The 55,738-nt window shown below is 61.8% G+C and carries 58 protein-coding genes and 1 tRNA gene; 32 read left to right on the plus strand and 27 right to left on the minus strand.

The annotated features are described in order from the left end of the window. Positions 1-146: 146 nt before the first annotated feature. Positions 147-755, plus strand: coding sequence for a restriction endonuclease subunit S (locus GTP27_RS12640; RefSeq protein WP_202416758.1), 609 nt, complete (start codon positions 147-149; stop codon positions 753-755). Further along, positions 716-1,084 (plus strand): DUF8371 domain-containing protein, encoded by a 369-nt coding sequence (locus GTP27_RS12645; protein WP_161039543.1) that lies wholly within the window; start codon positions 716-718, stop codon positions 1,082-1,084. The genes GTP27_RS12640 and GTP27_RS12645 overlap by 40 nt, the downstream gene beginning before the upstream one ends. Before the next feature lie 104 nt (positions 1,085-1,188). On the opposite strand, the gene GTP27_RS12650 is transcribed toward GTP27_RS12645, so the two are convergent. Further along, the gene (locus GTP27_RS12650) at positions 1,189-2,130 is read right to left on the minus strand and encodes a site-specific integrase (protein ID WP_371865918.1); all 942 of its coding nucleotides are present in this window, start codon (positions 2,128-2,130) and stop codon (positions 1,189-1,191) included. A gap of 187 nt (positions 2,131-2,317) precedes the next feature. Beyond that, the gene (moaC, locus tag GTP27_RS12655; protein ID WP_161039545.1) at positions 2,318-2,836 is read right to left on the minus strand and encodes a cyclic pyranopterin monophosphate synthase MoaC; all 519 of its coding nucleotides are present in this window, start codon (positions 2,834-2,836) and stop codon (positions 2,318-2,320) included. 92 nt (positions 2,837-2,928) lie between these two features. Between moaC and GTP27_RS12660 the strand changes: the two genes are divergently transcribed. Next, a complete protein-coding gene (locus tag GTP27_RS12660) occupies positions 2,929-4,482 on the plus strand; it encodes a M48 family metalloprotease (RefSeq protein ID WP_161039728.1) in 1,554 nt (517 codons plus the stop codon). Here GTP27_RS12660 and GTP27_RS12665 read toward each other — a convergent pair. The 4 genes from GTP27_RS12665 to GTP27_RS12680 are packed head-to-tail and all read right to left on the minus strand — an operon-like array spanning position 4,472 to position 6,707. Then, positions 4,472-5,071, minus strand: a complete 600-nt coding sequence (locus GTP27_RS12665; RefSeq protein WP_161039546.1) for a DUF2946 family protein — start codon at positions 5,069-5,071, stop codon at positions 4,472-4,474. The genes GTP27_RS12660 and GTP27_RS12665 overlap by 11 nt on opposite strands. After that, a complete protein-coding gene (locus GTP27_RS12670; protein ID WP_161039547.1) occupies positions 5,064-6,038 on the minus strand; it encodes a hydrolase in 975 nt (324 codons plus the stop codon). The genes GTP27_RS12665 and GTP27_RS12670 overlap by 8 nt, the downstream gene beginning before the upstream one ends. Positions 6,039-6,050: 12 nt before the next feature. After that, complete coding sequence (locus GTP27_RS12675) at positions 6,051-6,479, minus strand: YybH family protein (protein ID WP_161039548.1); 429 nt, start codon at positions 6,477-6,479, stop codon at positions 6,051-6,053. A 33-nt stretch (positions 6,480-6,512) separates the two neighbouring features. Next, positions 6,513-6,707, minus strand: coding sequence for a zinc-finger domain-containing protein (locus GTP27_RS12680; protein WP_161039549.1), 195 nt, complete (start codon positions 6,705-6,707; stop codon positions 6,513-6,515). Positions 6,708-6,841: 134 nt separating this feature from the next. On the opposite strand from GTP27_RS12680, the gene GTP27_RS12685 reads away from it, so the two are divergent. From GTP27_RS12685 to GTP27_RS12740, 12 genes are all read left to right on the plus strand, one after another. Next, the gene (locus tag GTP27_RS12685) at positions 6,842-7,609 is read left to right on the plus strand and encodes an AzlC family ABC transporter permease (RefSeq protein WP_161039550.1); all 768 of its coding nucleotides are present in this window, start codon (positions 6,842-6,844) and stop codon (positions 7,607-7,609) included. Beyond that, positions 7,606-7,935: an AzlD domain-containing protein gene (locus GTP27_RS12690; protein ID WP_161039551.1), complete on the plus strand. Its 330-nt coding sequence runs from the start codon at positions 7,606-7,608 to the stop codon at positions 7,933-7,935. Before GTP27_RS12685 ends, GTP27_RS12690 begins: the two co-directional genes overlap by 4 nt. Positions 7,936-8,003: 68 nt before the next feature. Beyond that, entirely contained in the window at positions 8,004-9,221 is a 1,218-nt protein-coding gene (locus tag GTP27_RS12695) for a phosphoglycerate kinase (protein WP_161039552.1), read from the plus strand. 205 nt (positions 9,222-9,426) lie between these two features. After that, entirely contained in the window at positions 9,427-10,875 is a 1,449-nt protein-coding gene (gene pyk / locus GTP27_RS12700) for a pyruvate kinase (protein WP_155432757.1), read from the plus strand. A gap of 82 nt (positions 10,876-10,957) precedes the next feature. Next, complete coding sequence (fba, locus tag GTP27_RS12705; RefSeq protein WP_161039553.1) at positions 10,958-12,022, plus strand: class II fructose-bisphosphate aldolase; 1,065 nt, start codon at positions 10,958-10,960, stop codon at positions 12,020-12,022. Positions 12,023-12,139: 117 nt separating this feature from the next. Continuing rightward, positions 12,140-13,036, plus strand: coding sequence for a phosphoribosylaminoimidazolesuccinocarboxamide synthase (locus GTP27_RS12710; RefSeq protein WP_161039554.1), 897 nt, complete (start codon positions 12,140-12,142; stop codon positions 13,034-13,036). A 1-nt stretch (position 13,037) separates the two neighbouring features. After that, positions 13,038-13,553: a 5-(carboxyamino)imidazole ribonucleotide mutase gene (purE, locus tag GTP27_RS12715; RefSeq protein WP_161039555.1), complete on the plus strand. Its 516-nt coding sequence runs from the start codon at positions 13,038-13,040 to the stop codon at positions 13,551-13,553. Between the two features lie 31 nt (positions 13,554-13,584). Continuing rightward, positions 13,585-14,799: a 5-(carboxyamino)imidazole ribonucleotide synthase gene (locus GTP27_RS12720; protein WP_161039556.1), complete on the plus strand. Its 1,215-nt coding sequence runs from the start codon at positions 13,585-13,587 to the stop codon at positions 14,797-14,799. An 8-nt stretch (positions 14,800-14,807) separates the two neighbouring features. Then, positions 14,808-15,890, plus strand: coding sequence for an L-threonylcarbamoyladenylate synthase (locus GTP27_RS12725; protein ID WP_371865919.1), 1,083 nt, complete (start codon positions 14,808-14,810; stop codon positions 15,888-15,890). 140 nt (positions 15,891-16,030) lie between these two features. Next, on the plus strand, positions 16,031-17,626 hold the full coding sequence (locus GTP27_RS12730; RefSeq protein WP_161039557.1) for an alpha/beta hydrolase family protein: 1,596 nt from the start codon (positions 16,031-16,033) through the stop codon (positions 17,624-17,626). A gap of 184 nt (positions 17,627-17,810) precedes the next feature. Further along, the gene (locus GTP27_RS12735; protein ID WP_161039558.1) at positions 17,811-19,187 is read left to right on the plus strand and encodes an SGNH/GDSL hydrolase family protein; all 1,377 of its coding nucleotides are present in this window, start codon (positions 17,811-17,813) and stop codon (positions 19,185-19,187) included. 72 nt (positions 19,188-19,259) lie between these two features. Then, positions 19,260-19,940: an OmpW/AlkL family protein gene (locus GTP27_RS12740; protein WP_161039559.1), complete on the plus strand. Its 681-nt coding sequence runs from the start codon at positions 19,260-19,262 to the stop codon at positions 19,938-19,940. A gap of 104 nt (positions 19,941-20,044) precedes the next feature. On the opposite strand, the gene GTP27_RS12745 is transcribed toward GTP27_RS12740, so the two are convergent. The 5 genes from GTP27_RS12745 to GTP27_RS12765 all read right to left on the minus strand — a co-directional run bounded on the left by GTP27_RS12745 (position 20,045) and on the right by GTP27_RS12765 (position 23,552). Further along, positions 20,045-21,229 (minus strand): acyl-CoA dehydrogenase, encoded by a 1,185-nt coding sequence (locus GTP27_RS12745; RefSeq protein WP_161039560.1) that lies wholly within the window; start codon positions 21,227-21,229, stop codon positions 20,045-20,047. Positions 21,230-21,317: 88 nt separating this feature from the next. Beyond that, positions 21,318-21,821, minus strand: a complete 504-nt coding sequence (locus GTP27_RS12750) for a flavin reductase family protein (protein WP_161039561.1) — start codon at positions 21,819-21,821, stop codon at positions 21,318-21,320. A 106-nt stretch (positions 21,822-21,927) separates the two neighbouring features. Then, entirely contained in the window at positions 21,928-22,620 is a 693-nt protein-coding gene (locus GTP27_RS12755) for a DNA alkylation repair protein (RefSeq protein ID WP_161039562.1), read from the minus strand. Positions 22,621-22,656: 36 nt separating this feature from the next. Next, on the minus strand, positions 22,657-23,052 hold the full coding sequence (locus GTP27_RS12760; RefSeq protein WP_161039563.1) for a DUF1398 domain-containing protein: 396 nt from the start codon (positions 23,050-23,052) through the stop codon (positions 22,657-22,659). A 32-nt stretch (positions 23,053-23,084) separates the two neighbouring features. Then, entirely contained in the window at positions 23,085-23,552 is a 468-nt protein-coding gene (locus GTP27_RS12765) for a MarR family winged helix-turn-helix transcriptional regulator (RefSeq protein ID WP_161039564.1), read from the minus strand. A 232-nt stretch (positions 23,553-23,784) separates the two neighbouring features. Here GTP27_RS12765 and msrA point away from each other — a divergent pair, with 232 nt between their 5' ends. Next, positions 23,785-24,327, plus strand: a complete 543-nt coding sequence (gene msrA / locus GTP27_RS12770; RefSeq protein WP_161039565.1) for a peptide-methionine (S)-S-oxide reductase MsrA — start codon at positions 23,785-23,787, stop codon at positions 24,325-24,327. On the opposite strand, the gene GTP27_RS12775 is transcribed toward msrA, so the two are convergent. Continuing rightward, positions 24,320-25,585 carry a class I SAM-dependent methyltransferase gene (locus GTP27_RS12775; RefSeq protein ID WP_161039566.1) on the minus strand — a complete coding sequence of 422 codons (1,266 nt, stop codon included), beginning with the start codon at positions 25,583-25,585 and terminating at the stop codon, positions 24,320-24,322. The genes msrA and GTP27_RS12775 overlap by 8 nt on opposite strands. 64 nt (positions 25,586-25,649) lie before the next feature. Next, on the minus strand, positions 25,650-26,885 hold the full coding sequence (gene pdxH, locus GTP27_RS12780; protein ID WP_161039567.1) for a pyridoxamine 5'-phosphate oxidase: 1,236 nt from the start codon (positions 26,883-26,885) through the stop codon (positions 25,650-25,652). A gap of 73 nt (positions 26,886-26,958) precedes the next feature. Here pdxH and GTP27_RS12785 point away from each other — a divergent pair, with 73 nt between their 5' ends. The 3 genes from GTP27_RS12785 to cysK all read left to right on the plus strand — a co-directional run bounded on the left by GTP27_RS12785 (position 26,959) and on the right by cysK (position 29,371). Further along, complete coding sequence (locus GTP27_RS12785) at positions 26,959-27,801, plus strand: tRNA threonylcarbamoyladenosine dehydratase (RefSeq protein ID WP_161039568.1); 843 nt, start codon at positions 26,959-26,961, stop codon at positions 27,799-27,801. A 77-nt stretch (positions 27,802-27,878) separates the two neighbouring features. Then, a complete protein-coding gene (locus GTP27_RS12790) occupies positions 27,879-28,370 on the plus strand; it encodes an FKBP-type peptidyl-prolyl cis-trans isomerase (protein ID WP_161039569.1) in 492 nt (163 codons plus the stop codon). 68 nt (positions 28,371-28,438) lie between these two features. Then, on the plus strand, positions 28,439-29,371 hold the full coding sequence (gene cysK, locus GTP27_RS12795; RefSeq protein WP_161039570.1) for a cysteine synthase A: 933 nt from the start codon (positions 28,439-28,441) through the stop codon (positions 29,369-29,371). A gap of 89 nt (positions 29,372-29,460) precedes the next feature. Here the strand turns inward: cysK and GTP27_RS12800 are convergent, their stop codons facing one another. From GTP27_RS12800 to GTP27_RS12820, 5 genes are all read right to left on the minus strand, one after another. Continuing rightward, the gene (locus GTP27_RS12800; RefSeq protein WP_161039571.1) at positions 29,461-30,516 is read right to left on the minus strand and encodes a cation diffusion facilitator family transporter; all 1,056 of its coding nucleotides are present in this window, start codon (positions 30,514-30,516) and stop codon (positions 29,461-29,463) included. After that, a complete protein-coding gene (locus GTP27_RS12805) occupies positions 30,513-30,839 on the minus strand; it encodes an ArsR/SmtB family transcription factor (protein ID WP_161039572.1) in 327 nt (108 codons plus the stop codon). Before GTP27_RS12805 ends, GTP27_RS12800 begins: the two co-directional genes overlap by 4 nt. A 95-nt stretch (positions 30,840-30,934) precedes the next feature. Next, the gene (traM, locus tag GTP27_RS12810; protein WP_161039573.1) at positions 30,935-31,522 is read right to left on the minus strand and encodes a conjugal transfer transcriptional regulator TraM; all 588 of its coding nucleotides are present in this window, start codon (positions 31,520-31,522) and stop codon (positions 30,935-30,937) included. Between the two features lie 6 nt (positions 31,523-31,528). Next, positions 31,529-32,257, minus strand: a complete 729-nt coding sequence (locus tag GTP27_RS12815) for a P-loop NTPase family protein (RefSeq protein ID WP_161039574.1) — start codon at positions 32,255-32,257, stop codon at positions 31,529-31,531. A gap of 120 nt (positions 32,258-32,377) precedes the next feature. After that, entirely contained in the window at positions 32,378-32,872 is a 495-nt protein-coding gene (locus tag GTP27_RS12820; protein WP_161039575.1) for a CinA family protein, read from the minus strand. Between the two features lie 206 nt (positions 32,873-33,078). On the opposite strand from GTP27_RS12820, the gene GTP27_RS12825 reads away from it, so the two are divergent. Then, the gene (locus GTP27_RS12825; protein ID WP_161039576.1) at positions 33,079-35,262 is read left to right on the plus strand and encodes a putative bifunctional diguanylate cyclase/phosphodiesterase; all 2,184 of its coding nucleotides are present in this window, start codon (positions 33,079-33,081) and stop codon (positions 35,260-35,262) included. Here the strand turns inward: GTP27_RS12825 and thiL are convergent. Then, positions 35,252-36,220, minus strand: a complete 969-nt coding sequence (thiL, locus tag GTP27_RS12830; RefSeq protein WP_161039577.1) for a thiamine-phosphate kinase — start codon at positions 36,218-36,220, stop codon at positions 35,252-35,254. The two genes, GTP27_RS12825 and thiL, sit on opposite strands and share 11 nt — an antisense overlap. 307 nt (positions 36,221-36,527) lie before the next feature. On the opposite strand from thiL, the gene GTP27_RS12835 reads away from it, so the two are divergent. From GTP27_RS12835 to GTP27_RS12880, 10 genes are all read left to right on the plus strand, one after another. Further along, the gene (locus GTP27_RS12835; protein ID WP_161039578.1) at positions 36,528-38,846 is read left to right on the plus strand and encodes an NADP-dependent malic enzyme; all 2,319 of its coding nucleotides are present in this window, start codon (positions 36,528-36,530) and stop codon (positions 38,844-38,846) included. Between the two features lie 204 nt (positions 38,847-39,050). Next, positions 39,051-40,094 carry a GDP-mannose 4,6-dehydratase gene (gene gmd, locus GTP27_RS12840; RefSeq protein WP_161039579.1) on the plus strand — a complete coding sequence of 348 codons (1,044 nt, stop codon included), beginning with the start codon at positions 39,051-39,053 and terminating at the stop codon, positions 40,092-40,094. Between the two features lie 10 nt (positions 40,095-40,104). Continuing rightward, complete coding sequence (locus GTP27_RS12845) at positions 40,105-41,007, plus strand: GDP-mannose 4,6-dehydratase (RefSeq protein WP_161039580.1); 903 nt, start codon at positions 40,105-40,107, stop codon at positions 41,005-41,007. Further along, positions 41,004-42,179 carry a glycosyltransferase family 4 protein gene (locus GTP27_RS12850; RefSeq protein WP_161039581.1) on the plus strand — a complete coding sequence of 392 codons (1,176 nt, stop codon included), beginning with the start codon at positions 41,004-41,006 and terminating at the stop codon, positions 42,177-42,179. Before GTP27_RS12845 ends, GTP27_RS12850 begins: the two co-directional genes overlap by 4 nt. Positions 42,180-42,185: 6 nt before the next feature. Beyond that, positions 42,186-43,307 carry a glycosyltransferase family 4 protein gene (locus tag GTP27_RS12855; RefSeq protein ID WP_161039582.1) on the plus strand — a complete coding sequence of 374 codons (1,122 nt, stop codon included), beginning with the start codon at positions 42,186-42,188 and terminating at the stop codon, positions 43,305-43,307. Between the two features lie 66 nt (positions 43,308-43,373). Next, complete coding sequence (locus GTP27_RS12860; RefSeq protein WP_161039583.1) at positions 43,374-44,075, plus strand: winged helix-turn-helix domain-containing protein; 702 nt, start codon at positions 43,374-43,376, stop codon at positions 44,073-44,075. Further along, entirely contained in the window at positions 44,068-45,456 is a 1,389-nt protein-coding gene (locus tag GTP27_RS12865; protein ID WP_161039584.1) for a sensor histidine kinase, read from the plus strand. Before GTP27_RS12860 ends, GTP27_RS12865 begins: the two co-directional genes overlap by 8 nt. A gap of 124 nt (positions 45,457-45,580) precedes the next feature. Continuing rightward, complete coding sequence (locus tag GTP27_RS12870; protein WP_161039585.1) at positions 45,581-46,828, plus strand: efflux RND transporter periplasmic adaptor subunit; 1,248 nt, start codon at positions 45,581-45,583, stop codon at positions 46,826-46,828. Further along, positions 46,825-47,565 carry an ABC transporter ATP-binding protein gene (locus GTP27_RS12875; protein ID WP_161039586.1) on the plus strand — a complete coding sequence of 247 codons (741 nt, stop codon included), beginning with the start codon at positions 46,825-46,827 and terminating at the stop codon, positions 47,563-47,565. The genes GTP27_RS12870 and GTP27_RS12875 overlap by 4 nt, the downstream gene beginning before the upstream one ends. Positions 47,566-47,570: 5 nt before the next feature. Continuing rightward, positions 47,571-48,794: an ABC transporter permease gene (locus GTP27_RS12880; protein ID WP_229633792.1), complete on the plus strand. Its 1,224-nt coding sequence runs from the start codon at positions 47,571-47,573 to the stop codon at positions 48,792-48,794. A 29-nt stretch (positions 48,795-48,823) separates the two neighbouring features. Here GTP27_RS12880 and GTP27_RS12885 read toward each other — a convergent pair whose 3' ends face one another. The 4 genes from GTP27_RS12885 to GTP27_RS12900 form a co-directional block, all read right to left on the minus strand. Beyond that, positions 48,824-49,264: a hypothetical protein gene (locus GTP27_RS12885; RefSeq protein WP_161039587.1), complete on the minus strand. Its 441-nt coding sequence runs from the start codon at positions 49,262-49,264 to the stop codon at positions 48,824-48,826. Between the two features lie 115 nt (positions 49,265-49,379). After that, positions 49,380-49,808 carry a DUF6691 family protein gene (locus GTP27_RS12890; RefSeq protein ID WP_161039588.1) on the minus strand — a complete coding sequence of 143 codons (429 nt, stop codon included), beginning with the start codon at positions 49,806-49,808 and terminating at the stop codon, positions 49,380-49,382. A gap of 1 nt (position 49,809) precedes the next feature. Beyond that, positions 49,810-50,244 carry a YeeE/YedE family protein gene (locus GTP27_RS12895; protein ID WP_161039589.1) on the minus strand — a complete coding sequence of 145 codons (435 nt, stop codon included), beginning with the start codon at positions 50,242-50,244 and terminating at the stop codon, positions 49,810-49,812. A gap of 3 nt (positions 50,245-50,247) precedes the next feature. Then, entirely contained in the window at positions 50,248-50,541 is a 294-nt protein-coding gene (locus tag GTP27_RS12900) for an ArsR/SmtB family transcription factor (RefSeq protein ID WP_161039731.1), read from the minus strand. Positions 50,542-50,684: 143 nt separating this feature from the next. On the opposite strand from GTP27_RS12900, the gene GTP27_RS12905 reads away from it, so the two are divergent. Further along, entirely contained in the window at positions 50,685-51,248 is a 564-nt protein-coding gene (locus GTP27_RS12905) for a cytochrome b (RefSeq protein ID WP_161039590.1), read from the plus strand. Between the two features lie 55 nt (positions 51,249-51,303). On the opposite strand, the gene GTP27_RS12910 is transcribed toward GTP27_RS12905, so the two are convergent. After that, a tRNA-Leu gene (locus GTP27_RS12910) sits at positions 51,304-51,388 on the minus strand. Between the two features lie 291 nt (positions 51,389-51,679). On the opposite strand from GTP27_RS12910, the gene GTP27_RS12915 reads away from it, so the two are divergent. After that, on the plus strand, positions 51,680-52,063 hold the full coding sequence (locus GTP27_RS12915) for a gel scht (RefSeq protein WP_161039591.1): 384 nt from the start codon (positions 51,680-51,682) through the stop codon (positions 52,061-52,063). 76 nt (positions 52,064-52,139) lie between these two features. Here the strand turns inward: GTP27_RS12915 and GTP27_RS12920 are convergent, their stop codons facing one another. From GTP27_RS12920 to rho, 3 genes are all read right to left on the minus strand, one after another. Next, positions 52,140-53,864: an ArnT family glycosyltransferase gene (locus tag GTP27_RS12920; RefSeq protein WP_161039592.1), complete on the minus strand. Its 1,725-nt coding sequence runs from the start codon at positions 53,862-53,864 to the stop codon at positions 52,140-52,142. Positions 53,865-53,967: 103 nt separating this feature from the next. Then, the gene (locus tag GTP27_RS12925; RefSeq protein ID WP_161039593.1) at positions 53,968-54,237 is read right to left on the minus strand and encodes a type B 50S ribosomal protein L31; all 270 of its coding nucleotides are present in this window, start codon (positions 54,235-54,237) and stop codon (positions 53,968-53,970) included. A gap of 186 nt (positions 54,238-54,423) precedes the next feature. Then, positions 54,424-55,686 (minus strand): transcription termination factor Rho, encoded by a 1,263-nt coding sequence (rho, locus tag GTP27_RS12930; protein ID WP_155432799.1) that lies wholly within the window; start codon positions 55,684-55,686, stop codon positions 54,424-54,426. Positions 55,687-55,738 lie beyond the last annotated feature (52 nt).

Raw genomic sequence — 55,738 nt, forward strand, 5'->3', positions numbered from 1 at the left:
GAAGATGCCGCAGCGAACTTGGAAGATGGCAGCAAACCAGTTTGCCATTCTGTTTGGGGAACGCTTCACCAACGCGATTAATTAACTACGAACCGCGACCCCGGCACACAAAATTCCTGACAGGTCCGTTGTGGCCTGCTGGGACCTTGTGCATAACCATCGCAGCCAACATTGCAGAAACAGCGTTACTAACTTTCCCGGCTTGTTTTCCAGATAGTGTAGTGGGTTTCACAGCTCATCGAGAAAAATCAGATGTTAGGTTTATTGAATACTTATTCCGTGCGTTCCGCGACAGCGTAAAGCGGCGAGCATATGGCAGCGTCCAAGAAAACATAAACCTAGAAGTTCTCCGAGACTTGGAGTTCCCGATTCCATCTTTGTCTTTACAGGTGCAAATTGCGAATTTTTTAACCTTAATTGATGACCGAATCGCACTCCTCCGCGAAACCAACGCCACGCTCGAAGCTATTGCACAAGCCCTGTTCAAGTCATGGTTCGTCGATTTCGATCCGGTGCGTGCGAAGCAGCAAGGCCAAATGCCAGAAGGCATGGACGAAGCGACGGCGGCATTGTTTCCTGATAGCTTTGAAGAATCTGAGTTGGGGGTGGTGCCGAAGGGGTGGAAGTTTGGGGCACTCTCTGAAATCTGCAGCGTAACAATCGGCGGACTTTGGGGCAAGGATGTCCAATCCAGCGGGAGGAAGATCTGCAAATCATGTATCGACTCACGTGGTTTGCGACCAACTATGATGTGAATCGTGAGGTCAACAATGGTCGTGGGCCGGTTGATTTCAAAATATCCAAGGGCAGTAGAGATAAGACGCTCGTTGAGTTCAAACTTGCGTCAAATTCTAAATTGAAGCAAAACTTGAAGCACCAAGTTGGCGTATATCAAGCGGCGAATAATACTTCCAAGTCGATTAAGGCGATTCTTCACTTTTCTCAAACCGAGTATCTGCGAGTGCAAAACGTGCTCAGAGATCTGGGACTAAGTGGACGTAGAGATGTGGTGTTGATTGATGCAAGCCCTAAAGCCTCAGCGTCAACTGTAAGCGACTTCAATCAGAAGGGATTCGATTTTTGACATCTGAACATCGAATTTGAAATGTAGGACGTTGATTGGTCTGCCTGTTACACAGACCGAATCAAATAAATTCCGGCGGTGTCCTTTATTCTGAACAATATTTTTTACCCAAGTTTTTGTGCGAGTGTCTCTGCCTTTGGGTGATAGTAGCGTTTAAGCATTTGAATCGTCTGATGGCCGGTTACCGCAGCCAGTTCGATGACGTTGGGCAGTTTTTCGGCCAGACGACTTGTCGCGGTATGACGCAGATCATGGAAGTGAAGATTTTTGATGCCAGCTCGTTTGCATGCATCCGTGAAGCAGTTGTGCATGGTCATGTGGGAAATAGGGAAAACTGGTCCGTAATCGCTCCTCGAAAGCTCGGCTAAGACTGCTACAGCTTTCCGCGATAGGGGAACGACCCGTGAAGTCCCATTTTTGGTTAGGGGGAGTAGGGCAGTCTGTGTAGCTAGATCAATATGCTCCCAACGCAGGCTGAGTAATTCACCCCGTCTCATGGCCGTTTCCAGGGCCAGAGTAACTAATGGAACCATCCACGGACTACGTCTTTTTCTTGGCTTCAGTTCTTCTAGTAGGCGTGCTTCTTCATCAGCCTTCAAGAGGCGGTTTCTTCCGATTGGACTCGCTGGCTTTCTGACGAGTGCACATGGATTGTCGATCGCCAAGCCCCACTCGCGCCTTGCATGATTGATCATGCTGGAAAGAATGCAGATTTCCCTGATGATAGTGCCGGCCGAGACCGTCTTCAGGCGCTGGTCGCGATACTCGGCAATTGTCGCTGGCGTTAGCTTAGCCATGCTATAGGACGCCATTTTCGAGCGCTGCATGAACTGAATACCCTCAGTTTCTCGCTTTGCACTGCGCTTGGTCGGCGTTACTTCGGTAAGATACCGCTGCATTACATCCCGAAACAGCAGCTCTTCAGCGTCGGCAAGATTTTTGTAGACACCGCGGGTCATCGCTGATTCAAGCTCTCTAGCCCAGTGCTGGGCATCTGCTTTGGTGTTGAATGAACGAGTCTCGGTCGGGAAACCTTTGATGCTCACGCGAGCTTGCCACTTGCCGGCTCGTTGTCGAAATGATGCCATTTACGCCTCTCAGTTGGACAGGCGTTGGACAAGAGTCGCTTTTTGAAGCTTTTTGGACTTGGCTAAGTCATCGAGTAGTGAACTTTGACCGTGCCATAAATCAGCTCAGCTGGGCGTTACTTAAATATTTAAAATCAAATACTTATTAACTGGTAGCACTCCAGTCGCCCGATTTGCCGCCGTGCTTTTCCAGCACACGGATTTCGCTCATCACCATGCCACGGTCCACCGCCTTGCACATATCGTAAATCGTCAGCAGGCCGATCTGCACCGCCGTCAGGGCTTCCATTTCCACCCCTGTCTGGCCATGGGTTTCCACTTGCGCCGTACAGTGCACGCTGGCGTTGGTCTCGTCGGTAAGGAAATCGACTGCAACACGGGTCAGTGCGAGCGGATGGCACAGGGGGATCAGGTCGCTGGTGCGCTTGGACGCCATGATGGCGGCGATGCGGGCGATGCCCAGCACGTCGCCTTTCTTGGCCGTGCCGCCGGTGATGATGGCCAGCGTTTCCGGCTTCATGCGGATGCTGCCGCGCGCCACGGCGATGCGGTGGGTGCTGGTTTTGGCGCCCACGTCCACCATGTGGGCCTGACCGCTGGCATCGAAGTGGGTCAGGTGGTCGCTGGCGGATTTGTCTTCGGTGTGGCTCACGTTGTGACTCATATTCTTACTCGGCAGATTACGTCAGGGGGCAGCAGGTCCGCCCCGGTTGCGGGTATCATATCACCGTGAATGCAAAACCCCGCTCTATGCGCATGCGCCTGACCGCTGCCCTGCTATTGCTGACCATGCCGCTGGCGATGGCGCAGGATGTGCTGGCGCCCGCCAAAATTCCTAATTTGCCCGCGCTCGGCGATACCGAGCGGCAGGATCTGTCGCCGCTGATGGAGCGCAAGCTAGGCGAGGAGATCATGCATGACATCCGCCGCAATAACGATTTTCTTGATGATGCGCCCATCCTCGAATATCTGAACAACTTCGGCAACGCGCTGGTGGCTGCGCGTCCCGGCGCGCGCGGCGAGTCCAATTTCGATTACTACTTCTTCGCTGTGCGCGATCCCCAGCTTAACGCCTTTGCGCTGCCCGGCGGTTTCATCGCCGTGCACTCGGCGCTGCTGCTGGCGGCGCAGACCGAGTCCGAACTGGCCTCGGTGCTGGGCCACGAAATCGGCCACGTGGCGCAGCGCCACATCGCCCGTTCGATCGGCCAGCAGAAGCAGGATGCGCTGATACCGCTGGCGGCCATCATCCTGGCCGTGCTGGCCTCCAAGGCCGGCGGCGACGCGGCCATCGGCGTGTTCTCGGCCGGTCAGGGGCTGGCTATCCAGCGGCAGCTCAACTTCGGCCGCGATGCCGAGCGCGAGGCGGACCGCATCGGTTTCCAGATCATGGGTGCGGCCGGCTACGATACCTCGGGCATGGTGGCATTCTTCCAGCGCATGCAGATCGCTACGCGCAACTACAGCGACCGCGTGCCGGCCTATCTGCAAAGCCACCCCCTCACTACCGAGCGGATCGCCGATATCCAGGCCCGTATCCGCGAGCAGCCCTACAAGCAGCGGCTCGATAGTCTGGACTTCCATCTGGTGCGGGCCAGAGCGCGGGTGCTGCAGGATCTCACTTCGCAGGGGCTGGCCGAGGCCCAGACCTTCTTCGAACTACAGCTGCAGCAGCCGGGACGCCAGCAGGTGGCGGCAGCCCAGTACGGACTGGCGTTCGTGGCGCTCAAGCGCGAAAACTACGCACTGGCCCAGCAGTGGCTGGACAAGTCGCATGCCACCATGCGCAAGCTGCCGCCGCCGGGTACGCTGGGTGTGGCGCCGGCGCCGGAAGGGGAAATCATCTACGTCTTCACGGGACTGGAAATCAAACTGGCCCAGCCTGACAAGGCAGCCCTGCAGCAGCAGGCGCTAGCCGATGCCGAAGCCGCGCATCTGGTGTATCCGCTGTCGCGCGGCATCGCCCACCAGTATGGCGAGGCGATGATCGCTGCGGGCCAGCTGGAGCGGGCTGCCGCCTATCTGCGCGATCAGGTGCAACTGTACCGCGACGATCCCGATGCCTACGATCTGCTGGCGCAAGCCTATGCCAAGCAGGGCAAGCAGGCCTTGCAGCATATCGCGCTGGCCGAATCGTATGTGCTGCAGGGCGGCGTGCTGTCGGCACTCGATCAGCTATCGTATGCACGCAAGGCGCCCGATGCCACCTTCTACGATCAGGCCGTGATCGATGCGCGCGAGCGCGAACTGCAGGCGCGCCGGCGCGAAGAAATGGGCGACAAGTTCAAGAAGGATCTGGTCAAGCCTTAGCCGCTGGCGTCTCGGGCGCTGGTACGCAGACAAAGCCGTAACGCGCCGGCAGTGCGGCCGCCGCTACCCGCTGCACCGGATGGCCATGCAGCGTCAGGCTGGCGCTGCTGCTCCCGTCCAGCCAATCCAGCAGCACTTCATCCGTGACGGGGCTGCCGCCGCTGTGCAGTTCGGCCATGACGCTCGCAATGTCGCGGTCGTCGAGCTGGGCCAGTAGGTCCGCACTGCGCAGCAGCAGCGCACCATCTTCCGTCAGCAGCACTTCGTCGAGCGCGCCCATGGGCACGCCCGTGTGCAGCAACCAGCCCTGCACGGGATCGGTGCGCACGATGTAGGGGGCGGCCTGCAGCTGCACATACACGCGCTGCGGGCCGTTCTGGAAATACCAGCAGCCGCGCGCATCGGCGGCGTAATTGCGGGCGATGAAGCTGCACAGGGCGGCGTGCTGCAGTTTGTCGCCGGGCAGGTTAAGGTGCTGGGCCCGTTCGTCGCGCATGCGCCAGTGGCCGCGTGCATCGAGCAGCAGCCAGCCGTAGCAGTGCGGCACATTGGGCCATTTGGCCAGTGCCTGTTTGACGATGTCATCCATGATGGGAAATTCCGTTAAAAGGTGCGGCGCCCTGCGTCATGAAGTGCAGCAGGCGTTGCGGCAGCCAGTGCAGGCTGCCGGGCGGGCCGCCGGTGGCAAAGCCGACATGGCCGCCGCGGGCCGGATAGTCGAGCTGCACGCAGGCTGCGGCCCGCTGTGGCAAGTGCCGGCCCGGCAGGAAGGGATCGTTGCGGGCGTTCAGCACCAGCGTGGGCACGCGGATATCGCCCAGCACATGGCGCGCGCTGGCGCGGTGCCAGTAGTCTTCCGTGTTGCGGTAGCCATGCAGCGGTGCCGTGACGACGTTGTCGAAATCATACAGATCGCGTGCCGCATGCAGGGCCTGCAGATCGAACAGGCCGGGGTATTGCTGTAGTTTGGCTACGCATTTGGGTTTCAGGGTTTGCAGGAACATGCGCGTGTACAGCATGTTGAAGCCGCTGGACAGGGCGGCCCCGCCCTGCGCCAGATCGAGCGGGGCGGATACGGCGCAGGCAGCGTCGACGATAGCGGCCTGCTGGCCCGATTCGCCCAGCCAGCGCAGCAGGGCATTGCCGCCCAGCGAAACACCGGCCGCGTAGAACGGTGCGCCGGCATGGCGCGCATGCAGGCGGCGGATGATCCAGTTTATCTCCGTTGCATCGCCCGAATGGTAGAAGCGCGGCGCGCGGTTGGCTACTCCCGAGCAGCCGCGGAAGTGCGGCACGGCGCCGGACCAGCCGCGTGCTGCCACGGCGGCCATCAGGGCGCGTGCGTAATGGCTGTCGGAGCTGCCTTCTAGTCCATGGAACAGCACCACCATGGGCTGGCCCGGCTGGCCGTCGACAAAATCCACATCGATGAAGTCGCCGTCCGGACTGTCCCAGCGTTCGCGCCGGTAGTGCACGGCCGGCTTGCGCAGAAACAGGGCAGGATAGATGGTTTGCAGGTGGCCGCTAGGTAGCCATGCGGGCGCGGGATACTTCACGGCACAGTCCTGTCAGTGCAGCACCTGGCTGCGCGCTTCGGTCGGCACCGGGCCGGGCGCGATGGAGACGTGGTGCAGCACGATACGCCAGCCGCGCGGGGTTTTGGCATACACGTTGGTGGCCAGCAGGTGGATATCGTCCTGCTGGGACACGCTGCTGATTTCCACCACCGTGTGCACGGAGCTCATCAGATTGTGGGTTTCGTGCAGCTGGATGGGGACGATGTGCAGGCCGCCATGTTCGAGGATGGCCGCCCACGAAGCGCGGATGGCAGCGTGGCCGATCAGGCGCGGGCCGCCCGGGTGGATGCAGACGATTTCGTCGTCTTCGGCCCACAGCGCCATCAGCGCGTCGAGATCGGCGCGGTTGAGGGCATCGTAAAACGCCACCTCGGTTTCGGCGGCACTACCATTGAGTTGCTTGACGCGTTTGCTGGGCATGCTCGCTCCGAGGGGCGCTAGGGTGGGTGCTGCTTAGTGGTGGCCGACGACGGTACCCGGCTTCAGGCGGTAGGCGGTACCGCAATATGGGCACTTGGCTTCGCCGTGGTGGAAGTCGAGGAAGACGCGCGGGTGGGACGACCACAGCGGAATGGCCGGATTAGGGCAGTGGGCTGGCAAGTCCTTGCCTTCGAGTTCGACGGCGTTAGTGGTGGTGGCAGTGCTCATTTCGTTTGCTCCGAGGACTAAGGAAAACCACGATTTTAACGGATTCGCGCAGGGAGCAAAAATCATCGGTAAAATAGCGCCTCTACCGTCCCGCTGCGCCGCGCGCTGTGGCAGGAATGCTACATGATCTCGCCATGACCGAAACCAGCAGCGCCCACTCGCCCGATGCCCCGATCTGCAATGTCGCCGCCCACGACGAGGCGGCATGGCGCGCCGGCCTGAAAGTGGGCACGCCCACCCTGTTCGGCATCGGTGCCTGGGGGCTGGTGGTCGGCATCGCCATGGTGAAAAGCGGCCTGTCGATTGCGCAGGCTCTCGGTATGACCTTGCTGGTGTTCGCCGGTTCGGCCCAGCTCGCCGCCTTGCCCCTGATCGCCAGCCATGCTCCCGTGTGGGTGATCTTTCTGACCGCGCTGGTAGTGAATTTGCGGTTTGTCATATTTTCAGCCCTGCTGGCCCCGCATTTTTCCCAGTTACCTTGGCGCAAGCGTTTTGCCCTCGGTTATGTGGCGGGCGATATGACGGTGGCGCTGTTCCTGCATAAATTCCCTGATCCGGCGCCGCAGCCGGGCAAGCTGTCCTACCTCAAGGGCCTGCTGTATCCCAACTGGGCAGCGTGGCAGATCGGTTCGATTGCCGGCATCTTCGCCGGCAGTGCCGTGCCGGCCGAATGGGGGCTGGGTTTTGCCGGCACGCTGGCCATTATCTGCGTGATGGTGCCGCTGATTGCCGGCCGTCCCGCCCTGTGCGGCGTGCTGGTGGCCGGTGCCGTGGCCGTGCTGGCCGTGGGCCTGCCGTACAAACTGGGTCTGCTGCTGGCCGTGCTGCTGGGCATGCTGACTTCGATGGCAGTGGAAGAGGGCGCAGAGAAATGGCGCCAGAGCCGGGGGGAGCAGCGATGAGCGACTGGGAAATCTGGCTCACCATCGCCGTGCTGGCCATTGCCACTGCGGCCACGCGCAGTTCGTTCTGGCTGGTGGGGCATCACATCAATATTCCCAAGCGGGTGCAGGAAATGCTGCGCTACGCGCCGGCCTGCGCGCTGGCCGCCATCGTGGCGCCCGACCTGATGCTGGTCAACGGCAGTCCTTTGTTGGACCTGAGCAACATCAAACTGCTGGCCGGGATCGTCGCCACCATCTTTTATTTGCTGCGACGCAATATGTTGCAAACTATCTTGTTCGGCATGGGCTTTTACACCCTGCTGCGCCTCATGCATGTATTTTAATAACAGGAATTTAAGCCTGTGCTTGCGGTAAAATAGCCTACCTTTTTCAACTCGACCGTTGGGTAACCATGTCCGCTGTTTTGAACTTCATCCGTCTGCAAGATCTCATCGCCCAGAATGCGCTGCAAGGCAAGCGCGTTTTCATCCGCGCCGACCTGAACGTGCCGCAAGATGACGCCGGCAACATTACTGAAGACACCCGCATCCGCGCTTCCGTGCCGGCCATCCGCGCCGCCGCTGCCGCAGGTGCCAAAGTGATGGTGACTTCCCATCTGGGCCGTCCTACCGAAGGCGAGTTCAAGGCCGAAGACAGTCTGGCGCCGGTCGCTGCCCGTCTGGCCGAGCTGCTGGGCCAGCCCGTCGAACTGAAACAGAACTGGGTCGATGGCGCCGGTCTGGAAAGCCTGCAAGCCGGTCAGGTCGTGCTGCTGGAAAACGTGCGGGTCAACCGCGGCGAAAAGAAAAACAGCGACGAACTGGCGCAGAAAATGGCCGCCCTGTGCGACATTTACGTCAATGACGCTTTCGGTACGGCCCACCGCGCCGAAGCTTCCACCCACGGTATCGCCAAATTCGCGCCTGTTGCCTGCGCCGGCCCGCTGCTGGCCGCCGAGCTGGATGCGCTGGGCAAGGCGCTGGGCGCTCCGGCCCGTCCGCTGCTGGCCATTGTGGCCGGTTCCAAAGTATCGTCCAAGCTGTCCATCCTGAAAGCACTGGCCGACAAGGTAGACAATCTGATCGTCGGTGGCGGCATTGCCAACACCTTCATGAAAGCGTCCGGCCTGAACATCGGTAAATCGCTGGTCGAGAACGATCTGGTGGACGAAGCCCGCGCCATCATCGAGCTGATGGCCAAGCGCGGCGCGCAAGTGCCGATTCCTGTCGATGTCGTATGCGCCAAGGAATTCTCGCCGACCGCAGCAGCGACCGTGAAAGCCGTGGCCGATGTGGCTGACGACGACATGATTCTCGATATCGGCCCGCAGACGGCAGCCACGCTGGCCGCCCAGATCGCCAAAGCCGGCACCGTGGTGTGGAACGGCCCGGTGGGCGTGTTCGAGTTCGACCAGTTCGGCGAAGGCACCAAAACTCTGGCCCTGGCGATTGCCCAGTCGCCGGCCTTCTCCATCGCCGGTGGCGGCGATACGCTGGCCGCGATTGCCAAATACGATATCAGCGCGCAAGTCGGTTACATCTCGACGGGCGGCGGCGCCTTCCTCGAATTCCTGGAAGGTAAAACCCTGCCGGCCGTGGAGATTCTGACCCAGCGTGCCGCAGCGCAGTAAGCATAGTTTGCAGGTATAAATCAGCCAATCAGGCAAGGGGAGCAAAAAGCACGGTCGTGCGATGTAGCAAATTGACAGTAAAATTCAATTTATGCTTGAGAATGACTAAAATTTCGTAGCTTTGCTACATTTTGGTCCTGTTGCATCACCGTTCCGCTCCCCGGTTCCGGGGAGTGTTTGCTAGCCCTAACGCCCAAGGATGACTATGTCCCGTAGTACTAAAATTGTCGCAACGATAGGCCCAGCCTCCACTGATTTCAACGTCCTGGTTCAGATGATCCGGGCCGGGGTGGATGTGGTTCGTCTGAACTTCTCGCACGGTAAGGCACAGGATCACATCGACCGTGCCCGTCTGGTACGCGAGGCGGCTGCCGAAGTGGGCCGCGAAGTGGCCATCATGGCCGACATGCAGGGACCGAAAATCCGCGTTGGCAAGTTTGAAAATGGTAAGATTGACCTCGCGAACGGGGATAAATTCATCCTCGACGCGAAGTGGGGCGAAAACGGCGAACTCGGCAATCAGGAGCGCGTGGGCCTCGATTACAAGGCACTGCCGCAGGATCTGCGTGCCGGCGACAAGCTGTTGCTCAACGATGGTCTGATCGTGCTGACGGTCGACAAAGTTGTTGCACATGAAATTTTTACTACCGTGAAAATCGGCGGCGAGCTGTCCAATAACAAGGGCATCAATCGCCAGGGGGGCGGCCTGACGGCACCGGCCCTGACCGCCAAGGACATGGAAGATATCAAGACGGCGATGAGTTTCCAGTGCGACTATCTGGCGATCTCGTTCCCGAAAAGCGCCACCGATATGGAAATGGCGCGCCAGCTGGCCAATATCGCCGGCGAACCGTTTGGCCACAAGCCGCAGATGATCGCCAAGATCGAGCGGGCCGAAGCCATCCCGGTGCTGCAGGAAATTCTCGACGCCTCCGACGGCATCATGGTGGCGCGCGGTGACCTGGCAGTGGAAGTAGGCAATGCGGCCGTACCGGCATTGCAGAAGCGCATGATCCGTATGGCGCGCGAGTCGAACAAGCTGGCGATCACGGCGACCCAGATGATGGAGTCGATGATCTTCAATGCCGTGCCGACCCGTGCCGAAGTATCGGACGTGGCCAACGCCGTGCTCGATGGCACGGATGCCGTAATGACCTCGGCGGAAACCGCTTCCGGTCGTTACCCTGTTGAAACTGTAGAAATGATGGCCGCGATCTGCGTGGAGGCCGAGCAGTCCGAGTACAACAAGCTCGACGCCGACTTCCTCAACGCGACCTTCACCCGGATCGACCAGTCGATCGCCTATGCAGCGCTGTTCACCTCGCACCATCTGGCGGTGAAAGCGATCGTGGCGCTGACGGAATCCGGTTCGACGGCGCTGTGGATGAGCCGTCACAATATTGATACGCCGATCTACGCCCTGACGCCGAGTGTGGGTACCCTGCGCAAGATTGCGCTGTACCGCAACGTCAAGGCCTACAATCTGGTGCAGACGGCGGAAAGCGCCGTGGTGCTGAAGCAAGCGGAAGACCTGCTGGTCGAACGCGGCATCGTCAAGAAAGGCGACATGATCGTGGTCACCTGGGGCGAGCCGATGGGACAGGTAGGCGGCACCAACGCCATGAAGATCGTTAAGGTCGGCGAGTTTCACTAAGTAAGTCCGGTAGCAGCGCTCTCGCGGAACGAGGGCGGGTAGGCTCCGGCAACCAGGTTTTTTTATTGTTTGGAGTATTACCATGTCCCTCGTATCCATGCGTCAACTGCTGGACCATGCTGCTGAAAACGGCTATGGCATCCCTGCTTTCAACGTCAACAATCTGGAACAAGTGCAGGCCATCATGGCTGCGGCCGATGCGCTGAACGCGCCGGTCATCATGCAGGCGTCCGCTGGCGCCCGTAAATATGCTGGCGAAGCTTTTCTGCGCCACCTGATCGACGCCGCGGTCGAAGCCTATCCGCACATCCCGGTGGTGATGCACCAGGATCATGGCCAGTCGCCCGCCGTGTGCCAGGCTGCCATCCGCTCCGGCTTCACTTCGGTGATGATGGACGGCTCGCTGGAAGCCGACGGCAAATCGGTAGCTTCCTACGAATACAACGTGGAAGTATCGAAAGAAGTGGTCAAGTTCTCGCACGCTATCGGCGTGACGGTGGAAGCGGAACTGGGCGTGCTCGGTTCGCTGGAAACCATGAAGGGCGACAAGGAAGACGGCCACGGCGCCGACGGCACCATGACGCGCGAACAGCTGCTGACCGACGTCGCGCAAGCGGCCGACTTCGTGCAGCGCACCCAGTGCGACGCGCTGGCCATCGCGATCGGTACCTCGCACGGCGCCTACAAGTTCACCCGCAAGCCTACCGGCGACATTCTGGCCATCGACCGCATCAAGGAAATCCACGCCCGCATTCCTAACACCCATCTGGTGATGCACGGCTCCTCGTCGGTACCGCAGGAACTGCTGGCCATCATCCGCGAATTCGGCGGCGACATGAAGGAAACCTATGGCGTGCCGGTGGAAGAAATCCAGGAAGGCATCCGTCACGGCGTCCGCAAGATCAACATCGATACCGACATCCGTCTGGCCATGACGGCGGCGATCCGCCAGTTCCTGTTCCAGAACCCGTCGAAATTCGACCCGCGCGACTTCCTCAAGCCAGCCCGTGCTGCTGCCGAGCAAATCGTGCGTGCCCGTTTCCAGGCCTTCGGCTGCGAAGGCCAGGCCGGCAAAATCAAGCCGATTCCACTGGAAAAAATGGCAGAACGCTACAAGGCCGGCGAGCTGGCCCAGATTGTGAAGTAAAATTCTGTTTGGAACGGGTTTATTCCGCCAGGAATGAACCCGACACTGGACCGGCGGCCTTGTTTTCACTCCGCCGGTTTTCGCTTTTCTATACCGCTAGTCCAACCACCCTCCGCTATGAACAGCCTCTATCAGACCTCCATCAAGTCCCTGCCCCTGCTCGGCCACGGCAAAGTCCGCGACAACTACGCTGTCGGCGATGACAAAATCCTCATCGTCACCACTGACCGCCTGTCGGCTTTCGACGTCGTCATGAACGAGCCTATCCCCGGCAAAGGCATGGTGCTGAACCAAATGAGCGATTTCTGGTTCGAAAAACTCGGCCACATCGTGCCTAACCACCTGACCGGCGTCGCACCGGAATCCGTGGTGGCTGCCGACGAAGTCGAGCAGGTCAAAGGCCGTGCCGTGGTGGCCAAGCGTCTCAAACCTATCATGGTAGAAGCGGTGGTACGCGGCTACATCATCGGCTCGGGCTGGAAAGACTATCAGGCTACCGGCAGCATCTGCGGCATCGAGCTGCCAGCCGGTCTGCGTCAGGCCGAGAAACTGCCTGAACCCCTGTTCACCCCTGCGGCCAAAGCCGATCTGGGCGAGCATGATGAAAACATCAGCTTTGCCGAAATGGAAAGCCGCATCGGCGCCGAACTGGCCGCCAAGATGCGCGATGTCAGCATCGCCCTGTACAAGGCTGCGGCCGACTACGCGGCTACCCGCGGCATCATCATTGCCGACACCAAGTTCGAATTCGGTCTGGACGAAAACGGTGTGATGCACCTGATGGACGAAGTGCTGACGGCGGACTCGTCGCGCTTCTGGCCGGCCGACTCCTACGCACCGGACATGTCGCCGCCATCGTTCGACAAGCAGTTCGTGCGCGACTATCTGGAAACCCTGACCGACTGGGGCAAGACGGCACCGGCGCCAGCGCTGCCAGCGGAAGTCATCGCCCAAACCCAGGCCAAGTATTTCGAAGCCATCGAACGCCTGACGGGCGAGAAGCTGAAGGTCTGAGATGAGCGCTAATGTAAGTACTAACACCAGCAGCACGCCGCTGGTCGGCGTCATCATGGGTTCCAACTCGGACTGGGAGGTGATGCAGCACGCGGTCGCCATCCTGAAACAGTTCGGCGTTCCGTTCGAAGCGCAGGTGATCTCGGCCCACCGTATGCCGGATCAGATGTTCACCTACGCGGAAAACGCCCGCAGCCGTGGCCTGCGCGCCATCATCGCCGGTGCCGGCGGTGCGGCCCACCTGCCGGGCATGGTCGCGGCCAAGACCATCGTGCCGGTACTGGGCGTGCCCGTGCCGTCCAAATACCTGCGCGGCGAAGATTCGCTGCTGTCCATCGTGCAGATGCCGAAAGGCGTGCCGGTATCCACCTTCGCCATCGGTGAAGCCGGTGCCGCCAATGCGGCACTGACGGCGGTAGCGCTGCTGGCTGCAACGGATGAGGCACTGGCGCAGCAGCTGCTGGCCTTCCGCGCCACCCAGACGGCAGCAGCCGAAGCCATGACTTTGCCCCTGTAAGCCTACGAAACAACGCAACGATATAAACGGTATGAGTAATTCGACGTCTTCCCCGCAACAATCGCGTACTCCGCTGCTGCCTGCCGCTCACCCGCCTGCATGGCTGGGCGTGATGGGCGGCGGCCAGCTGGGCCGTATGTTCGCCCAGGCTGCGCAGAGCATGGGTTATCAGGTCGCCGTGCTGGAGCCGGCGGCAGCCTGTCCGGCGGGGCAGGTAGCGCAACGTCTGATCGAGGCCGGCTACAGCGATGCAGCCGGTCTGGACGCGCTGGCAGCGCAATGTGCTGCCGTCACGACCGAGTTTGAAAATGTGCCGGCCGACAGCCTGTCGCGCCTCGCGCAGCAAGTGTTTGTCGCGCCCAATGCGCACGGCGTATCGGTGGCGCAGGACCGCATCGCCGAGAAGCGCTTCTTCGTTGACTGCGCCGAGAAATCCGGCGTGCTGCCGGCGCCGCACAAGACCATCGCCAGCGAAGCCGATATCGACGCCATCAGCGACGATCTGCTGCCCGGCATCCTGAAAACGGTGCGCATGGGTTACGACGGCAAAGGGCAGGTAAGGGTGCGCTCGCGCGAAGACGTGCGTGCCGCTTTCGCCAGCATGAACGGGGTAACCTGTCTGCTGGAAAAAATGCTGCCGCTGGCGTATGAAGTGTCGGTGCTGACGGCCCGCGGCGCCGATGGTGAGTCGGTGGTGTATCCGATCGCCGAAAACGTCCATCGCGACGGTATCCTGTTTACCACCACCGTGCCCGGCCCCAACGTGTCGGCGGAAAGTGCACTGCAAGCCCAGCGCGCCGCGCAGGCCATCGTGGCCGAACTCGGCTACGTGGGGGTGCTGTGCATAGAATTCTTCGTGCTGACTGACGGTACGCTGGTGGTCAATGAAATGGCGCCGCGTCCGCACAACAGTGGCCACTACACCATCGACGCCTGCGTCACCAGCCAGTTCGCCCAGCAGGTGCGTGCCATGGCCGGCCTGCCGCTGGGTGATGTGCGCCAGCATTCGCCGGCCGTGATGCTCAACATCCTCGGCGACGTATGGTTCGAAGGCGATAGCCAGACCCCGCGCGAACCGGCGTGGGATCAGGTGCTGGCGCTGCCCGGCGCCTGTCTGCACCTGTACGGCAAGGATGATCCGCGCCGTGCCCGCAAGATGGGCCACCTGACCTTTATCGCGCCTACGCTGGCTCAGGCGCAGCAGCAGTTGCTGGCCGCCTGCGCCATTCTGGGTATCGCGGCGTGAAGTCTGGTGTGACACAAGCCGTGCCGCAAGCTGCTGCCGATGCGGCAGCCATCGCCACCGCCGCCGCCGTGCTGGAGCAGGGCGGGCTGGTGGCTTTCCCCACCGAGACGGTGTATGGCCTGGGCGCCGATGCGGAAAATCCGGCGGCGGTGGCGCGCATCTATCAGGCCAAAGGCCGGCCTAACGACCATCCGGTGATCGTGCACGTGGCGCCCGGCGCCGAGCTCGATTACTGGTGCACGGATATTCCTGCCGAAGCGCGCCAGCTGGTGCAGGCGTTCTGGCCCGGCCCGCTGACGCTGATCATGCGGCGCGCCAGTCATATTCCCGATGCCGTCTCCGGTGGCCAGGATACGGTGGGCATACGCTGTCCTTCCCATCCCGTGGCGGTTGCTCTGCTGAGCGCCTTCAAGGGCGGCAAGGGCGGGGTGGCGGCGCCCTCGGCCAATAAATTCGGCAGTGTCAGCCCCACCACGGCCCAGCACGTGCGCGACGAGTTCGGACTCGATAGCCACGACGAAGGCCCGATAGGCGGTGCCGCCGATGGCGAAAGCTGCGACGGCGCGCTGCTCAGCGTGGTGCTGGAAGGCGGTTCCAGCGCGGTCGGCATCGAATCGACCATCGTCGATCTGTCGCGTCTGGCCACGCACGGCCCTGTGCTGTTGCGTCCCGGCCATATTACGGCCCAGCAGATTGCCGACGTGATCGGCATGCTGCCGGCCGCGCCCGATCAGGCCGCACCGCGCGCTTCCGGCACGCTGGAATCGCATTATGCACCGCGTACCCCGGTCACCATGCTGGACACGGCAGCCTTGCCGGCCACGCTGGCGCAGCTGCAGGCGCGTGGCGTGCAGGTGGCCGTTATTAGCCATACCCTGCCTGCTTGCGGCCACGCCCAGCGCCACATGCCCGCCACGGCGGCAGCCTATGCCTACGGCCTGTATGCGGCGCTGCGTGACATGGACCAGACGGCTTGCGATCTGATACTGGTGGAAACCCCGCCGCAGGACGATCAGTGGCTGGGCGTGAACGACCGCCTGCGCCGTGCCGTGCATGGCTCGGCTGGCGTGATCGCGCGTTTGCTGGCCTGAATCTCTCTCCGGCCCGGCGGCCAGATGGTCCGCTGGGCTTGCTTTCCTGCTAAGATTAAGTTGCTGCCGATCACACAGTCTGACCGGCCATCTGACACTCTGGCAGGGGCGCCGTCCCTGCACCTTGCAAGGATTAGCCCATGGATACGCGTCGTTTTTCCGTTTCTTTCCCCACCCTGATAGCGCAACTACCGTGTGCACGCCGCAGCGGCGCGCTGGCGCTGGCCGCCGCTCTGTCTGCGGCGCTGAGCGGCTGCGGCGGCGGCAGTCCGGCCAGCCAGACCGGCGGCGCCGTCGTGCCGCCGCCACCCGTCACCCAGCTGCGCGGCCAGCCCATAGGCGGCGCCAGTCTGGTGCCGGCAGCGGTGGGCGGCTTTGCCGTGAACACCGTGCAGCCAGCGCAGATGAAGGCGCTGGTGGAAGCCAGCGTCAGTTATGGCGCAGCCGTGACGGGCACGCCCACCTGCGCCGTCACCATCTACACGCTGCGCTACCATACGCTCGATGGCAAGGCTGCCGATACGCAGGCCAGCACGGCCATCATGGTGCCGTCGGGAACCGATCCGGCCTGTCAGGGCGGCCGTCCCGTGCTGCTGTACGCACACGGTACCTCTGTCCTGAAGAGCAATGACATGGCCGATCTGAGCGCTACCGAAACCCGCACCGTGGCTGCCATGTTCGCCGCGCAGGGCTATATCGTGGTGGCGCCCAATTACGCCGGTTATGCCGGTTCCACGCTCGACTACCATCCCTACCTCGATGCCAGCCAGCAGTCCAACGACATGATCGACGCGCTGCGGGCTGCGCGCAGCGTGTTTGCCAGCATAGGCGCAACGCCATCGAGCCGCCTGATGGTGAGCGGTTACTCGCAGGGCGGCTTTGTCGCCATGGCCACCCAGCGCGCCATGCAGCGCGATTACGCGGGCGAATTCAATGTCACGGCAGCGGCGCCGCTATCCGGTCCGTATGCCCTGCTGCAGTTCGGCGATGCCATTTTCAATGGCGCGCCCAGCGTGGGTTCCAGCGGCTTCATGCCCATGCTGATCACGGCGGGCCAGCGCGCCGGTGCCGGGCTGTATGCCAGCCTGACGGACATCTACGAGCCCAGGTATGCGAGCGGCATCGACACGCTGCTGCCGGGTAGCCTGAGTCTGGGCGCGCTGGTTACTGCCGGCAAGTTGCCCAACGACGTGCTGTTCGATCTGGCCTCGCTGCCGCAAGCGACTGGTTATAGCCGCTTCTTCGGCAGCGACCATCTGCTGCAAACGAGCTACCGCAACAGCTACTTGAGCGACCTCAAGGCTCAGCCATGTAACGCGAGCAATAATGTACCGCTGAACTGTGCGCCGTCCCATGCCTTGCGTAAATGGCTGCTGAAGAATGATTTACGCACGTACACGCCGACCGTGCCGCTAATGCTATGCGGCGGCAATCAGGATCCGGTCGTGCCGTTTGCGAATACTGACGCGGCGGTGGCGTATTTCCGCGCGCAGAACATCGCGGCCGGTCTGCTCAGCGTGCTCGATCTCGACGATTCTTCGCTGCTGGCCGACAACCGTGCCGTGCGGACGGAATTTGCGCTGGCCAAACAGGTGCTCAAGCTGTCGGTAACGGAACACGGCGGCACCAATGCGCAGGCCAATCAGGTGGTGCAGGACAGCTATCACGCCGGTCTGGTCGCGCCGTTCTGCCTGCGTGAAGCGCGCAAATTCTTCGACGCTGCACCAGCACGGTGAATGGTGCTTAGCAGCATACGCTCGCTGTGAAAAAAGCAGCGAGCAAGCGTTCTTTTTTGGGCACAAACGGCACGCTTTTACAGGACATCTCTATACAATGACCGATAAGGCTGGCATATTAATCAGGTTGCGAATAGCACAACCGTTCGTATCACACCATAAAAGAATTTTTCTAGGAGACAACATGCGTCATACCAAATTAGCATTGGCGGCAGCAGCCCTGGCCATACTGGCAGGTTGCGGCGGCACCGACCCTACGCCCGGCGCGCAAATCCTCAAGAAGCAATACAGCGCACAGGTGTCGTTTGGTGACAGCCTGTCCGACGTTGGCTCCTACGCTGTAGGCACCGTTGCTGCCTTGAAAGGCGGCAAATTCACCATCAATGGCGATAACACGGCCATCAATCCTGCCCTGACCGGTAAAAACTGGACCGAACTGATGGCCGCCCAGCTGGGCCTGCCAGCACCATGCCCGGCCGTGACCGGCCTCGATGGCGATGCCAGCAAAGGTTTCTCGGTGCCGCAGGTGGCCCACGCCGGCTGCTACGGCTACGCCACTGGCGGTTCGCGCGTGACCAATCCTGTCGGCCCGGGCAACAAGCTGACGGGCAGCTCGCTGGGCGCCCTGACTATTCCTGTGGCGACCCAGATTGCCAACCACCTGAAAATTTCCGGCGGCAAGTTCAAGGGCGATGAGATGGTGTTCGTCATGGCCGGCGGTAACGATGTGCTGTTCAATCTGTCGGCACTGAGCGCTGCAGCGACGGCGGCCGGCACGGCTGCCGGCGGCACCGCCTATGTCACCAGTCTGGTAGGCCAGCTGGCGGCCGGTGCCACCAGCCCGCAATCGGCCGCTGCTGCGATCGGCCTGGCCGCCCAGACCGAAGCTGCGCGCGCCGGCAGTACCCAGACTTCCATCACGCAGGTGGCGATCGGTACCGCCGCCGTCCAGCCTGGCAACTCGGCAGTGGCTTCGCCTGCCGTGTACGGCCCGATGGTGACCAAGGCCACGGCTGACGCCCAGGCTGCCGGTGCCAAGGCCGGTGCCGATTATGCGGCCGCCCATGGCGCTGATCTGGTGACTGCTATGGCGCAGGCCGGCAATGAACTGGTGGCACTGGTGAAAAATCAGCTGATCGCCAACGGCGCCAACTACGTCACGGTGAATAACCTGCCTGACGTGGCCACCACGCCGGCCGGCCTGTCGAAAGACGCCAATACCCGCGCTCTGATCAATGCCATGGTGGCCGCCTTCAATGGCGCGCTTAATACGGGGCTGGGTGCGGAACCTAAAGTGCTGATCGTTGACGTGTTTGCGGTCAGCCATGATCAGGCCACCAATCCCGGCCCTTACGGCCTGACGGTAGTGAACGACACCGCTTGCGATCTGAGCGTTGCCAAGAACCCGCTGGGTACCTCCCTGACTTGCAACGGCGGCAACCTGAAGACGGGCGATGTCAGTCACTACTCGTTCGCCGATGACGTTCATCCTACGCCATTCAACAACCTGCTGCTGGCCCGTTACGTGGCCGAGAAAATGGTTGTAAAGGGCTGGCTGTAATTCAGTCGTCGCCGGCCGCTGCCAGAGACAGGCAGCGGCCCGACTTACATCACAAAAAATTCTGGAGACGATATGAAGAACACCATCAAACTGCTGGCGCTGGCCGCCGCAATGTCGCTGGCGACGGCTGCCTCGGCGCAACAATCGGCCGGTACCTGGCTGGGTACGCTGGGCGTTAACAAAATCACCCCGAAAGTCGATTCCGGCGACGTGTCGGCACCGGCGCTGCCGGGCACCAAGGCCGATGTGGGCACGGACACCAAGCCGCGCTTCGCCATCGCCTACATGCTGACCGACAACGTTGCGGCCGAACTCGATCTGGGTCTGCCGTACAAGCACGACCTGATTGGTGACGGTGCCATCAAGGGCACGGGCAAGCTGGGCACGGCGCAAGTGCTGCCGCCTACCGCTTTCGTGCAATACCGCTTCCTGCCGGCTAACGCCGTGTTCCGTCCGTATGTGGGCCTGGGTCTGACCTACGCCATGTTCCAGAAGGAAACCGGCTCGGCCCAGCTGACCGCACTGCTCAATACGGGCGGCCCCGGCACCACCTACAAGCTCGATGACAAGATGGCGCTGAGCTACCAGATCGGCGGCACTGTGCGCATCAACGACAAGTGGTTCGTCGACGCTACCGTGATCAAGACCAAGCTCAAGACCAAGGTCAGCTTCTCGACCGGTCAGACGCAGGATGTCCGTCTGGATCCGCTGGCGGTGAGCGTCAGCATAGGCTACAACTTCAAGGGCTTCTAAGCCTGCCGGCAGGCGGTGTATGCGGACGCCTGCGGGTGTCCGTATGAAGCAGCAGGCAAAAAAAACGGGGCTGAATCAGCCCCGTTTTTTATTGTCGCCAGTTGTTACTGGAAGGCCTGTATGCCGGTCTGGGCGCGGCCCAGTATCAGGGCGTGGATGTCGTGCGTCCCTTCGTAGGTATTCACGACTTCCAGATTCACCATGTGGCGGATGATGCCGAACTCGTCGGAGATGCCGTTACCGCCCAGCATATCGCGCGCTACCCGCGCCACTTCCAGCGACTTGCCGCAGGAGTTACGCTTCATCATCGAGGTGATTTCCACCGCCGCCGTGCCGGCATCTTTCATGCGGCCCAGTTGCAGACAGCCTTGCAGGCCCAGCGTGATTTCGGTCTGCATATCGGCCAGCTTCTTCTGGATCAGCTGGTTGGCGGCCAGCGGACGGCCGAACTGGTGGCGGTCCAGCACGTACTGGCGGGCCGTATGCCAGCAGCTTTCGGCGGCACCGAGTGCCCCCCAGGCGATGCCGTAGCGGGCCGAGTTCAGGCAGGTGAACGGGCCTTTTAGGCCGCGCACATCGGGGAAGGCGTTTTCTTCCGGCACGAACACATTGTCCATCACGATTTCGCCGGTGATGGAAGCGCGCAGGCCGAACTTGCCGTGGATGGCAGGGGCGCTCAGGCCGGCCATGCCTTTTTCCAGCACGAAGCCGCGGATCGCGCCTTCATCGTCCTTGGCCCAGACCACGAATACGTCGGCCACCGGCGAGTTGGTGATCCACATCTTGCTGCCCGTCAGGGCATAGCCGCCCGGCACTTTGCGGGCGCGGGTGACCATGGAGCCGGGATCGGAACCGTGGTTGGGTTCGGTCAGGCCGAAGCAGCCTATCCATTCGCCCGTGGCCAGCTTGGGCAGGTATTTCTGTTTCTGCGCTTCCGTGCCGAACTCGTAGATGGGCACCATCACCAGCGACGACTGCACGCTCATCATGGAACGGTAGCCGGAATCGACGCGCTCGACTTCACGCGCGATCAGGCCGTAGGCCACGTAGTTGAGGCCGGGACCGCCGTACTGTTCCGGTATGGTGGGGCCGAGCAGGCCCAGTTCGCCCATTTCGCGGAAGATGGAGGTGTCCATCTGTTCGTGGCGGAATGCTTCGAGGATGCGCGGAGCCAGCTTGTCCTGACAGTAGGCAGCGGCGGCATCGCGCACCATGCGTTCTTCGTCGGTCAGTTGCTGGTCCAGCAGCAGGGGATCATCCCAGTGGAACTGGGCGCGGGCTTGGCTCATGGTAGTCTCTCATTATGGTGAATGCTGCAAGCATTCTATGCCGCCCATGACGTGGCGGCTTTCCAAATGGCGACACCAATTTCCGTTTTTACCCCAGATTGCCGAACTGGCCGCCGTGGAAGATCAGCGGCGGGCAGGGCGAGAACTCGCATAGTTCCACTTCGCCCACGAAAATCACGTGGTCGCCTTCCGGATAGCGGCTGCGGTTATGGCATTCGAACCACGCCGACGAGCCCTTCAGAATGGGGTGGCCGGTGCGCGACAGTTCATATTCCACGCCCTCCCAAGGATCGATGCCGCGGGTGGCAAAACGGGTGGCCAGATGGGCCTGATCGGCTGCCAGCACGTTGATGACGTAGTGCGAATTGCCGGTAAAGATGGGCATGCTGTTGGCTTTGTTGGCCAGACTCCACAGCACCAGTGGCGGCTCCAGCGAGACGGAATTGAAGGAGCTGGCCGTCAGCCCGCGAAACGTGCCATCGGCCAGACGCGTGGTAATCACGGTCACGCCGGTGGCGAACTGGCCCAGCGCCTGACGGAAATGGCGGGTGTCGAAGCTGGGAGCGGGGGCGCGTGGGGAAACTGTATTCATGGAAAACCTGTAATTTTCCGCCATTATGCCAAAAATTGAGGCAGGCTACCGGAGCCTGCGTTTTTTAGCTGATGGTAAAGCGGCGTTTCGCCCGCGCTGAAGGTACCTAATCGAGCACCAGATGTTTTGCCGCTTCGCGCATGGTCAGGCCGGAAAACCGTTCCTGCTGCGCCTGCAGCAGGTTTTTTACCCATGCCGGATGCCAGCGTGCATAGTCGCGCAGCGCCCAGCCGATGGCCTTGCGAATGAAAAATTCCTTTTCCGGCGCCAGCAGCTCGGCATAGCGCTGCAAGCGCTCCATATCGGTGTGCAGGCGCCAGCCCAGCTGGTGCAGCATGGCACAGCGTCTGACCCAGAAATCCCCATGGCCTATCCATACATCGCACACGGCCTGTGCGCCGGTATCGCCGCGCTTTACCTGCTGCAGGATGATCAGCCCGATCACCGCCGTCATGCCGTCCACCGTTTCCCACCATGCCTCGCGGCGCAGCAAGGCTAGGAGCTCTGTCAGATGGGACCCGTCCAGCAGTTTTACCTGGCCTCTGAGGAAATCGATCGCCGTGTAGCGGAATTCCCGTTGCGGTCTTTCCCATAGCAAATGCGCGATTTCCAGCACATCGGCCGGGTTGTTCCATACTTGCCGGGGCAAGGCCTTGATGGCCGCGCGCCGCTGCGGGGCCGGAATGCCGAGGAAGTCGAACTGGTCGAGCAGGTAGGCACGCATGGGTGCGGCGCGGCCTGCATCGGCTAGTGCTGTCAGGCTGGTGGCGATGCTGCTGACGTAAAGCGCTGGTGTCACGGTGCCGTTCCTTTGCTGCTGCAGTGACTCACCCTACTATTGGGGAAAATGTTCGACGTGGCTCTCGCCATTGCGGCCATAGTAGCTGACATGGCGGCCTGCAATCCAGACGGTATAGCCTATGCAGCCGGCAGCCTGGGTCAGCTGCTTAAATTCCGGATACAGGATCTTGCCTTGCTGTGCGCCCCGTATCGCAGCGCGCACGGCGTCGCCATCAAAGGCTGCGGCAATACCATGCTCGGGCTTGGCGAAATGCAGGTCCGCCGTTGCGCCATCGGGCAGTACATAGGTGGTGCGGCCGGAACGGTAGTCCACATGGTAGGACTCGACCTGTTGCGCCATCAGCTGGCCGATGACGTCACCGAAGTGGATGCTGCCGTTATTGGATTTTTCAAAGACAGTGGTGATCACTGCGAGGGTGTCGGGGTGCATGCGGCTTCCTTGGTCTATAAATGCCTGTCGTTTCAGGCGGTGGGTAATTCTTTGAGCTGGTGATGGCTGACCAGCGCTTGCAAGGTCGCCATCAGGGCTTGTTGCTGTCCTGCCGGCAGATGGGCGAAGAAGTGGGCATCGTTCTGATCGGCCAGTTGGGCCAGTTGCGGCACCAGTTGCCTGCCCTTGCTGGTCAGCCGCAAGGACTGTTCGCGCGCGCGACCGTCCACCAGCTGCCGCTCTGCCAGTCCCTTTTCTTCCAGCCGCGTAATCACTTTGGAGGCGGCCCCCTTGGTCATGCCCAGCGCTGCGATCAGTGCGGCATGGCTGCTGTCATCCTGCGCCCACAGGGTGCGCAGGGCTACCCATTCAGTCACCGTTACGCCTTCCCCTTCCAGCAGTTTCTGGAAGCGTAGCGAGACATGGTTGGAGACAAATCGTAGCCAGAAGCCCAGATGGGCGTCGAGGGGAGAGGGCGGGAGGCTGGCCTGGGTAGTCATATTGGTTTCCGTGGATACTTTTTACCAGTATGGTTTCCATGGAAACCATTGTCAAGAAAAATCTGATTTTTGCCGCAAAATACGGAACTGGGCAATGCACAACGGTGAATTACTCTATAGTTGTACGAGGTGCGCAGCGGACAGCGGATTGCATTGCGGGCAAGCCCGTGCGCTGGCTGCCGGGCCTGACTTGCCGGTATCGTGGTCCAGCTATACAAATCAAGGAGTTAAGATGGAAAATAGCCCCAACAACACAGAGATTGCGGTTCTGGGCGGCGGATGTTTCTGGTGCCTGGAAGCTGTCTTCGAACGTTTGCGCGGTGTGGCCGAGGTGGAATCCGGCTATACGGGCGGTCCTTTGCCCAACCCCAGTTACGAGCAGGTCTGCACCGGTGGCACCGGCCATGCGGAAGTGGTCCGTTTGCGCTTCGATCCGGCCGTGATCAGCTACCGCGACCTGCTGGAAATCTTTTTCACGCTGCATGATCCCACTACCTTGAACCGGCAGGGCAACGACGTGGGCACCCAGTACCGTTCGGTGATTTACTACCAGTCGCCCGAACAGGAGGCCACGGCGCGCGAAGTGATTGCGCAAATGGCCGGGGTGTGGGATGCGCCCATCGTCACCGAACTGTCGGCGCCGCAGCCGTATTTCCGTGCCGAGGAATACCACCAGCATTATTTCGAGCAGCACCCCATGCAGAGCTACTGCGCGTTCGTGGTGGCGCCCAAGGTGGCCAAGCTGCGCAGCCTGTACGCGGCGCGGCTCAAGTAGGCGCCGCTGCCGGGTACATATAGCGGCGTGACCATGGCAGCGTGCTGGCCGGCTGGCCGGCCTTGCGCGCCACGATCTGGTACAGGCTGATCCAGTCCTGCTCGAACGCATAACTGGCGCCGGCCAGATACACCTGCCAGATGCGGTAGCGCTTTTCGCCGGCCAGCGCTTTCAGCCGGCCCGCCGCAGCTTCGAAATTGTCGCTCCAGATGGCGCAGGTACGGGCGTAGTGGCGGCGCAGGTTTTCCACATCGAACACTTCCAGCTGGCCCTGCTGCATGCTGTTCAGCACATGGCCGATGTGGGCCAGTTCGCCCTGCGGGAACACGTATTGTTCGATGAAATCGCCGCCGCCGTAGGGCGACTGGCCATTCGCCGCATCGCTGCTGGTGATGCCGTGGTTCATGACGATGCCGTCGTCGGCCAGCAGGCGCGCTAGGCCTGCAAAATATTCGGGCAGGTGGCGCACGCCCACATGCTCGAACATGCCGACGCTGGTGATGCGGTCGAACTGGCCTTGCACGTCGCGGTAGTCCTGCAGGCGGATGTCCACCAGATGTTCCAGCCCCGCCGCGCGCACGCGCTGGCGCGCCAGCGCATACTGCTGCTCCGAGAGCGTGACGCCGACGCAGCGTGCCTGCAAGCGCTGTGCGGCGCGGATCACCAGCGCGCCCCAGCCGCAGCCGATATCGAGCAGGCGCTGGTGCGGCTGCAGGGCGATCTTGCGCAGGATGTGGTCGATCTTGTGCAACTGGGCGCTGGCAAGGTCTTCGTGGCCCTGCTCGAAGTAGGCGCAGGAATAGACCAGTTCGGGATCGAGGAATGCGGCATAGAATTCGTTCGATACATCGTAGTGGTAGTGGATGGCAGCGGCATCGCCGTGCTTGCTGTGGCGCCAGTTGCGCACCACGCGCGCGTAGCGGCCCTCGGCCTTGAGGGTGTTGCGTGCCAGTGCCGTGACGATGTCTATCATGTCGCGCGCCGCGCCCTGTACTTCGATGCGGCCTTCCACATAGGCGCTGCCGAGGCTGGCGAGCGATGGACGTAGCAGATAGCTGGCCGCCGCCACGCTGGGAATGCGGATAGTCACGCGCGGCGGCTGGGCGGAGAAATCGATGCGCTGGCCATCCCACAGTTCTATGCGCAGCGGCAGCGCCAACTGCTGGCGGATCGCGCTGCTCCACGCGCCCAGCCGTGCAGCCAGCCTGCTACCCACGCTGAAATAGCGGCCCAGCGCCAGTGTGTGACGGTTCCCCATACAGCACCTCCATGCAAAAAAAGACCACCGCAAGCGATGGTCTAGTCTGGGCAGGACGCTGCGTTCAGGGCTGCAGACGTTCCCGGGTCCAGCTGCCATCAGCTTGCTTGCAGTACACGATACGGTCGTGGAAGCGCGAACGGCGACCCTGCCAGAATTCGATGCGGACGGGGTCGAGACGGTAACCGCCCCAGTGTTCCGGCCGCACGGGCTGATCGCCGCTGGCCTCAGCCACAGCGTCGTAGTTCGCTTCCATCTGTGCGCGATTGGCGATAGGTTCGCTCTGTTTCGAGGCGATGGCGCCGATCTGGCTTTTCACGGGACGGCTGTAGAAATACTTGTCGCTTTCTTCGCGCGAGGTTTTCGTGACCGTGCCTTCGATGCGGACCTGCCGTTCCAGTTCGCTCCAAAAGAATAGCAGTGCAGCGTGCGGGGTGGCGCGCAATTGCTGGCCCTTCTGGCTGTCGTAGTTGGTGTACCAGGTGAAACCGCGCTGGTCGTACTGCTTGATCAGCACGATGCGCGAACTGGGGCGGCCTTCCGTATCCACCGTGGCCAGACTCATGGCATTCGGTTCATTGACCTTGGCATGCATGGCTTCCTCGAACCATTTGCCGAACTGGGCAATCGGGTCTGCCAGCACGTCGTCTTCCGTCAGGCTGGCGCGGCCATAGTCGAGGCGGATATCGGCCAGCACCACGCCGTTGGCCACGGTATTGCTGACCGGCACCTGATGCTGCTCCGGCACCTGACTTTGCGGCAGCGAGGGTTTGATGCCGCGCCGTGCCTGCATGGCGCTGCCCAGCTGTTCCATCTGCTCGTGGCTGAACAAGCGCTTGGCCATGGGCGCAATATTGGTTTCTTCCACCGCCATGTGGCTGGTGTAGCGGTCGATGAAGCGCTGCACGGCGGCGCTATCGAGCTCGGCTGAGTGGCCTTGCGCGATCTGCTCCAGCTGAGTATTCAGCTGCTGCCATTCCCGTTCCATCTGCTGGTGGTCGGCCAGTATGCCGGGAATGATCTGCTCCAGTTGCACGGCATCGGCATCGCGCGCCGTAGCCTGCAGCATGGGCATCAGGTTTTCTTCTTCGTCCTCGTGGTGCAGGGCGGCGGCGTGGTTGAAATACTTCTGCACGGCCTGTGCGGCCTTGCGCGCATCACTGTCGGCACCGTGCACAGGCAGGTGGCCCAGCAGCTTCTGCAGGGTTTCCAGCTGTTTGCGGATACGGTCGTGGCAGTGCTTGAGCACGGCAATAGGCTGGTTGAAATCGGGGGCGGTATCGAACAGATGGTGGTTCATGGCTGGCGGCTCTGACTAGGTGAGAAAATCATTCTAGAATATTTTTTACGGCGGCGTCCGTTAAAATGGCGGGATGAATGCTGATAACCCTACCTCCTTTGAGGAAATAGATTTCGACCGCCGCTTCGGCGGCATTGCCCGTCTCTATGGCGCGGCGGCACTGGGGCGCTTCCGTAGCGCCCATGTCTGCGTGGTCGGCACGGGCGGCGTGGGCTCGTGGGCGGTGGAAGCGCTGGCCCGCAGCGCCATCGGCCAGCTGACTTTAATTGATCTGGATAATGTTGCCGAATCGAACATCAATCGCCAGATCCAGGCCCTTAGCAGCACCATAGGCAAGGCCAAGATTACCGCACTGGCCGAACGTATCGGCGAGATCAACCCGTTCTGCACGGTGCACCAGATCGAAGAATTCGTCACCGTGGAAAACGTGCCGGAGATGCTGGGGCAGGGCCGCTACGACTATGTGATCGACGCCACCGACAGTGTCAAGGACAAGGCTGCCATGATTGCGTGGTGTCGCCAGCAGCAGATACCCATGGTGATTATCGGCAGTGCCGGCGGCAAGACCGACCCGACCGAAATCGCCATCCGCGATCTGGCGCGCACCGAGCAGGAGCCCCTGCTGAAAATGGTGCGCAAGACCTTGCGCAACAAATATGGCTACCCGCGTGGCGAAAAGCATAAATTCCATGTCGATGCGGTGTTTTCCATGGAGCGCATCAGCCTGCCCGAGCAGGCCGAAGCCTGCGCCATCGAGGATGGCGGCGTGACGGGCCTGAACTGCGCCGGTTTCGGCTCGGCCATGGTGGTGACCGCCACCTTCGGCATGGTGGCGGCCAGTCACGCCCTGCGCCATCTGGCGCAGCAGACGGCACCGGACGAGGCGGCAGCCGCTACCAGCGCGCCAAGCGCCTGAAAAAGTGCGCTCATGCTGGCAGTTTTGCTATCATGTGCGCGCCCTGCTAACACTAGATCTGAGAGAGAGACGATACCATGCAGCGTAGTTCCATTTTTGCGGCCGTGCTGTGCGCACTGGCCACCAGCTTAGCCCAGGCGCAGACGCCTGCCGCTCCGGCCACCCCGGCCGACGTGCCAGCACCGCCTATGGTGGTAGGCTCGGCTACGCCCGGCCCGGCTGCCGAACAGCTGATCGTGATCGATAACAAAGTGGGTATGGGCCGCGAAGCCACCACCGGCAGCACCGTCTACATGCACTACTCGGGCTGGCTGTACCGTCCGCTGGCCAAGCAGATGCACGGCAAGCTGTTCGATTCGTCGGTAGGCCGCGAGCCGCTCGACTTCATCCTCGGCGCCGGCCGCGTCATCAAGGGCTGGGATCAGGGTATCCAGGGTATGCGCGTGGGCGGCAAGCGCACGCTGATCATCCCCGCCGAGCTGGCTTACGGCTCGCGCGCTGCACCGGGCGGTAACATTCCGCCCAATTCGGCGCTGATCTTCGACGTCGAACTGGTCGATGTGAAGTAAGCAGGACGCTACCGGAGCGGGGGCACTCAGTGTAGACTGGCTGACATCCCCTCACTCTGGAGCTGTCCATGAAAATTGCCAATAACGTTACCGAACTCATAGGCCGTACCCCGCTGGTGCGCCTGAACCGTCTCAACGCCGGCAGCACAGCCCAGATACTGGCCAAGCTGGAGTTCTTCAATCCGGCCCATAGCGTTAAAGACCGCATCGGTCTGGCCATGATAGAAGCGGCCGAAGCCGCTGGCCTGATCCGTCCCGACACCATTATTCTGGAACCGACTAGCGGCAACACCGGCATTGCACTGGCCATGGTGTGCGCTGCGCGCGGCTACCGCTGCACGCTGGTGATGCCCGAAACCATGAGCCGCGAACGCCGCATGCTGCTGCGTGCCTATGGTGCCGAACTGGTGCTTACGCCCGGCAGCGAGGGCATGCTGGGCGCTATCGCCAAGGCCGAACAGCTGGCCGCCAGCGATAGCCGTTACCTGATACCCCAGCAGTTCAATAATCCGGCCAATCCGGAAGTGCACCGCCGCACCACGGCGGAAGAAATCTGGGCTGACACGGATGGCCGCGTCGACATACTGGTGGCCGGTGTGGGCACGGGCGGTACCATTACCGGTGTGGGCGAAGTGCTGAAACAGCGCAAGTCCGGCTTCCGCTGCGTGGCGGTAGAACCGGCGGCGTCGCCCATGCTGTCGCAGGGCACCAAGGGACCGCACCCGATACAGGGCATAGGTGCGGGCTTCGTACCGGCCGTGCTGAATACCGAGGTGTATGACGAAGTGGTGACGGTGCGCAACGAGGATGCGTTCGAAACGGCACAGCAGGCGGCCCGTCAGGAAGGCTTGCTGGTGGGGATCTCGGCCGGTGCAGCGCTGTGGGCTGCGGTGCAGGTGGCGCGCCGTCCGGAAAACGCCGACAAAATCATCGTCACCATCATTCCCTCGTTCGGCGAACGTTATCTGAGCACGCCGCTGTACGCGGGTCTGGCTGACTAAGCGGCATACGCTTCTGCCTGCCAAAGGTAGAAACACAGCGGCCCCGGCGTTTGTTGCGCCGGGGCCGCTGTCGTTTGCGGAGTGCCGTGCTAGTGTGCCGGCGTCTGCAGGCTGCAGCTTGCGCTGCCGTCGCCTAGCCGTACTTGCAGCGTGCTGTGGTGGATCGAATATTCCTCGCGCAGCTGGCGGCTGATAGCGTCGAGCGCGGCGTCGCCCGGATGGCCTTGCGGCGTTATCAGCTGTACCGTCAGCGCCGTTTCCGTGGTGCTCATGGCCCAGATATGCAGGTCCTGCACGGCGCTCACACCCGGCTGAGTTGTGAGGAAGGCTGCGATTTCCTCGCCTTCGATATGGTCGGGCACGGCGGCCAGCACCATGCGCAGCGACTGTTTCAGCAGCGACCATGTGCTGTACACGATAAAGCCTACGATCAGCATACTGACGACAGGGTCGAGCCAGTTCCAGCCCGTGTACATCACGATTACACCGGCTACCAGCACGCCCAGCGAAATGGCAGCGTCGGCTGCCATGTGCAGGTAGGCACCGCGGATATTCACGTCGTCTTTGCTGCCGGACATGAACAGCCAGGCCGAGAAGCCATTGATCAGGATGCCCACGCCAGCCACCAGCGAGACCGTCAGGCCACCGACCGGATCGGGGTGGATCAGCTGCTGCACGGCTTCCCATGCAATGCCGCCGCAGGCTGCCATCAGCAGCATGGCATTGAATAGGGCGGCCAGCATGGAAGTGCTGCGCAGGCCGTAGGTGTAGCGGCCGTTCGGCAGGCGCTTGGCGAGGATGGCGGCACCCCATGCCAGCATCAGGCCCAGCACGTCGGACAGGTTGTGGCCGGCATCGGCCATCAGTGCCGTGGAGTTGGCAAGGAAACCGTAGCCGAATTCGATCGCGACAAATACCGTGTTGAGCACGATGGCGATGGCAAAAGCGCGGCCCATGGTGTTGGGATCGCCATGATGGTGGTGGTGACCGTGTCCGTGGTCATGGCCGTGACCATGGCTGTGGCCGTGGCTGCAGGACTTGCTGCCGTGGGCGTGGGAGGATTTGTTGTCGTGCTGGTGATCATGCTCATGTTTGTGTTCATGGTCATGATCGTGGTCGTGCTGGTGATCGTGGTGATGGCTCATGCCTCGCTCCCGTTTGCTGGTTCGGCGATATGTTCCAGCATATCGTTGAGGACACCGCTGATATGGGCATCAGCGGCGGAATAGAATACCTGCTTGCCCTGCCGTTCGGATTTGACGATGCGGGCAGCGCGCAGCAGGCGCAGATGGTGGCTGACTAGCGAACTGCTCAGTTCCAGCGTGCTGGCGATACTGCTGACGGCAACGGGCGCCTCCAGGCAGGCCAGCACGATGCGCAGGCGGGTAGGATCGCCGAGCAGATGGAACAGGTCGGCCAGTTGGGCGATGGCAGGATCGCAAACGGTGACGTCGTGATGGCAGCTCATAATACTAACATTTGAATAGGTGTTCATATGTTAGCATAAAAAAGATGCAGCCGCGAGGGCTGCATCCATGTCCGAGTCTTGCGGCGGCGGAGTGGCTATTTAGTCAGTTCTGCCTGCAACTGGGCGCGGGTTTTCGGATCGAGCTTGAGCATGGCCTTGTCCAGCTTGTCGGCACGGTCCAGTGCCAGCAACTGTGCAGGCGTGAGCTCTTTGGCCTGCTGCACGACGGGGGCGGGCGGCGCCACCGGCTTGAAAAACAGCGCCTGTCCGGCCAGTACCAGCAGGGCACTGAGCACGGCGACGCCGGCAGCCGCTGCCAGCAGGCGCTTTTCGCGCCCATCGAAGGCAGGCGTTGCGGAGTTGGCCGGCGCCGCAGTAGCAGCGGGCGCGGCACTGGCAGATGTGGCGGCCGGATTGGCCGCCTCCTGTTCCAGCGCTTCATTGGTGGCATCGAGCACCGCGCCCTTGCGCCGCGCCGCCGGCGTGTCGGCCGCCAGACCACCGGCGGCACGGGCATGCCGCACCAGTTCGCGCGACGTACTATCCATCAGCGCCACGTGGCGCTGCACGGCGTCTTCGAGTACGGCTTCGTTGAGGGCCACCAGCGCGAACACAGGATCATCGATATCGATCTTGACGCCGGTTTTTTCAAATACCAGAGTGCGCAGCTTGTGCTGATCCATAGTGGCTTACCACTCCACTTTGTCGAGTTGTTCGAACAGGTCGCGGAACACCACTTTGATGCGCTGCTTCTCCATCAGGTTGAACTTGTCGCTTTGCTTGACTTCTTCCGCCGTCAGGCGGGCCGTATTCATTTTCTTGATATCGGCGCCGAAGGTATCGGCATTGCGCGCCGTCAGCACCACGCGGCCTTTGACGCGCGAGGAATTGTCGGCATAGGTCTGCGATTCGGTGAACTGTTTGCCGGCCGCCGATTGCAGCAGGCCGAAGTGTTCGTTTTCCCACAGCACCAGCGGTACTTTGGTCGATTTGGCGGTGGAGACAAAGCCCATGGCCGTGTCGTGCAGGGTGTCGCCGCCGCCGACGATGGTGTGGATGTAGACCTTGCGGCCCGATTCTTCCAGCAGGGAGAAGCAGTCGTTTTCGATCAGGTAGCCCATCAGCGGCGAGAAGGTGTTGGCGCCGTTGTCGATCACGCAGTTGCCTTCTTCTTCGAGGATGTCGATCATCAGCGCATCGAAGCGTTTCGGGTCTATGGTGCGGCTGTCCGTCATCACCGGCACATGCTTGACGTTCATCGCCTTGTAGCGCGAGAAGGTGGCGTTTTCCTGGTCCGTGTCATAGCAGCGTAAAGGCGTTTCATCTTTGCTGGCAACCCATTGTGCAAGGATGGTGGACACCAGCGTTTTGCCGATGCCGCCTTTGCCCTGAAGGATGAAATGTACCGTGTTTTGCATCGAAATTACTCCTGATTCATTTGGAAACCCGCGCAAGGACGCGCCCGAATGCAACGAGAGTAGTGGTTTTGACGCGCGCTGGCAACCGCCAGCACGCGCGGGATGGTGTTACTTTGTCGTTTAGGCAATGAAGCGCAGCAAACCCTGTAGCGCGTGGATCACGGTCTGGGTACGCACGGACTGGCGGTCGCCGGTAAACACCAGCCGTTCCGTGTGCACCTGATCGCCGCGCGCCCAGCCGAAGCAGATGGTGCCGACAGGCTTGCCCGGCACGGCGCCGGTAGGGCCGGCGATGCCGGTGGTCGATAAGGCCACATGGGCATTGCTATTGCCCAGTGCGCCCGTGGCCATGGCCGCCGCCACTTCTTCCGACACGCTGCCCAGCTGGGCAATCAGGGCGGCGGACACATCGAGCATTTCCGTCTTCGACGCGTTGGAGTAGGTGATGAAGCCGCAGTCGAACCAGGCGGTGGAACCGGCAATTTCCGTGATGGCCTGGGCCACGCCGCCGCCGGTACAGGATTCCGCCGTGGCCAGCAGCAGGCCACGTGCCTGCAGGGCCTGTCCCACCTGGGTGGCAAGGTCTAGGATGAGTTCGCAATTATTCGGGTGCATGGCGGTCTCCTTCGCGCGGTGTTTAGGATCACTGTAACATGGCCTTTACGCCGCTTGCCAGTGATGCACCTGCCGTTTGCCTGAAGCGCAACATTTATTTTCAACATCTGCGATTGGCGTGCGACACGGATTGATCAAGGTGATAATATTGCCAATTAAACTCGCAGCCACGCAGCGGTGAACCGGTACGCCAACTTGGAGGTGCCATGATCAGCCAGAACGATATCTATCACGCCCGTATCCTGATCGTTGACGATCAGCCGGTGAACGTGGAATTGCTGCAATACCTGCTGCAATCGAGCGGCTATCAGGCCGTCAGTGCCACCACCGATCCGCGCGTGGTGGCCGGCTGGCATGCAGCCCAGCGCTACGACCTGATCATCCTCGACATGCAGATGCCGGACATGAGCGGTTTCGACGTGATGGCGGCGCTGAAGCCGCTGGAAGCCGATGCCTGGCTGCCGGTGCTGGTGGTCACGGCCCAGCCCGACCACAAGATACGGGCGCTGGAGATGGGCGCGCGCGATTTCCTTAGCAAGCCTTTCGATCCCTTGGAAGTGCTGACCCGCATCCGCAACCTGCTGGAAGTGCGCCTGCTGCACCGCGAAGTAAGACGTTACAACGCCGGGCTGGAACAGACCGTGCGCGAGCGCACGGCGGAATTGCAGCGCTTCCGCAGCGCCATGGATGCGACTGCCGACGCCATTTTCCTGCTCGATGCGGCCAGTGCCGAACTGGTCGATGTGAACGATGGCGCCTGCCGCATGCTGGACTACCGTTGCGACGAACTGCTGGGCCAGTCTGCCAGCCGGCTGGGGCTGGGCACACCAGCCGCGCTGCGCGCCATGATGGGGCAGCTGGCCATCGAAGGGGCGCCGCCCATGTTGCAGGAACTGGAACTGATGCGCAGCGATCTGGTGGCCGTGCCGGTGGAACTGAGCTGGCAGCTGATGCAGCGTCCCGATCAGCCCGACGTGCTGCTGGGCGTGGCGCGCGACATCAGCGAACGCCGGCTGGCCGCCGAGCAGTTACAGCGCATGGCGCACTACGACAGCCTGACGGGCCTACCCAACCGCACGCTGTTCTTCCGTACGCTGGAAAGCGCGGTGGCGCTGGCGCCGGAGCAGGACCAGTGCATCGTGGTGATGTTTATTGCGCTGGACCGCTTCAAGAGCGTCAACGATACGCTGGGTTCGTTGCATGGCGATGAACTGCTGCGCCAGTTTGCCAACCGCCTGATGCAGTGCGTGCGCCTGCGCGATACGGTGGGGCGCATGGGCGGCGACGAGTTTGCCCTCATCCTCAGCGCGCCACGCGAACAGCTAGATCCTGTGCAGACGGTGCACGATGTGCGCGCGGCCCTGCGCCGGCCGTTCGAACTGGAGGGCCACCGTGCCGAGCTGAGCGCCAGTATCGGCATCGCCATGTATCCGGACGACGCGACCGATGCGCAAGCGCTGGTGCAGTTCGCCGACATTGCCATGGAGCGGGCGCGCCAGTCGGGCCGCGACGGCTTCCGCTTTTACACGGCGGGCATGAATGCCCAGGTGGCCGCGCGGCTGGATCTGGAGCTGGCTCTGCGCCGTGCACTGGAGCAGGAGCAGCTGCTGCTGTACTACCAGCCCAAGGTGCAGCTCGATACGGGGGCACTGGCGGGGGCCGAGGCGCTGCTGCGCTGGCAGCGGCCCGATTACGGTCTGGTCTATCCGGCCGAATTCGTCTCCGTGCTGGAAGATACGGGGCTGATCGTGCGCGTGGGCGCGTGGATTATCGACGCTGCCTGCCGCCAGATCGGCCAGTGGCTGCGCAACGGCGTGGGACCGGTGCGGGTGGCGGTCAATGTCGCCAGCCGCCAGTTTGTCGAATGCGATCTGGCGCAGATTGTGCAGACGGCGTTGCAGCGCTATGGCGTGCCGCCCGAACTGCTGGAACTGGAACTGACGGAAACGGCGCTGATGTCGAATTCCGAACGCACCATCGGCGTGCTGGCCCAGCTCAAGGAAATGGGCCTGAAGGTGGCCATCGACGATTTCGGCACCGGCTATTCTTCTCTGGCCTATCTGCAGCGTTTCCCCATCGACAAGCTGAAAATCGATATTGCCTTCGTGCGCGATATCACCACCAATCCCAATGACGCAGCGATCGCCCGCGCCATCATCAATATGGCGCACAGCCTCAAGCTGCGGGTGATCGCGGAAGGGGTGGAAACGGACGACCAGCTCGACTATCTGCGCCACAGCGATTGCGACGAGATACAGGGCTTCCTGTTCAGCCAGCCTTTAACGGCGGCCGATATGGCCACGCTGGTCCATTCGGGGCGCGGGCTGGCGGCCACCGTGGCAAGCGCCGAGCCGGGCCATCTCGGCCCGCCTTTGCCGCTTACGACGTGAAGTGATCGAAGCCCTGCAACTGCAGCGAGAGCGCCGCGCCGCTGGCATCGGTCAGGCGCAGGCCGCTGGCTGCTTCGATGGTGCCCACATGGGTGACCGGCGTGGCTACGCTGGCCGCTGCAGCGAGGATGGCACTGCGCGCGCTGACGGGCGCGGTAAAGCAGATTTCATAATCATCGCCGCCCGCAGCCGTATAGGCGCGGCGCAGCGCCGCGTCGCGGGTGGCCAGCACGGCACCGGCCGGCAGCGCATCGACGTTCAGCGTGGCGCCCACACCGGACTGCTTGAGGATGTGACCCAGATCGCCCACCAGACCATCGGATATATCGATGGCGGCGCGGGCTATGCCCTGCTGTGCCAGCAGCAGGCCCAGTTCCACCCTTGGTACGGGCAGATGCATGCGCACGGCAGCGGCCTGCAGGCTGGCGGCATCGAGCGCCACTTCCTTGCGGTAGCCGGCCAGTGCCAGACGGGCATCGCCCAGCGTGCCGCTGATCCAGATATCGTCGCCGGCCTGTGCCGCACTGCGGCGCAGCGCCTGTCCCGGCGCCACTTCGCCAAACACGGTGATGCAGATATTGAGCGGGCCCTTGGTAGTGTCGCCGCCTATCAGTTCGATGTTGAAGGCATCGGCCAGCGCGAACAGGCCGCGGGAAAAGCCGTCCAGCCAGTCGCGCTCGGCTGCAGGCAGGGCCAGGGCCAGCGTAAAGCCGACGGGACGGGCACCCATGGCAGCCAGATCGGACAGATTCACGGCCAGACTCTTGTGGCCGAGCCGGTAGGGGTCTTCGCCCGCAAAGAAATGGCGGCCTTCCACCAGCATGTCGGACGAAATCGCCGTCTGCATGCCGGCCGCGGGGGTGAGCAGGGCGCAATCGTCACCGATGCCTAGGGTGGCTCGCTGGGGGTGACGGGGGCGCTGGAAGTATTGCTGGATAAGGTCGAATTCGGAGAGCATGGCATATTGTACGCCCGTGCTGATACCCCTTAGCACTAGGTAGCGCTAACCTGTCGCTGGTATTGCAAATTTCTATTAAATTTCATCGGTCGATATGAAATTGCGATCATTTCCGAAAAGTGCATATGTTGAAGCGAACTTAGGATTAATGCCGCTAAAAGCGTCAAAAATTCGGTCTTGCTGTGTTCCACATATCAATAATGCTGATAACCGTCATAGCTGTTGGTGAAAATACCTACTTAATTGAAAGAATTGGTCTGTTAGAATCAATGGCTTTCCGACAGTACAAACAGGAAGGCAGCACAGCATGGATTCGTCCTCCGAGAAAAAAGAAGAGCTCCGTCAGCAATTGCGTCTGGCCGCGCTCGAGTATCACGAGATTCCGACGCCGGGCAAGATCAGCGTCACGCCCACCAAGCAACTGACCAATCAGCGCGATCTGGCGCTGGCCTATTCGCCGGGCGTCGCTGCGCCCTGCGAAGAGATCGTGGTTGATCCGGCCAATTCCTATAAATACACGGCACGCGGCAATCTGGTGGCAGTGATCACCAACGGTACTGCCGTGCTGGGTCTGGGCAATATCGGCCCGCTGGCAGCCAAGCCTGTGATGGAAGGCAAGGGCGTACTGTTCAAGAAGTTTGCCGGCATCGACGTATTCGACATCGAAATCAGCGAATCCGATCCCGACAAGCTGGTCGACATCATTGCTTCGCTGGAACCGACTTTCGGCGGCGTGAATCTGGAAGACATCAAGGCGCCCGAGTGCTTCTACATCGAACGCCAGCTGCGCGAGCGCATGAAGATTCCCGTCTTCCACGATGACCAGCACGGTACCGCCATCATCGTCGGCGCGGCCATTCTGAACGGCATCCAGTACGTCGGCAAAGATATCAAGAACTGCAAACTGGTGGTGTCCGGTGCGGGCGCTGCGGCGCTGGCCTGTCTGGACCTGATCGTCGATCTGGGCTTCCCGCTGGAAAACATCTTCGTGACCGATCTGGCCGGCGTAGTCTACAAAGGCCGTACCGAGCTGATGGATCCGGATAAAGAGCGCTTCGCCCGCGACACTTCGGCGCGCAGCCTGGGCGAAGTGATCCACGATGCCGACATCTTCCTCGGTCTGTCCGCCGGCGGCGTACTGAAGCAGGACATGGTCCGTGCCATGGCTGCCAAGCCGCTGATACTGGCGCTGGCTAATCCGAATCCGGAAATTCTGCCGGAAGACGTGCGCGCCGTGCGCGACGACGCGGTGATCTGCACCGGCCGTTCGGACTACCCGAACCAGGTCAACAACGTGCTGTGCTTCCCGTACATCTTCCGTGGTGCGCTCGATTGCGGCGCCACCACCATTACGCGCGAAATGGAAATCGCCGTCGTACACGCGATTGCCGAACTGGCGCACGCCGAGCAGTCCGACATCGTTGCCACCACCTATGGCGTGAGCAATCTGTCGTTCGGCCCGGAATACCTGATTCCGATGCCCTTCGATCCGCGCCTGCTGATCAAGATCGCGCCTGCCGTGGCCAAGGCGGCGGAAGATTCGGGCGTGGCGACCCGTCCTATCAAGGACCTGCAAGCCTATGCCGACAGCCTGCAGCAGTTCGTCTACCGCAGCGGCACCTTCATGAAGCCGCTGTTCCAGCTGGCCAAGAAGACTGCGGCCGATCTCAAGCGCATCGTCTACGCCGAAGGCGAAGAAGAGCGCGTGCTGCGCGCCGTGCAGGTGGTGGTCGACGAGAAGCTGGCCCGTCCGATACTGGTGGGCCGTCCGGCCGTGCTGGAAACCCGTATCGCCAAATTCGGCCTGCGGCTGAAGCAGGGCATCGATTACGACGTGATCAACCCTGACCATGACGAGCGCTATCGCGACTACTGGCAGTCCTATTACGAACTGACCTCGCGCAAGGGCGTGACGCAGGAATACGCCAAGCTGGAAATGCGCCGCCGCCACACCCTGATCGGCTCCATGATGATCAAGAAGGGCGATGCCGACGGCATGATCTGCGGCACTTTCGGCACTACCCAGCTGCATCTGCACTACATCGATCAGGTGCTGGGCAAGCGCGAAGGCGCCTGCGTGTATGCTGCCATGAACGTGCTGATCATGCCTGAGCGTCAGCTGGTCCTGGTCGATACCCACGTCAACGAGAATCCGAATGCCAAGGAACTGGCCGCGATTACCGTGATGGCGGCCGACGAGATGCGCCGCTTCGGCCTGTCGCCGCGCGCCGCGCTGCTGTCGCACTCCAACTTCGGTTCGTCCAACAGCGAATCGGCGCAGAAGATGCGCGCCGCGCTGCAACTGGTCAAGGAACTCGATCCGTCGCTGGAAGTGGACGGCGAAATGCACGGCGATACGGCGCTCGATTCCAAGCTGCGCAATGCCATCATGCCGCACTCGGAACTGAAAGGTGACGCCAACCTGCTGGTGATGCCTAACATCGATGCTGCCAATATTGCCTACAATCTGGTGAAGACGGCAGCGGGCAACGGTATTGCCGTCGGTCCTATCCTGCTCGGCTGCGCCAAGCCCGTGCACATCCTGACCCCATCGGCCACGGTGCGCCGTATCGTCAACATGACGGCACTGTGCGTGGTGGATGCTGTGGCCCAGCGCAAAGTCTGATGCTGGCGGCGTTGCTGCGCTGAAGTAAATAATAAGGCCGGTTCGGTGACGAACCGGCCTTATTTGCCTTTTGGTTAAGGTTTTCTTGAACCAAAGGTAACGAGTTGTAACTAATGTAATGACATATTTGGTGAGAAGTGCGCCAGAAGTGGTCTGTTACAATAGCTGGCTATACAGCCTCAGATGATTTGGATTTGATTCACCATGGATAAAAGAAAAACAGCCCTGATTACGGGCATCACCGGCCAGGACGGTGCTTATCTGGCCCAATTGCTGCTGGAAAAAGGTTATCAGGTCTACGGTACGTATCGCCGCACCAGCTCCGTCAATTTCTGGCGTATCGAAGAGCTGGGCATCCAGTCGCATCCGCATCTGTCGCTGGTGGAATATGATCTGACCGATCTTGGCTCCAGCATCCGTTTGCTGCAGAACACGGCACCGGACGAAATCTACAATCTGGCGGCTCAGAGCTTTGTCGGCGTGTCCTTCGAGCAGCCGGTGACGACGGCAGAAATTACCGGCATCGGTCCCGTCAATCTGCTCGAAGCTATCCGCATCGTCAATCCGGCAATCCGCTTCTATCAGGCGTCGACTTCGGAGATGTTCGGCAAGGTGCAAGCCGTGCCGCAGAAGGAAGATACCCCGTTCTACCCGCGCAGCCCGTACGGCGTAGCCAAGCTGTATGCGCACTGGATGACGGTGAACTACCGCGAGTCCTACGGCATATTCGGCAGCTCCGGCATCCTGTTCAACCATGAATCGCCGCTGCGTGGCCGCGAGTTTGTGACCCGCAAGATTACCGACTCGGTAGCCAAGATCCATCTGGGCCAGCTCGATGTGCTGGAACTGGGCAACCTCGACGCCAAGCGCGACTGGGGCTATGCCAAGGAATATGTGGAAGGCATGTGGCGCATCCTGCAGGCTGACCACGCCGATACCTATGTGCTGGCCACCAACCGTACCGAAACCGTGCGCGACTTCGTCAGCATGGCATTCAAGGCCATCGATGTGGCGCTGGAATGGAGCGGCGCAGCCGATCACGAAATCGGCACCTGCAAGAAAACCGGCAAGGTGCTGGTGCGCGTCAATCCGAAATTCTACCGCCCGGCCGAGGTGGAACTGCTGATCGGCGATCCGGCCAAGGCCCGCAAGGAACTGGGCTGGGAACCGTCCACCACGCTGGAACAATTGTGCCAGATGATGGTGGAAGCCGACCTGCGCCGCAATCGCGCCGGTTTCTCGTTCTAGGGATACGGCCATGACGATGGAAGGCGCCGGCAAGCGCGCCCTGATTACCGGGCTGTCCGGCTTCACCGGCCACTACGTCGCCGAAGAATTGCGCGCCGCCGGCTATCAGGTCTACGGCACCATTACGCCGGGCCGCACTGCGGCGGAAGGCGAGTTTGCCGTCGATCTGAATGACGGCGCCGCGCTGGCACAGGTGGTGCAGCAGGTGCAGCCCGACGTGGTGGTGCATCTGGCGGCCATCGCCTTCGTGGCCCATGGCGACGTGGAGCAGATCTACCGCGTCAACGTGATGGGTACGCGCAATCTGCTGCAGGCGCTGGCCGCGCAATCGCATCGGCCTTCCGCCGTGCTGCTGGCGTCGAGCGCGAACATCTATGGCAATACCGATGTGGGCGTGATCAGCGAGAGCGTGGCCGCTGCACCGGCCAATGATTACGCCGTCAGCAAGCTGGCCATGGAATACATGGCGCGGCTGTGGCAGGACAAGCTGCCGCTGATCTTTGTCCGTCCTTTCAATTACACCGGCGTGGGCCAGCAGGAGAACTTCCTGCTGCCGAAAATCGTCGGGCATTTCCGCCGTCAGGCCAGCGATATCGAGCTGGGCAACCTGCATGTGTGGCGTGATTTTTCCGATGTGCGCATGGTGGCGCGCTGCTACCGTCGCCTGCTGGCCGCAGCGCCGGTAGGCCAGACTTTCAATGTCTGCTCCGGCCACGGCTGGTCGCTGGGCGAAGTGCTGGACATGATGGGCGAGATCGCCGGCTACAAAATCAATGTGCGGGTCAATCCCGCTTTCGTGCGTGCCAATGAAGTGGTGCGGCTGGTGGGCGACCATGCCCGTCTGGCGGCCGCCATCGGTCCGCTGGAGCCGGTGCCGCTGGCCGATACGCTGCGCTGGATGTACTCGGCGTGAGCAGCGCGAGCAAGACTGCCGGACTGCGCGTCGGGCTCTCCACTACCACGCTAGAACCGGCGCTGACAGGCGGCCGTCTGGACGGCCTGGGCGTGTACAGCCGCGCGCTGCTGCAGCATCTGCCTGCGGCCGGTGTGGAAGTGCTGCCGTTTTCGTTTGCGCCGCCCGGCGACAAGCTGCGCCTGACGGTGGGTAAGCCTTTGCCGCTGTCGTTCCCGCTTGCCACGCTGGGCGATCTGCTATTGCCTGCCTCGGTACATCTGAGCACACAGGCGGCGCTGGGGCGCAATGCTGCACCCATCGATATTTTCCATGCTACCGATTACCGCATTGTGCGGATGGATTGCCCCGTGGTGGCAACGCTGCATGATGCCCTGCCGATTTCGCATCCCGAGTGGTGCAGCGCAAAGCAGCGCAAGCTGAAAAACTGGCTGCAGATTAAGGCAGCGCGCAAGGCGCAGCATGTGATGACGGGTTCGCACTTCTCGATCCGCGAGCTGGTGGAGTGCTTCGGCGTGGATGAGCGGCGCATCAGCGTGGTGCCGCATGGCGTGCGGGCGGAATGGTTCGATGCGCCGCCGGCCGGGGCTTGCGAGGCCATGCTGCAGCAATATGGTTTGCGCGCCGGTTACTTCCTGACCGTAGGGACGCTACAGCCGCGCAAGAATGTGGGCCGTCTGCTGGAAGCCTATCTGGCGCTGCCGCCGGTATTGCGTTCGGCGCGACAGCTGGTGATCGTCGGTGCGCCGGGCTGGCGCAGCGAAGAGCTGGTGGCGCAGATCAAGGCGGCACAGCAGCGCGGCGAGAATGTGGTCTGGCTGGACCAGCTGACCGACGACAGCCAGCTGCAGCAGCTCTACACCTGTGCCGGCGCTTTCATTTTCCCTTCGCTGCACGAAGGCTTCGGCCTGCCGCTGCTGGAAGCCTTTGCCAGCGGCGTGCCGGTGGCCTGTTCCGGCACCACCTCGCTGCCGGAAGTGGCCAACGGCGCCGCGCTCGAATTCGATCCGCTCTCGGTGGGCGAGATCAGCAACGCCATGACCACGCTGGTGCGCGACGATGCGGTGCGCAGCCGCTGTATCGCTGTCGGCCGCCGGCGCGCGCTGGAACTGACGTGGGACGTGGCGGCACGCCGCACGGTGGCCGTGTACCAGCAAGTCCTTAACCAATAATCTGCCATGCGCGTACTCCATTTCTACAAGACCTATTATCCCGATACCTGGGGTGGCATCGAGCAGGTGATCCGCCAGCTCTGCGTAGGCACGGGCAAGCTGGGCATCCATAACGAAGTGCTGACGCTGACGCGCGATAGCGGCCCGCAGCAGATGGAAATCGAGGGCCATACGGTGCATCGCATGCCGCTGGATTTCGAAATTGCTTCGACCGGTTTCTCGTTCGCCGCCATCCGCCAGCTGGCAAAGCTGGCCCGCGAAGCGGATGTGATCCATTACCACTTCCCGTGGCCGTTCATGGATCTGGCCCACTTCATGGCGCGCATCAAGAAGCCCAGTCTGGTGACCTACCATTCGGATATCGTGCGGCAGAAGAATCTGCTGCGCGTGTATGGCCCGCTCAAGCGCCAGTTCCTGCGCGATGTGGACGTGATTATTGCCACGTCGCCCAACTACATGGCGTCCTCGCCCGTACTCAAGCGCTTCCGGCACAAGACCCGTACCATTACCTACGGGCTGGATAAGAGCATCTATCCGTCGCCGCGCGCGAGCGTCAAGCAGCAGTGGCGCGAGCGCTGCGGCGAGCGCTTCTTCCTGTTCGTGGGCGTGCTGCGCTACTACAAAGGCCTGCACATCCTGCTCGACGCCATGGCCAAGCTCGATTATCCGGTGGTCATCGTCGGCGCCGGCCCCATCGAGCAGGAGCTCAAGCAGCATGCCGAGCGGCTGGGCCTGACCCACGTGCTGTTTGTCGGCGCGCTGGAAGAGGAGGACAAGGTGGCGCTGCTGGAACTGAGCTACGCCATGGTGTTCCCTTCGCACCTGCGTTCGGAAGCGTTCGGCATTTCGCTGCTGGAAGGCGCAATGTACGGCAAGCCCATGATCTCCAGCGAGATCGGCACGGGCACCACCTACATCAATATCGATAACGAAACGGGGCTGGTGGTGCCGCCGGATGATCCGCAGGCGCTGGGCACAGCCATGCGCACCTTGTGGGAAAACCCCGAGCGTGCCGCCGAAATGGGGCGCCGTGCCGAAGCCCGCTACTGGGAACTGTTCAGCGCAGAGACCATGGCGCGCAACTACGCTGCGCTGTACCGCGAACTGGCTGGCCAGCCAGCCGCCTGAGAGCAGGTCGCCCGCGCCGTGCCGGCGCGGTAAAATAGCTCCACCCCAGAATAGCCGGAGAGCCGCGTGCGCTGCCTAGTCATAGAAGACGAGATCGACACCTCGAATTACATCTGCAAGGGCTTGCGCGATGCAGGTCACAGCGCCAGCGCCTGCGCCAGCGGCGCCGAAGCCAAGGCGCTGGCGCTGGGCAGCGAGTGGGATATCGTCATCCTCGACCGCATGCTGCCCGGTGTGCGCGATGGTCTCGCCATCGTTGAACAGATGCGCGCGCAGGGCAAAACCACGCCCGTCATCATCGTCAGTGCGCTCAATTCCATCGAGGCGCGGGTGGGCGGCCTGCGCGGCGGCGCCGACGACTATCTGTCCAAACCGTTTGCCTTTTCCGAACTGCTGGCACGGGTGGAGGCGCTGCAGCGGCGCAGCGCTCCCGGCGCCGACAGCGCCCAGCTGCAGGTGGCCGACCTCAAGCTCGATCTGCGCACTCTGCGCGTCACCCGCGGCAACAAGGTAATTGCTCTGCAGCCGCGCGAATACCGCCTGCTGGAATACCTGATGCGTAACGTGGGGCAGGTGGTCACCCGCACCATGCTGCTGGAATCCGTGTGGGACTACCACTTCGATCCGCAGACCAATGTGATCGATGTGCAGATCAGCCGTCTGCGCGCCAAGGTCGATAAGGATTTCCCCGTGATGCTGATCCACACCCTGCGCGGGGTGGGCTACCGCATGGGCGACGGGCCGGAAACGGGTAGCGCACTTGAGTAGGCTGCGCACCTCGATCGCCATCAAGCTGGTGCTGGGCTACGGCCTGCTGGGCACCGCGTCGATTGCGCTGGTGTCGGCCGTGTTCTATCGCGGCACGGTGGGCGTGCTGGAGCGCGAGAACGATAGCCGTCTGATCGCCCAGGCCGACCGGGTGATGGCGCGCGCTATCGGCCGGCCGCACAAGGTGCTGCTGGCCGAAGTACGGCGCCAGCTCGATGACGGCATCGACAGCGACCGCGAGATTTTCGAACTGGTGGCACTGGACGGCCATGGCGAGGTGGGTAATCTCAGCAGCTGGCCCGTGCTGTCGCCCGAACGCGAAGACGACAGCCAGCAGCTGGTGACCTCGGTGGTGCTGCGCGCGGGCCTGCCTACCCGCGCCCGGCTGGTAATGCGGCCGCTCAAACAGGGCGGCATGCTGATCGTGGGACGCGATCTGGCCGAGCAGGAAGCCGTGCGCACGGTGATCTGGCATGCGGTGCTGGCCGGTGCCGCCGTGTCGCTGTTGCTGACGGTGGGCGGCGCGCTGCTGTTCCGCGGCATGACGGAACGGCGGCTGGGCGCGATCCGCCGCACGGCGGCGCAGATCGAGGCGGGCGATCTGAGCTCGCGCATACCGGTGGCAGGCGACGATGAATTCGCCCTGCTGGGCAGCGATATCAACCGCATGCTGGACCGCATCGAACGGCTGATGGATGGCATCCGCCACGTATCCAACGCCATCGCGCATGACCTGCGCACGCCGCTGGGGCGGATCCGCAGCAAGCTCGATGAAGCACTGCGGCTGGAACCCAGCGTGCCGCGCCTGACCGGGGCAGCGCACGATGCGATCGACCATATCGATGACCTGATCCGCCTGTTCGAGCGCCTGCTGCAGATCGCCGAGGCGGAATCGGGCGTGCGTACCCGGCTGTTCGAGCCACTGGCGCTGGCGCAGATAGCGCGCGATATGGGCGAGATGTACGAAGCCAGTGCCGAGGACCGCGGCGTGACGCTGACGCTGGAACTGGACGACGCCGTGCAGGTCGACGGCGACCGCAATCTGCTGGCCAGCGCCGTGGCCAGCCTGCTCGATAACGCCATCAAGTATGCCGGTGCCGGTGCGCAGGTCAGGCTGGGCGTGCAGCAGTATCAGGGCCGCGCCGCGATTGTGGTGGCCGATACGGGGCCGGGCATACCCGCCTCGGAGCTGGGCAAGGTAACCCAGCGCTTCTACCGCGTGGACGCCAGCCGCCATTTGCCCGGCAATGGTCTGGGGCTGGCCATCGTTTCGGCCACGGCACTGTCGCATGGCGGCGAGCTTCAGCTGGAAGATGGTGCACCGGGGCTGGTGGCGCGCATACTGCTGCCGCTGTCCACGGTGGCGCTGGCGGCGCGCTAAAGCCCGGCGCCGTGCGCAGGCCGGATGCCCCTCATCCGGCCGGATTGCATTTATGGCAAAATTCATGAATACTCTGCGTGTTGATCCGCATATCGACGGATCTCGCTCAGGGATAAATGCAACGATGGCTTTTCTGACCAAGAAAAAGATCGTGCTGGCCGCTGGCCTGCTGATCGTGGCCGGCGCAACGTCGGTCTGGTATGCCCGCTCCAAACCCGCTGCCGTCGAGGCGCCGCGCTTCCGTACCGCCCCGGTCGACCGCGGCACCATCACCCAGACCGTAACGGCCACCGGTACCATCAATCCGGTAGCGCTGATTAATATCGGTTCGCAGGTGTCCGGCACGGTGAGCGAACTGAAAGCGGATTTCAACGACCATGTAAAAAAAGGTCAGGTGCTGCTGAAGCTGGACCCGACCATCTTTAACGCCGTGATCGCCCAGAGCGACGCCCAGCTGGCATCGGCGCGGGCCAATCTGGTGCTGGCGCAGGCGACCTTCCAGCGCAACCAGACACTGGTGGCGCAGAGCTTCATGTCCTCGCTGACGCTGGACCAGTCGCGCCGCGAGGTGGATGTGGCCAAGGCCAATGTGCAGCTGGCGCAGGCCCAGCTGGCAAGGGCGCAGGCCGATCTGAATAACTCGGTGATCCGTTCGCCCATCGACGGCGTGATCATCAAGCGCACGGTGGATCTGGGCCAGACCGTGGCCGCCTCGTTCACCACCCCGACGCTGTTCCAGATCGCGCGCGACCTGACCAAGATGCAGATCGATACCAGCGTCTCCGAGGCCGACGTGGGGGCGCTGAAAGAAGGCCAGCTGGCCCGCTTCGTGGTAGACGCCTATCCGGACAAGGAGTTCGAAGCGCGCATGCGCCAGTTCCGTCTGGCCGCCAACGTGGTGCAGAACGTGGTGACCTATAACGTGGTGCTGGACGTGGACAACAATGAAGAGCTACTCAAGCCCGGCATGACGGCACAGGTGCGGCTGCTGGTAGGCAACCGCGAGCAGGTGCTGCGCATACCCACGGCGGCGCTGCGCTTCCGCCTGAGCGACGAGGAAATCGACAAGCAGAAGCAGAAATCCAAGGCACAGGCCAGTGCTTCGGCCAGTGCCAGCGCTGCAGCCAGCGCCGTTGCGAGTACGGCCGCCAGTCCGGTGCCCCCGCCGGAAGATGATGCAGCCTTCCGCAGCAAGAGCGAACTGTCGCGCACCTTCAAAATTTACACGCTGGACGACAAGAACCAGCCGGTGGCGAAAGATATCCGCATCGGTCTATCCAACTTCCGCTACACCGAGGTGGTGGGCGGAGAGCTCAAGCAGGGCGACAAGGTAGTGACCCGCGCCATCAACGAGAAATCGGGTGAGCTGTGACAGCGCCGCTGCTGATCGACATCCGTCAGGTCACCAAGAGCTACCACTCCGGCAACGTCGAAACGCAGGTGCTGTTCGGCGTTGATCTGGCCGTGCCACGGGGCGATTTCGTCGCCGTCATGGGGCAGTCCGGCTCCGGCAAATCGACGCTGATGAATATCTTCGGCTGTCTCGATCAGGCCAGCGGCGGCAGTTATTTTCTGGATGGCGTGGATACGCTCACCCTGTCGCGGGCAGAACTGGCCACCATCCGCAACCGCACCATCGGCTTTGTGTTCCAGAGCTTTAACCTGATCAAGCGCATGAGCGTGGCCGAGAACGTGGCGCTGCCGCTGATCTATGCGGGCGTGTCGCGTTCCAGGGCCCATGCCAAGGCGCTGCTGGAACTGGAACGGGTGGGACTGAAGGAATACGCCAAACGCACGCCCAACCAGCTGTCCGGCGGCCAGCAGCAGCGCGTGGCGATTGCCCGTGCGCTGGTGGGTGATCCGCCGCTGATACTGGCCGACGAACCCACCGGCAACCTCGATACCCAGACCAGCATCGACATCATGCGCTCGTTCCAGCAGCTCAACGAGCAGCGCGGCATCACCATCCTGCTGGTGACGCACGAACCCGATATTGCCGCCTATGCCAAGCGCCTGATGCGGCTCAAGGATGGCCGCGTGCTGTACGACGGACCGGCTGCGGAAGGCCTGCGCCAGCTGGCGGCCAGCCACGAAGCTATCACGGTATAAATCATATGAATCCTTTACAGATTGTGGTGGAAGCGTTCCGCTCCATGATGGCCAACCGCTTGCGTACGCTGCTGACCATGCTGGGCATTATCATCGGGATTACCTCGGTGGTGCTGCTGCTGGCCGTGGGCGACAGCATGAAGCGCTTCATCGCCAAGGAGCTGGAGCAGCTGGGCACCAATATGCTGTTCGTTTCTCCCGGCGGCGACCGCGCCCAGCAGCAGCGCATGCGCACCGGCGCGGCACCGGCGCTGACCATGGCCGATGCGGCTGCGCTGAACGAACTGCCGTCGCTGGCTGGCGCCGCCCCCGTGCTGCAGGGCGGCTTCAATCTCGCGGTGGGCAACGAGAACGCTTCCAAGACGGTGCATGGCGTGTCCACTGCCATGTTCAAGATCCGCGGCTGGAAAATCGATCAGGGCAATGTATTCAGCGATGCCGACGTGCGTGCCGCCGCGCGCATGGTGGTGATAGGCCATAAGATCGCCGACCAGTTCTTCTACAAGACCGACCCGCTGGGCAAATACATCCGCATCGAGAACGTCTCGTTCCAGGTGGTGGGCGTGCTGTATGGCGAAGGCAAGCAGGTCGATGGCGGCGATCTGGCCGATTACGTGCTGGTGCCGATTACGGCAGCGGCAGCGAATCTGGTGCGCCTGCCTTTCCCCGGCAATGTGCACTACGTGGTGGCACAGGGTAAATCGGGCGGCAACCTGCAGGACGCGATACAGGATATCAATGAAACCCTGCGCGACCGCCACCACATCAAGTACGAGCAGCCGGACGACTTCCGCATCGATAACCTGGCTTCGTTCGCCGAAACGGCGCAGAAGATCAGCGCCGGACTGGCTGCCTTGCTGGGTCTGATTGGTGCCATTTCGCTGATCGTAGGCGGCATCGGCATCATGAACATCATGCTGGTGTCGGTGACGGAGCGGACGCGCGAAATCGGCATCCGCATGGCGATAGGTGCCAAGCCGCGCGATGTGCTGTGGCAGTTTCTGACGGAAGCGGTGGTGATCTGTCTGGTGGGCGGCCTGTTCGGCATCGTGCTGGCCAGCGGCGCAGCGGCGGCGATTACGGCAACCGGCAAGTTCGATGTGTTCATCACGCTGCAGGCCGTGGTGGTGGCCTGCGGCTTTTCCAGTCTGGTGGGAGTGTTCTTCGGTTTCTATCCGGCGCGGCGTGCATCGCGTCTGCTACCGGTGGATTGCCTGCGCTACGAATAGGGTAGCGGGCCGCTGCGGCGGCCCCGCTCTCAGAAATCGAACTTGTTGCTGCGGCCTTCTTGCGGCTTGCTGGCGGCCTGCGCTTGCGCCTGCTGATCGCGCAGCGCCTGTTCGCGCCGCTGCAGCGCTTCCAGTTTGCGCTGGGCCTGGCGGGCATTGAAATCGACCACGCGCTGCTGGGCGGCGCGGCCTACCTTGCTGTTATGCAGGATGGTGATTTTCTGCTGCATGGCGGCCGCCCAGAGCACAAACACCAGCACCAGTGCCAGCAGGTAGACGGTCTGCCACAGGGCGTAATTCTGCTGGATGAAGGGGAAAATCGGGCGGGCATCTTCCAGCCAGCCCTGACCTAGCGTAGCGAATAATCCTGCCAGCGCGCCCCATGCCGCTGTCTTGGCGATCAGCCAGCGGCTGGCTGTTACCCGCTCATCCCAGTAGGTTAAGGAATCAGAAGTCGTATCGCGCGGCATGGCTGTAAATCAAAGTTGTGTAAAACAAAAAGGTAGTACGAATTATGACATATTTTCCTCATGGGAAACTATTCTTCCACTAGATTTCAGTACAAAAGTCTGTCGCCGACACGCTTTAGCTGCGGCTTGTTTGCCGCCGCCGTTCGGCCAGTTCGAATACCGCCATGCCGGCGATCATGGCGGCCACAAAGCCGGCGGCTTTCGGGTAACCGGCGCCCAAGGCTACCAGTGCCGGACCGGGGCAGAAGCCGGCCATGCCCCAGCCTATGCCGAAGGCAGCGCTGCCCAGCACCAGACGGGCGGTGATGGCGTTACTGGCGGGCAGTTGCATGGGCAGCCCCAGCAAGGACAGCGGGCGGCGCCGCGCCAGCAGGAAAGTAAAGCCGCCGATGCCGATGGCGCCAGCCATCACCATGGCCAGCGACGGATCCCAGTTGCCGGCCAGATCGAGGAAACCCTGCACTTTGACGGGATTGGCCATGCCGGAGATGATCAGGCCGAGGCCGAACAGCAGGCCGGCCAGCAAGGAAGTGAGTACCAGCATGTCAGGCTCCCAGCAGATGACGTTGGAGGTAGACGGTGATAAACCCGGCTGCCATGAAAGTGAGGGTGGCGACGATGGAACGCACGGCGCCACGCGACATGCCGCATACGCCGTGGCCGCTGGTGCAGCCACCGGCGTAGCGTGTGCCGAGGCCGACGATGAAGCCGGCCAGCAGCACCACGCCCCAGCTGGCATGGATTTCTGGCGCCGTGACATAGCCGATCAGGCCTGCTACCAGCGGCGAAGCTATCAGTCCCGCCAGAAAGGCCAGACGCCAGTGGCGGTCATTACGTGGCCAGCTGAGCAAGCCGCCCAGTATGCCGCTGATGCCGGCGATGCGGCCGTTAAACAGTATCAGCACGCTGGCGGCAATGCCGATGATCAGGCCGCCGGCAAGCGACAGGCCGGGGGTAAAGTGGGTGAGGTCGATCGCCATGGTTTATCCCTTTGCAGGTTGGGGGCAATATTGCTGATACAACACTTGCATCACGGCCAGTGCCTGCGTACTGGCCACCGAATAATAGATGTTCTTGCCGTCGCGCCGCGTGTGGACCAGCTCGTTGCTACGCAACACGCCCAGCTGTTGTGACAGAGTAGGCTGGTGGATCGATAGCAGGGTTTCCAGCTCGCCCACGGAATGCTCGCCCTGCGACAGCTGGCACATCAGCAGCAGGCGATCGGGATTGGACAGCACACGCAGCAGGCCGCAGGCCTGTTGGGCGGCGGCATGCATGGCGTCTAGCGGCAGGGTAACAGTATCGGGCACGGGCTATCCTTCATTTTGTGGTTTTATATTATATTGAAAAATATAGTGTTTGTGCGATAAAATTCAAGTGCACTATATTCAAGTGCACTACTTCGACTCAAGAGGATGGTATGAACCTTTTTCGCCCACAGGCTGTACCCACGGTAGGCTGGCGTTACGACCGCATCGCTCTGGCGCTGCACTGGATCAGTGCCCTGTTGCTGGTATTTATGACCGGTCTGGGCTGGTACATGATGGAGATCGAGCACACGCCCGCTGCCAAGCCGTATTTCGTCCTGCATAAATCGCTGGGGCTGGTCGTGCTGGCGCTGGTGCTGGTGCGGCTGGCGTGGCGGCGCAGCCATCCTGTGCCGCAGCTGCCGTCGCAAATGCCGGCATGGCAGCTGCGTGCCGCGCAAATGGTGCAGGTAGGGCTGTATCTGTGCATGTTCGTTTTGCCGCTGGCGGGCATAGCAGGTGCTGCCTACAGCAAATCGGGACTGGTGTTTTTCGGCTATAGCCTGCCGCGGCTGGCGGTGGCCAACCATGACACGGCCGAGGCCTATTTCGACATCCACGGCACTCTGGTCTGGCTGCTGATAGCGCTGGTGTGCGTGCACGTGGCTGGCGCGCTCAAGCACCGTCTGGTCGATAAGGATGGCGTGTTCGAGCGCATGGTGCCGGGACGCGATTAGGCGAAACAAGCGCAAAGAAAAAAGCACTGACAAGTCAGTGCTTTTTTTGTATCTCTGGTGCCCGAGGCCGGACTTGAACCGGCACGCCTTGCGGCGGCGGATTTTGAGTCCGCTACGTCTACCAATTCCATCACTCGGGCAACGCGACCGCCATTATCACTGATTTGCCCCGTTGCTGCAAGTTCAGGGCGCTAAGCCCGCTGCGCCGGCCATAGCTTTCCTGATCCGGCCGGACATCATGCAGCCGGGCGCAGGGATTGCACGGTTTATCGCGCCAGAATGCCGTTGGTGCCAGCCTATCTGCGGCTCGTCGCATAGGCCGGATGCGGGCAGTTTTTCTTGCTATTGTGCTTACGTCAACCGCTGAAAACCAAGAGCAGCGGTGACTCCAGCAAGTGAAAAACTTCCCCCAATTGCCTACGGAGCACACCATGAAAACCCTGATTGCCGCTTTAGTTGCCACTTCCATTGCCGCCCTGAGTCTGGGCACTGCCCACGCAGGCGATGCAATGGTGCAGGTGAAACCTACCCCCAGCTATCACCTGAACCAGCAGGAACTGTACGATCTGGAACAGTCGTTTGCGCTTAGCAACGGCCAGACCATGAAGTTCACCACTAACCTGAACCGTATCTATGTGCGGGTGGATCGCGGCGCACGGGTAGAGATATTCCCTGTGGCGAAAGACCGCTTCCAGAGCGAAGCGGGGACCCAGTTCGAGTTCCGCGATGATAACGAAACCGTGGCTGTAGCGAATTTCGGTCTGCTGCCTATGGCAGAAGCTCCCGCCAAGGCGATGGTGCTGGCGCGCCGTTAATGAAGCCGGCGAGCGCTCGCCCGCTTGAATCTGTTGCGGCGCGCCGTGTAGGCGCGCCGCTAGCATGGCCGACAGCCTAGTCGGCCCGGCGGTATAGGCGGAAGCGTTCTTCGCGGTCCGCCGCACGCCGTCCTTCCCACAACAGTTCCCACTGCTTGCCGCGGTACTGCGGCAGTATCTCGTGCTCATCCCTGACCCGTATGCTGTCCTGCAGTAGCAGCAGATTGCAGCGTTGCGGCTGTATGCCTTCGAACGGCAGGGCCGCGTAATAGGCGAACGAGGCGCGCTGGGCCGGGCCCACATTGGTGGCGATGCAGCCGCCACCCGCCGGTACTTTTTCCGCAATCTGGCGCGCTACGGCCGCGTAGCTCTTCGAGTAATTGACGTCCGGCAGGAACAAGGTCATCAGCAGGATCCAGATCAGTATCAGACCACCGGAGGACAGCACCACGGCGCGCCACAGCACGGCCGGCTGGCGCGAGATACGCCAGTGCACCAGCGCGAACCAGCCTGCCGTGGCGGCCAGCGCCACCAGCAGCGCGATCCAGCCCAGTTCCGGGGTAAAGCCGGGCACCAGTTTCAGCGCGTTCTTGGCCGCTTTCGGCGGCCAGCCCGTCAGCTTGGCGAACCAGAATATCCAGATGACGGCGGCGCACAGCGTCAGCGCCATGACGGAGAACCAGTCGATGGCGTTGATGGCCCCCCGCTTCATGGTCAGCAGGCCGAAGGCGGCCATGATGGACAGCGGCGGCAGCAGCACCAGTAGCTGGCTCTGTTCCGGCAGCGGATTGAACAGGGTCAGCAGCATGCCCATGGTGACAAACGCCAGCGGCACCACGATGTGCAGCGCGCGGCGCTGGCGCCGCCAGGCCCAGACGGCCCAGCCGGCAAACGGCCAGGCCGGCCAGTAGAACCAGGTGCCTACGCGCAGGAAGAATTTGATCGACAATATGCCGGGCAGGGCTAGCTGTTCCAGATTCCAGCCCAGCCATGCCTGCAGCGGCTGCTGGCCGTAGGGTTGCAACAGCTGGGCCGGCAGCAGCCACAGGGCAGCTACGGCAACGCCTACGGCCAGCGTGGCAGCCAGATCGCGCGCGGCGCGGATGGCGGGCTGGTCCAGCCAGCGGGTGCAGGCAAACAGGGCCAGCATCAGGCAGACGGGGGTAATCCAGCCGCGCGTCAGCGTCAGCAGGCCGACGGCCAGACCACTCAGAGCGGCATTGCGCAGCGATGGTGCTTCCACATAGCGCACGGTGCGGTACAGCAGCAGGGCCACCAGCGACACCTGCAGCGCTTCCGAAGTGGTTTCATGGCTGTGCAGCAGCAGGCCCAGACAGCCCAGATAGATCAGTACGGCAGCATCGGCCAGGGTGCGGCCGAAGTCGTTCGGTTCGGGCTGGCCGCCAAAGGCCAGCCGCAGCGGCTGGGCATCCTGGCGGCGGCCCAGATTGAAGGTGGCATACCATAGCGACAGCACGCCTAGCAGGAAGATGCCGACGGTGGCCACGCGCGCCGCCAGCACGTCGCCCAGCAAGGGGCCGAACAGCTTGATACCGAACGCGCCCAGCCAGAACGCCAGCGGGCCTTCCTCCGGCATGGACAGGCCGGCGATATTCGGCCACAGCCAGTCCTGCCAGTTGCCGTGTGCCATGGTCCACATGATGCCGAAACTGGCAGCGTCGTCGTTCTTCCACGGTTCGCGTCCGATCAGGCCGGGCAGGATGTAGAGCAGGCCGAGGGCGAACAGGGCCCAGCGCGGCAGGGCTAGCGTGGCGGCGGCAGGAAGACGGACTGGCTTCATTGATCAGTGGTCGAGTCGAGTAGTATGCGAGTATGAAGGAAACGGCTTGGCCTAGAAACAAAAAAAGCAGCCAGAGGCTGCTTTTTCTGACGTAGCGGCTCGATTAGCCTGCTGCGACGGCAGTTTTGGAACCAACGGAACCAAACTTCTGACGGAATTTTTCCACGCGACCAGCGGTGTCGACGATCTTGTGCTTACCGGTGTAGAACGGGTGCGATTCAGCCGAAACCTCGATCTTGATCAGCGGGTATTGTTTACCTTCGTGCTCGATGGTTTCACGGGTCTGGATGGTCGAACGGGTAACGAATTTGAAATCGCACGACAGGTCGTGGAACACAACTTCGCGGTACTCTGGGTGGCCTTCTGGTTTCATAATTGCTCTCGGTTGAGTAGGTAGCCAAACAGCACTTCGTCGGTCGCTACTGCTTCTTGACCCGATTGCCGCTCACTTGCCTGATTTAAAAAATAATACGGTCGCGTATTATACAAGAAAATCGGGCCCGTGCCACGCTTTGCGCGGTCCGGGCCCGACGGGCAGGATGGGGGGGGCTAACGAGATTTAGCCGCCGCGCCTCATCATGTCGAAGAACTCACCGTTGTTCTTGGTGGCCTTCATCTTGTCGAGGATGAACTCCATCGCCTCGATCTCGTCCATCGAGTACAGCAGCTTGCGCAGTATCCAGATCTTCTGCAGCTGGTCAGGCTTGATCAGCAGTTCTTCGCGGCGGGTGCCCGATTTGTTCAGGTTGATCGCCGGATACACGCGTTTCTCGGCCAGACGGCGTTCCAGGTGCACCTCCATGTTGCCGGTACCCTTGAATTCTTCGTAGATCACGTCATCCATGCGCGAACCGGTTTCGATCAGCGCGGTAGCGATAATGGTCAGCGAACCGCCTTCCTCGATATTACGTGCAGCACCGAAGAAGCGCTTAGGACGTTGCAGCGCGTTGGCATCCACACCGCCGGTCAGCACTTTGCCGGAAGCCGGGATCACGGTGTTGTAGGCACGCGCCAGACGGGTGATGGAGTCGAGCAGAATCACCACGTCTTTTTTCATTTCGACCAGGCGCTTGGCTTTTTCCAGCACCATCTCGGCAACCTGCACGTGGCGGGTGGCCGGCTCGTCGAAGGTGGAGGCGACCACTTCGCCGCGCACCGAGCGTTGCATTTCCGTCACTTCTTCCGGACGTTCGTCGATCAGCAGCACGATCAGGGTCACATCCGGATGGTTGGCAGTAATCGCATGGGCGATGTGCTGCAACATCACGGACTTACCGGATTTGGGCGATGCCACCAGCAGGCCGCGCTGGCCTTTGCCGATAGGCGAAATCAGGTCGACGATACGGCCGGTGATGTTTTCCGTACCGTTGATGTCACGTTCCAGACGCAGCGGCTCGTTCGGATGCAGCGGCGTCAGATTCTCGAACAATATGCGGTGTTTCGATGCTTCCGGCGATTCGCCATTGACCTTGTCCACCTTGACCAGGGCGAAATAGCGTTCGCCGTCTTTCGGGGTACGTACTTCACCTTCGATCGAATCACCGGTGTGCAGGTTGAAACGACGGATTTGCGAAGGCGAAATATAGATGTCGTCGGTCGACGCCATATAGCTGGCGTCGGGCGAACGGAGGAAACCGAAACCGTCGGGCAGCACTTCCAGAGCGCCGTCGCCGAAGATCTGTTCACCAGCCTTGGCGCGCTTTTTCAGGATAGCGAACATCAGCTCCTGTTTGCGCAGCCGGGCGGCGTTGTCGATATCAAGACCGATGGCCATCTCGAGCAGCGCCGAGACGTGTAAGGCCTTTAATTCAGATAAATGCATATGTGTTGAGTGTCCCGTGACGGGAAAGTAAAGGTAGGGGAGGGAACGACGT

Origin of the sequence: Duganella qianjiadongensis (genome assembly GCF_009857915.1) — a bacterium.
GTDB lineage: Bacteria > Pseudomonadota > Gammaproteobacteria > Burkholderiales > Burkholderiaceae_D > Rugamonas > Rugamonas qianjiadongensis.

Excerpts from the sequence above, each read along its gene's own strand:
- GTP27_RS12645 (WP_161039543.1), top strand. The coding sequence starts at position 716 with ATGTATCGACTCACGTGGTTTGCGACCAACTATGATGTGAATCGTGAG.
- moaC (WP_161039545.1), bottom strand. The coding sequence starts at position 2,836 with ATGAGTCACAACGTGAGCCACACCGAAGACAAATCCGCCAGCGACCAC.
- GTP27_RS12660 (WP_161039728.1), top strand. The coding sequence starts at position 2,929 with ATGCGCCTGACCGCTGCCCTGCTATTGCTGACCATGCCGCTGGCGATG.
- GTP27_RS12665 (WP_161039546.1), bottom strand. The coding sequence starts at position 5,071 with ATGGATGACATCGTCAAACAGGCACTGGCCAAATGGCCCAATGTGCCG.
- GTP27_RS12675 (WP_161039548.1), bottom strand. The coding sequence starts at position 6,479 with ATGCCCAGCAAACGCGTCAAGCAACTCAATGGTAGTGCCGCCGAAACC.
- GTP27_RS12680 (WP_161039549.1), bottom strand. The coding sequence starts at position 6,707 with ATGAGCACTGCCACCACCACTAACGCCGTCGAACTCGAAGGCAAGGAC.
- GTP27_RS12685 (WP_161039550.1), top strand. The coding sequence starts at position 6,842 with ATGACCGAAACCAGCAGCGCCCACTCGCCCGATGCCCCGATCTGCAAT.
- GTP27_RS12690 (WP_161039551.1), top strand. The coding sequence starts at position 7,606 with ATGAGCGACTGGGAAATCTGGCTCACCATCGCCGTGCTGGCCATTGCC.
- GTP27_RS12695 (WP_161039552.1), top strand. The coding sequence starts at position 8,004 with ATGTCCGCTGTTTTGAACTTCATCCGTCTGCAAGATCTCATCGCCCAG.
- pyk (WP_155432757.1), top strand. The coding sequence starts at position 9,427 with ATGTCCCGTAGTACTAAAATTGTCGCAACGATAGGCCCAGCCTCCACT.
- fba (WP_161039553.1), top strand. The coding sequence starts at position 10,958 with ATGTCCCTCGTATCCATGCGTCAACTGCTGGACCATGCTGCTGAAAAC.
- GTP27_RS12710 (WP_161039554.1), top strand. The coding sequence starts at position 12,140 with ATGAACAGCCTCTATCAGACCTCCATCAAGTCCCTGCCCCTGCTCGGC.
- purE (WP_161039555.1), top strand. The coding sequence starts at position 13,038 with ATGAGCGCTAATGTAAGTACTAACACCAGCAGCACGCCGCTGGTCGGC.
- GTP27_RS12720 (WP_161039556.1), top strand. The coding sequence starts at position 13,585 with ATGAGTAATTCGACGTCTTCCCCGCAACAATCGCGTACTCCGCTGCTG.
- GTP27_RS12730 (WP_161039557.1), top strand. The coding sequence starts at position 16,031 with ATGGATACGCGTCGTTTTTCCGTTTCTTTCCCCACCCTGATAGCGCAA.
- GTP27_RS12735 (WP_161039558.1), top strand. The coding sequence starts at position 17,811 with ATGCGTCATACCAAATTAGCATTGGCGGCAGCAGCCCTGGCCATACTG.
- GTP27_RS12740 (WP_161039559.1), top strand. The coding sequence starts at position 19,260 with ATGAAGAACACCATCAAACTGCTGGCGCTGGCCGCCGCAATGTCGCTG.
- GTP27_RS12745 (WP_161039560.1), bottom strand. The coding sequence starts at position 21,229 with ATGAGCCAAGCCCGCGCCCAGTTCCACTGGGATGATCCCCTGCTGCTG.
- GTP27_RS12750 (WP_161039561.1), bottom strand. The coding sequence starts at position 21,821 with ATGAATACAGTTTCCCCACGCGCCCCCGCTCCCAGCTTCGACACCCGC.
- GTP27_RS12760 (WP_161039563.1), bottom strand. The coding sequence starts at position 23,052 with ATGCACCCCGACACCCTCGCAGTGATCACCACTGTCTTTGAAAAATCC.
- GTP27_RS12765 (WP_161039564.1), bottom strand. The coding sequence starts at position 23,552 with ATGACTACCCAGGCCAGCCTCCCGCCCTCTCCCCTCGACGCCCATCTG.
- msrA (WP_161039565.1), top strand. The coding sequence starts at position 23,785 with ATGGAAAATAGCCCCAACAACACAGAGATTGCGGTTCTGGGCGGCGGA.
- GTP27_RS12775 (WP_161039566.1), bottom strand. The coding sequence starts at position 25,585 with ATGGGGAACCGTCACACACTGGCGCTGGGCCGCTATTTCAGCGTGGGT.
- pdxH (WP_161039567.1), bottom strand. The coding sequence starts at position 26,885 with ATGAACCACCATCTGTTCGATACCGCCCCCGATTTCAACCAGCCTATT.
- GTP27_RS12785 (WP_161039568.1), top strand. The coding sequence starts at position 26,959 with ATGAATGCTGATAACCCTACCTCCTTTGAGGAAATAGATTTCGACCGC.
- GTP27_RS12790 (WP_161039569.1), top strand. The coding sequence starts at position 27,879 with ATGCAGCGTAGTTCCATTTTTGCGGCCGTGCTGTGCGCACTGGCCACC.
- cysK (WP_161039570.1), top strand. The coding sequence starts at position 28,439 with ATGAAAATTGCCAATAACGTTACCGAACTCATAGGCCGTACCCCGCTG.
- GTP27_RS12800 (WP_161039571.1), bottom strand. The coding sequence starts at position 30,516 with ATGAGCCATCACCACGATCACCAGCACGACCACGATCATGACCATGAA.
- GTP27_RS12805 (WP_161039572.1), bottom strand. The coding sequence starts at position 30,839 with ATGAGCTGCCATCACGACGTCACCGTTTGCGATCCTGCCATCGCCCAA.
- traM (WP_161039573.1), bottom strand. The coding sequence starts at position 31,522 with ATGGATCAGCACAAGCTGCGCACTCTGGTATTTGAAAAAACCGGCGTC.
- GTP27_RS12815 (WP_161039574.1), bottom strand. The coding sequence starts at position 32,257 with ATGCAAAACACGGTACATTTCATCCTTCAGGGCAAAGGCGGCATCGGC.
- GTP27_RS12820 (WP_161039575.1), bottom strand. The coding sequence starts at position 32,872 with ATGCACCCGAATAATTGCGAACTCATCCTAGACCTTGCCACCCAGGTG.
- GTP27_RS12825 (WP_161039576.1), top strand. The coding sequence starts at position 33,079 with ATGATCAGCCAGAACGATATCTATCACGCCCGTATCCTGATCGTTGAC.
- thiL (WP_161039577.1), bottom strand. The coding sequence starts at position 36,220 with ATGCTCTCCGAATTCGACCTTATCCAGCAATACTTCCAGCGCCCCCGT.
- GTP27_RS12835 (WP_161039578.1), top strand. The coding sequence starts at position 36,528 with ATGGATTCGTCCTCCGAGAAAAAAGAAGAGCTCCGTCAGCAATTGCGT.
- gmd (WP_161039579.1), top strand. The coding sequence starts at position 39,051 with ATGGATAAAAGAAAAACAGCCCTGATTACGGGCATCACCGGCCAGGAC.
- GTP27_RS12845 (WP_161039580.1), top strand. The coding sequence starts at position 40,105 with ATGACGATGGAAGGCGCCGGCAAGCGCGCCCTGATTACCGGGCTGTCC.
- GTP27_RS12855 (WP_161039582.1), top strand. The coding sequence starts at position 42,186 with ATGCGCGTACTCCATTTCTACAAGACCTATTATCCCGATACCTGGGGT.
- GTP27_RS12870 (WP_161039585.1), top strand. The coding sequence starts at position 45,581 with ATGGCTTTTCTGACCAAGAAAAAGATCGTGCTGGCCGCTGGCCTGCTG.
- GTP27_RS12880 (WP_229633792.1), top strand. The coding sequence starts at position 47,571 with ATGAATCCTTTACAGATTGTGGTGGAAGCGTTCCGCTCCATGATGGCC.
- GTP27_RS12885 (WP_161039587.1), bottom strand. The coding sequence starts at position 49,264 with ATGCCGCGCGATACGACTTCTGATTCCTTAACCTACTGGGATGAGCGG.
- GTP27_RS12890 (WP_161039588.1), bottom strand. The coding sequence starts at position 49,808 with ATGCTGGTACTCACTTCCTTGCTGGCCGGCCTGCTGTTCGGCCTCGGC.
- GTP27_RS12895 (WP_161039589.1), bottom strand. The coding sequence starts at position 50,244 with ATGGCGATCGACCTCACCCACTTTACCCCCGGCCTGTCGCTTGCCGGC.
- GTP27_RS12900 (WP_161039731.1), bottom strand. The coding sequence starts at position 50,541 with ATGCATGCCGCCGCCCAACAGGCCTGCGGCCTGCTGCGTGTGCTGTCC.
- GTP27_RS12905 (WP_161039590.1), top strand. The coding sequence starts at position 50,685 with ATGAACCTTTTTCGCCCACAGGCTGTACCCACGGTAGGCTGGCGTTAC.
- GTP27_RS12915 (WP_161039591.1), top strand. The coding sequence starts at position 51,680 with ATGAAAACCCTGATTGCCGCTTTAGTTGCCACTTCCATTGCCGCCCTG.
- GTP27_RS12920 (WP_161039592.1), bottom strand. The coding sequence starts at position 53,864 with ATGAAGCCAGTCCGTCTTCCTGCCGCCGCCACGCTAGCCCTGCCGCGC.
- GTP27_RS12925 (WP_161039593.1), bottom strand. The coding sequence starts at position 54,237 with ATGAAACCAGAAGGCCACCCAGAGTACCGCGAAGTTGTGTTCCACGAC.
- rho (WP_155432799.1), bottom strand. The coding sequence starts at position 55,686 with ATGCATTTATCTGAATTAAAGGCCTTACACGTCTCGGCGCTGCTCGAG.